Annotated in this window: 54 protein-coding genes and 1 tRNA gene (1 of these 55 only partly in view); 36 read left to right on the forward strand and 19 right to left on the reverse strand. The window is 71.0% G+C overall.

Annotated elements, in window-relative coordinates; all coding sequences use genetic code 11:
• Window positions 1-414 (forward strand): malic enzyme-like NAD(P)-binding protein (locus AB0K17_RS19245; protein ID WP_365983630.1); only part of this gene is annotated, 414 nt, incomplete at its 5' end.
• Between the two features lie 286 nt (window positions 415-700).
• Window positions 701-982, forward strand: coding sequence for an HU family DNA-binding protein (locus tag AB0K17_RS19250; protein WP_190128934.1), 282 nt, complete (start codon window positions 701-703; stop codon window positions 980-982).
• 290 nt (window positions 983-1272) lie between these two features.
• On the opposite strand, the gene murA is transcribed toward AB0K17_RS19250, so the two are convergent.
• Window positions 1273-2625: a UDP-N-acetylglucosamine 1-carboxyvinyltransferase gene (gene murA / locus AB0K17_RS19255; RefSeq protein WP_365969997.1), complete on the reverse strand. Its 1353-nt coding sequence runs from the start codon at window positions 2623-2625 to the stop codon at window positions 1273-1275.
• Between the two features lie 385 nt (window positions 2626-3010).
• Here murA and AB0K17_RS19260 point away from each other — a divergent pair, with 385 nt between their 5' ends.
• The 11 genes from AB0K17_RS19260 to AB0K17_RS19310 all read left to right on the forward strand — a co-directional run bounded on the left by AB0K17_RS19260 (window position 3011) and on the right by AB0K17_RS19310 (window position 16791).
• Window positions 3011-3604 (forward strand): YqgE/AlgH family protein, encoded by a 594-nt coding sequence (locus AB0K17_RS19260; RefSeq protein ID WP_365969998.1) that lies wholly within the window; start codon window positions 3011-3013, stop codon window positions 3602-3604.
• A gap of 30 nt (window positions 3605-3634) precedes the next feature.
• The gene (locus AB0K17_RS19265) at window positions 3635-3928 is read left to right on the forward strand and encodes a DUF3039 domain-containing protein (protein ID WP_344434586.1); all 294 of its coding nucleotides are present in this window, start codon (window positions 3635-3637) and stop codon (window positions 3926-3928) included.
• Between the two features lie 123 nt (window positions 3929-4051).
• Window positions 4052-5689: a beta-N-acetylhexosaminidase gene (locus tag AB0K17_RS19270; RefSeq protein WP_365969999.1), complete on the forward strand. Its 1638-nt coding sequence runs from the start codon at window positions 4052-4054 to the stop codon at window positions 5687-5689.
• A gap of 341 nt (window positions 5690-6030) precedes the next feature.
• Window positions 6031-6945 carry an FAD binding domain-containing protein gene (locus AB0K17_RS19275; RefSeq protein WP_365970000.1) on the forward strand — a complete coding sequence of 305 codons (915 nt, stop codon included), beginning with the start codon at window positions 6031-6033 and terminating at the stop codon, window positions 6943-6945.
• Window positions 6942-8345, forward strand: coding sequence for a (2Fe-2S)-binding protein (locus tag AB0K17_RS19280; protein ID WP_365983631.1), 1404 nt, complete (start codon window positions 6942-6944; stop codon window positions 8343-8345). The genes AB0K17_RS19275 and AB0K17_RS19280 overlap by 4 nt, the downstream gene beginning before the upstream one ends.
• A gap of 5 nt (window positions 8346-8350) precedes the next feature.
• Window positions 8351-10720, forward strand: coding sequence for a molybdopterin cofactor-binding domain-containing protein (locus AB0K17_RS19285; RefSeq protein WP_365983695.1), 2370 nt, complete (start codon window positions 8351-8353; stop codon window positions 10718-10720).
• A 105-nt stretch (window positions 10721-10825) separates the two neighbouring features.
• A complete protein-coding gene (locus AB0K17_RS19290) occupies window positions 10826-11257 on the forward strand; it encodes a hypothetical protein (protein WP_365983632.1) in 432 nt (143 codons plus the stop codon).
• Window positions 11258-12847: 1590 nt separating this feature from the next.
• On the forward strand, window positions 12848-14011 hold the full coding sequence (gene mycP / locus AB0K17_RS19295; RefSeq protein ID WP_365983633.1) for a type VII secretion-associated serine protease mycosin: 1164 nt from the start codon (window positions 12848-12850) through the stop codon (window positions 14009-14011).
• Between the two features lie 66 nt (window positions 14012-14077).
• Window positions 14078-14455 carry a hypothetical protein gene (locus tag AB0K17_RS19300; RefSeq protein WP_365983634.1) on the forward strand — a complete coding sequence of 126 codons (378 nt, stop codon included), beginning with the start codon at window positions 14078-14080 and terminating at the stop codon, window positions 14453-14455.
• Window positions 14456-14464: 9 nt separating this feature from the next.
• Window positions 14465-16231, forward strand: a complete 1767-nt coding sequence (locus AB0K17_RS19305; RefSeq protein WP_365983635.1) for an alpha/beta hydrolase — start codon at window positions 14465-14467, stop codon at window positions 16229-16231.
• An 8-nt stretch (window positions 16232-16239) separates the two neighbouring features.
• Window positions 16240-16791 (forward strand): hypothetical protein, encoded by a 552-nt coding sequence (locus tag AB0K17_RS19310; protein WP_365983636.1) that lies wholly within the window; start codon window positions 16240-16242, stop codon window positions 16789-16791.
• A gap of 116 nt (window positions 16792-16907) precedes the next feature.
• On the opposite strand, the gene AB0K17_RS19315 is transcribed toward AB0K17_RS19310, so the two are convergent.
• The 3 genes from AB0K17_RS19315 to AB0K17_RS19325 form a co-directional block, all read right to left on the reverse strand.
• A complete protein-coding gene (locus tag AB0K17_RS19315) occupies window positions 16908-18197 on the reverse strand; it encodes a hypothetical protein (protein ID WP_365983637.1) in 1290 nt (429 codons plus the stop codon).
• Between the two features lie 72 nt (window positions 18198-18269).
• Window positions 18270-18608: a hypothetical protein gene (locus AB0K17_RS19320; RefSeq protein ID WP_365983638.1), complete on the reverse strand. Its 339-nt coding sequence runs from the start codon at window positions 18606-18608 to the stop codon at window positions 18270-18272.
• Window positions 18609-18813: 205 nt separating this feature from the next.
• Window positions 18814-19089, reverse strand: coding sequence for a hypothetical protein (locus tag AB0K17_RS19325; protein ID WP_365966762.1), 276 nt, complete (start codon window positions 19087-19089; stop codon window positions 18814-18816).
• A gap of 248 nt (window positions 19090-19337) precedes the next feature.
• On the opposite strand from AB0K17_RS19325, the gene AB0K17_RS19330 reads away from it, so the two are divergent.
• Entirely contained in the window at window positions 19338-20048 is a 711-nt protein-coding gene (locus tag AB0K17_RS19330; protein ID WP_365983639.1) for a rhomboid family intramembrane serine protease, read from the forward strand.
• Between the two features lie 3 nt (window positions 20049-20051).
• Here AB0K17_RS19330 and AB0K17_RS19335 read toward each other — a convergent pair.
• Together AB0K17_RS19335 and AB0K17_RS19340 are read right to left on the reverse strand one after the other, a co-directional pair.
• Window positions 20052-20123: transfer RNA gene (locus AB0K17_RS19335), tRNA-Cys, on the reverse strand.
• 83 nt (window positions 20124-20206) lie between these two features.
• Entirely contained in the window at window positions 20207-21076 is an 870-nt protein-coding gene (locus AB0K17_RS19340; protein ID WP_365983640.1) for an alpha/beta hydrolase, read from the reverse strand.
• Window positions 21077-21164: 88 nt separating this feature from the next.
• Here AB0K17_RS19340 and AB0K17_RS19345 point away from each other — a divergent pair, with 88 nt between their 5' ends.
• The 5 genes from AB0K17_RS19345 (at window position 21165) to AB0K17_RS19365 (ending at window position 27363) form a co-directional block, all read left to right on the forward strand.
• On the forward strand, window positions 21165-22070 hold the full coding sequence (locus AB0K17_RS19345; RefSeq protein WP_365966759.1) for a LysR family transcriptional regulator: 906 nt from the start codon (window positions 21165-21167) through the stop codon (window positions 22068-22070).
• A 144-nt stretch (window positions 22071-22214) separates the two neighbouring features.
• Complete coding sequence (locus tag AB0K17_RS19350) at window positions 22215-22799, forward strand: cysteine dioxygenase family protein (RefSeq protein ID WP_365966758.1); 585 nt, start codon at window positions 22215-22217, stop codon at window positions 22797-22799.
• Window positions 22796-23821 (forward strand): putative sulfate exporter family transporter, encoded by a 1026-nt coding sequence (locus AB0K17_RS19355; protein WP_365983641.1) that lies wholly within the window; start codon window positions 22796-22798, stop codon window positions 23819-23821. Before AB0K17_RS19350 ends, AB0K17_RS19355 begins: the two co-directional genes overlap by 4 nt.
• A 216-nt stretch (window positions 23822-24037) precedes the next feature.
• A complete protein-coding gene (locus AB0K17_RS19360; RefSeq protein WP_365983642.1) occupies window positions 24038-25405 on the forward strand; it encodes an MFS transporter in 1368 nt (455 codons plus the stop codon).
• A gap of 167 nt (window positions 25406-25572) precedes the next feature.
• Complete coding sequence (locus AB0K17_RS19365; protein ID WP_365966755.1) at window positions 25573-27363, forward strand: DEAD/DEAH box helicase; 1791 nt, start codon at window positions 25573-25575, stop codon at window positions 27361-27363.
• A gap of 55 nt (window positions 27364-27418) precedes the next feature.
• Here the strand turns inward: AB0K17_RS19365 and AB0K17_RS19370 are convergent, their stop codons facing one another.
• The gene (locus tag AB0K17_RS19370; protein WP_365983643.1) at window positions 27419-28405 is read right to left on the reverse strand and encodes an LAETG motif-containing sortase-dependent surface protein; all 987 of its coding nucleotides are present in this window, start codon (window positions 28403-28405) and stop codon (window positions 27419-27421) included.
• 294 nt (window positions 28406-28699) lie between these two features.
• Between AB0K17_RS19370 and AB0K17_RS19375 the strand changes: the two genes are divergently transcribed.
• The gene (locus AB0K17_RS19375; protein ID WP_344434559.1) at window positions 28700-29341 is read left to right on the forward strand and encodes a helix-turn-helix domain-containing protein; all 642 of its coding nucleotides are present in this window, start codon (window positions 28700-28702) and stop codon (window positions 29339-29341) included.
• A gap of 101 nt (window positions 29342-29442) precedes the next feature.
• Window positions 29443-30237 (forward strand): S16 family serine protease, encoded by a 795-nt coding sequence (locus AB0K17_RS19380; protein WP_365966754.1) that lies wholly within the window; start codon window positions 29443-29445, stop codon window positions 30235-30237.
• Between the two features lie 12 nt (window positions 30238-30249).
• Here the strand turns inward: AB0K17_RS19380 and AB0K17_RS19385 are convergent, their stop codons facing one another.
• Window positions 30250-30714 carry an Lrp/AsnC family transcriptional regulator gene (locus AB0K17_RS19385; protein WP_344434557.1) on the reverse strand — a complete coding sequence of 155 codons (465 nt, stop codon included), beginning with the start codon at window positions 30712-30714 and terminating at the stop codon, window positions 30250-30252.
• A 124-nt stretch (window positions 30715-30838) separates the two neighbouring features.
• Between AB0K17_RS19385 and hppD the strand changes: the two genes are divergently transcribed.
• Together hppD and AB0K17_RS19395 are read left to right on the forward strand one after the other, a co-directional pair.
• Window positions 30839-31981 carry a 4-hydroxyphenylpyruvate dioxygenase gene (gene hppD / locus AB0K17_RS19390; protein WP_365966753.1) on the forward strand — a complete coding sequence of 381 codons (1143 nt, stop codon included), beginning with the start codon at window positions 30839-30841 and terminating at the stop codon, window positions 31979-31981.
• Between the two features lie 164 nt (window positions 31982-32145).
• Window positions 32146-33555: an FAD-linked oxidase C-terminal domain-containing protein gene (locus AB0K17_RS19395; protein WP_365983644.1), complete on the forward strand. Its 1410-nt coding sequence runs from the start codon at window positions 32146-32148 to the stop codon at window positions 33553-33555.
• A 31-nt stretch (window positions 33556-33586) separates the two neighbouring features.
• Here the strand turns inward: AB0K17_RS19395 and AB0K17_RS19400 are convergent, their stop codons facing one another.
• Entirely contained in the window at window positions 33587-34003 is a 417-nt protein-coding gene (locus AB0K17_RS19400) for an SsgA family sporulation/cell division regulator (RefSeq protein WP_365966751.1), read from the reverse strand.
• Window positions 34004-34197: 194 nt separating this feature from the next.
• On the opposite strand from AB0K17_RS19400, the gene AB0K17_RS19405 reads away from it, so the two are divergent.
• Together AB0K17_RS19405 and AB0K17_RS19410 are read left to right on the forward strand one after the other, a co-directional pair.
• On the forward strand, window positions 34198-35415 hold the full coding sequence (locus AB0K17_RS19405; protein ID WP_365983645.1) for an RDD family protein: 1218 nt from the start codon (window positions 34198-34200) through the stop codon (window positions 35413-35415).
• A 100-nt stretch (window positions 35416-35515) separates the two neighbouring features.
• Window positions 35516-36040, forward strand: a complete 525-nt coding sequence (locus tag AB0K17_RS19410) for an RDD family protein (protein WP_365966749.1) — start codon at window positions 35516-35518, stop codon at window positions 36038-36040.
• Here AB0K17_RS19410 and AB0K17_RS19415 read toward each other — a convergent pair.
• Entirely contained in the window at window positions 36026-36289 is a 264-nt protein-coding gene (locus tag AB0K17_RS19415; protein ID WP_365966748.1) for a hypothetical protein, read from the reverse strand. The genes AB0K17_RS19410 and AB0K17_RS19415 overlap by 15 nt on opposite strands.
• A 341-nt stretch (window positions 36290-36630) precedes the next feature.
• Here AB0K17_RS19415 and AB0K17_RS19420 point away from each other — a divergent pair, with 341 nt between their 5' ends.
• Together AB0K17_RS19420 and AB0K17_RS19425 are read left to right on the forward strand one after the other, a co-directional pair.
• The gene (locus AB0K17_RS19420; protein WP_365983646.1) at window positions 36631-39048 is read left to right on the forward strand and encodes an immune inhibitor A domain-containing protein; all 2418 of its coding nucleotides are present in this window, start codon (window positions 36631-36633) and stop codon (window positions 39046-39048) included.
• Between the two features lie 131 nt (window positions 39049-39179).
• Window positions 39180-39515, forward strand: coding sequence for a hypothetical protein (locus tag AB0K17_RS19425; protein WP_365966745.1), 336 nt, complete (start codon window positions 39180-39182; stop codon window positions 39513-39515).
• A 7-nt stretch (window positions 39516-39522) separates the two neighbouring features.
• On the opposite strand, the gene AB0K17_RS19430 is transcribed toward AB0K17_RS19425, so the two are convergent.
• Together AB0K17_RS19430 and AB0K17_RS19435 are read right to left on the reverse strand one after the other, a co-directional pair.
• Window positions 39523-40116, reverse strand: coding sequence for an isochorismatase family protein (locus tag AB0K17_RS19430; RefSeq protein ID WP_344434547.1), 594 nt, complete (start codon window positions 40114-40116; stop codon window positions 39523-39525).
• A gap of 104 nt (window positions 40117-40220) precedes the next feature.
• Complete coding sequence (locus AB0K17_RS19435; protein WP_365983647.1) at window positions 40221-41552, reverse strand: nicotinate phosphoribosyltransferase; 1332 nt, start codon at window positions 41550-41552, stop codon at window positions 40221-40223.
• Window positions 41553-41719: 167 nt separating this feature from the next.
• Here AB0K17_RS19435 and clpS point away from each other — a divergent pair, with 167 nt between their 5' ends.
• The 6 genes from clpS to AB0K17_RS19465 all read left to right on the forward strand — a co-directional run bounded on the left by clpS (window position 41720) and on the right by AB0K17_RS19465 (window position 47527).
• Window positions 41720-42031, forward strand: a complete 312-nt coding sequence (gene clpS, locus AB0K17_RS19440) for an ATP-dependent Clp protease adapter ClpS (protein WP_344434545.1) — start codon at window positions 41720-41722, stop codon at window positions 42029-42031.
• Window positions 42031-42624, forward strand: coding sequence for a DUF2017 domain-containing protein (locus tag AB0K17_RS19445; RefSeq protein ID WP_365966741.1), 594 nt, complete (start codon window positions 42031-42033; stop codon window positions 42622-42624). The genes clpS and AB0K17_RS19445 overlap by 1 nt, the downstream gene beginning before the upstream one ends.
• Window positions 42625-42948: 324 nt before the next feature.
• The gene (locus tag AB0K17_RS19450; protein WP_365983648.1) at window positions 42949-44418 is read left to right on the forward strand and encodes an amino acid permease; all 1470 of its coding nucleotides are present in this window, start codon (window positions 42949-42951) and stop codon (window positions 44416-44418) included.
• Window positions 44419-44693: 275 nt separating this feature from the next.
• Window positions 44694-45728, forward strand: coding sequence for a 50S ribosomal protein L11 methyltransferase (locus AB0K17_RS19455; RefSeq protein WP_365983649.1), 1035 nt, complete (start codon window positions 44694-44696; stop codon window positions 45726-45728).
• A 54-nt stretch (window positions 45729-45782) separates the two neighbouring features.
• Complete coding sequence (locus AB0K17_RS19460; protein ID WP_365983650.1) at window positions 45783-47204, forward strand: iron-containing redox enzyme family protein; 1422 nt, start codon at window positions 45783-45785, stop codon at window positions 47202-47204.
• Entirely contained in the window at window positions 47192-47527 is a 336-nt protein-coding gene (locus tag AB0K17_RS19465; RefSeq protein WP_365983651.1) for a Rieske 2Fe-2S domain-containing protein, read from the forward strand. The genes AB0K17_RS19460 and AB0K17_RS19465 overlap by 13 nt, the downstream gene beginning before the upstream one ends.
• On the opposite strand, the gene AB0K17_RS19470 is transcribed toward AB0K17_RS19465, so the two are convergent.
• The 7 genes from AB0K17_RS19470 to AB0K17_RS19500 all read right to left on the reverse strand — a co-directional run bounded on the left by AB0K17_RS19470 (window position 47524) and on the right by AB0K17_RS19500 (window position 54662).
• Entirely contained in the window at window positions 47524-48138 is a 615-nt protein-coding gene (locus AB0K17_RS19470) for a methylated-DNA--[protein]-cysteine S-methyltransferase (protein WP_365983652.1), read from the reverse strand. The genes AB0K17_RS19465 and AB0K17_RS19470 overlap by 4 nt on opposite strands.
• A gap of 19 nt (window positions 48139-48157) precedes the next feature.
• Window positions 48158-48964 carry an MGMT family protein gene (locus tag AB0K17_RS19475; RefSeq protein ID WP_365983653.1) on the reverse strand — a complete coding sequence of 269 codons (807 nt, stop codon included), beginning with the start codon at window positions 48962-48964 and terminating at the stop codon, window positions 48158-48160.
• Window positions 48961-49509, reverse strand: a complete 549-nt coding sequence (locus tag AB0K17_RS19480; protein ID WP_365966734.1) for a sigma-70 family RNA polymerase sigma factor — start codon at window positions 49507-49509, stop codon at window positions 48961-48963. The genes AB0K17_RS19475 and AB0K17_RS19480 overlap by 4 nt, the downstream gene beginning before the upstream one ends.
• 38 nt (window positions 49510-49547) lie before the next feature.
• On the reverse strand, window positions 49548-51005 hold the full coding sequence (locus tag AB0K17_RS19485; RefSeq protein WP_365983654.1) for an MFS transporter: 1458 nt from the start codon (window positions 51003-51005) through the stop codon (window positions 49548-49550).
• Between the two features lie 29 nt (window positions 51006-51034).
• The gene (locus tag AB0K17_RS19490; RefSeq protein WP_365983655.1) at window positions 51035-51727 is read right to left on the reverse strand and encodes an HAD family phosphatase; all 693 of its coding nucleotides are present in this window, start codon (window positions 51725-51727) and stop codon (window positions 51035-51037) included.
• Window positions 51728-51791: 64 nt separating this feature from the next.
• Window positions 51792-53285 (reverse strand): amidase, encoded by a 1494-nt coding sequence (locus AB0K17_RS19495; protein WP_365983656.1) that lies wholly within the window; start codon window positions 53283-53285, stop codon window positions 51792-51794.
• A 120-nt stretch (window positions 53286-53405) separates the two neighbouring features.
• Complete coding sequence (locus AB0K17_RS19500; protein WP_365983657.1) at window positions 53406-54662, reverse strand: ATP-grasp domain-containing protein; 1257 nt, start codon at window positions 54660-54662, stop codon at window positions 53406-53408.
• Between the two features lie 117 nt (window positions 54663-54779).
• Here AB0K17_RS19500 and AB0K17_RS19505 point away from each other — a divergent pair, with 117 nt between their 5' ends.
• The 3 genes from AB0K17_RS19505 to AB0K17_RS19515 form a co-directional block, all read left to right on the forward strand.
• Entirely contained in the window at window positions 54780-55202 is a 423-nt protein-coding gene (locus tag AB0K17_RS19505) for a M67 family metallopeptidase (protein ID WP_365966729.1), read from the forward strand.
• A 128-nt stretch (window positions 55203-55330) separates the two neighbouring features.
• Window positions 55331-55612: a MoaD/ThiS family protein gene (locus tag AB0K17_RS19510; protein ID WP_365966728.1), complete on the forward strand. Its 282-nt coding sequence runs from the start codon at window positions 55331-55333 to the stop codon at window positions 55610-55612.
• 13 nt (window positions 55613-55625) lie between these two features.
• Window positions 55626-56397 carry the 5' portion of a cysteine synthase gene (locus AB0K17_RS19515; protein WP_365966727.1) on the forward strand. Its footprint extends 179 nt past the window's final position, so only the first 772 of its 951 coding nucleotides appear in the window; the start codon lies at window positions 55626-55628; the stop codon falls past the right edge of the window.

Below are 56397 nucleotides of genomic sequence, written 5' to 3' on the forward strand. Positions count from 1 at the left end.
ATCGGCGTCTCCGCCCCCAACGTCCTCGACGGCGACGACGTCGCCGCCATGGCCGACGGCGCCATCGTCTTCGCGCTGGCCAACCCCGACCCCGAAGTCGACCCCGCCATCGCCCGCAAGAGCGCCGCCGTCGTCGCCACCGGCCGCTCCGACTTCCCCAACCAGATCAACAACGTCCTGGTCTTCCCCGGCGTCTTCCGCGGCCTGCTCGACGCCCAGTCCCGCACCGTGAACACCGACATGATGCTCGCCGCCGCCCGCGCACTCGCCGACGTCGTCGCCGGCGAGGAACTCAACGCCAACTACATCATCCCCAGTGTCTTCAACGACAAGGTGGCCGGGGCGGTCGCGGGCGCGGTCCGGGAAGCCGCCAAGGCGGCCGGGGCGGCTGTGACGGCCACCACGACGATCTGAGCACGGCGCGTCGAGTGGCGCGACGCCACTTGGCCCCCCATAAGGTGTCGGGCAGACATCCGGCTGCAGAAATGCGGCTGCATCCGAGGCTGTGGCGCTGGCCGTGGCGCTTTCCGTGTGACTCTCCAGGGTGCCGGATTGGCTTTCCCGCCACTGGTGGGGGCAGGATGCGTAACCGGGCGCGAGGGTCTGGCAAACGGACCCGGGTCCGGGGACTGTCCGAGGGCCCTGGCAGCATCGGCTTCGATCTCACGCCTCATTGGCAAGAAGAACACGGGAGTACAACATGAACCGCAGTGAGCTGGTGGCCGCAGTGGCCGACCGCGCCGAGGTGACCCGCAAGGACGCCGACGCCGTTCTGGCTGCTTTCGCCGAGACCGTCGGCGAGATCGTCGCGAAGGGCGACGAGAAGGTCACCATCCCCGGCTTCCTGACCTTCGAGCGCACGCACCGTGCCGCTCGGACCGCGCGCAACCCGCAGACGGGCGAGCCGATCCAGATCGCTGCCGGTTACAGCGTGAAGGTCTCCGCGGGCTCCAAGCTCAAGGAAGCCGCGAAGGGCAAGTAAACCTTCAGCAGGAAGGGCGGCCACCCCACCGGGGTGGCCGCCCTTTCGGCGTAAACGGCCCGTGAACGGCCCGTGAACCCCCTAACGCGCCGTCAGGGTGCCTCGGGAGCCCACGGAACCCGCCGACGCCGTGGCGCCCCGTCAGGCGCCGCGCCCGCAAACGTAGCCGCGCCCGCAAACGTAGCCGTGCCCGCGAACGTAGCCGTGCCCGCGAACGTAGCCGCGCCCGTAAACGTAAAGGGCGGGCTGCGCATGCAGCCCGCCCTTTACGTTCGCTCCGGTCGCCCGGCTCAGCCCTGTGCGGCAGCGTCCGCGCCGCCGGGCAGCTCCACGTTGGCCCCGAGGTCCCGCAGCTTCTGCATGAAGTTCTCGTAGCCGCGGTTGATGAGGTCGATGCCGTGCACCCGCGACGTCCCCTGCGCCGCCAGCGCAGCGATCAGGTACGAGAAGCCGCCGCGCAGGTCGGGGATGACCAGGTCGGCGCCCTGCAGCTTCGTCGGGCCGGAGACGACCGCCGAGTGCAGGAAGTTGCGCTGGCCGAAGCGGCAGGCCGAGCCGCCCAGGCACTCGCGGTACAGCTGGATGTGCGCGCCCATCTGGTTCAGCGCCGACGTGAAGCCCAGGCGGGACTCGTAGACCGTCTCGTGGACGATCGACAGGCCGCTGGCCTGGGTCAGGGCGACGACCAGCGGCTGCTGCCAGTCGGTCTGGAAGCCGGGGTGGACGTCCGTCTCCAGCGCTATGGCCTTGAGCGAGCCGCCCGGGTGCCAGAAGCGGATGCCGTCGTCGTCGATCTCGAAGGCGCCGCCGACCTTGCGGTAGGTGTTGAGGAAGGTCATCATCTCGCGCTGGCTGGCGCCGCGGACGTAGATGTTGCCCTCGGTGGCCAGGGCGGCCGAGGCCCAGGAGGCGGACTCCAGGCGGTCGGGCAGGGCGCGGTGGTTGTAGCCGCCGAGCGTGTCGACACCGGTGATGCGGATGGTGCGGTCGGTGTCCATGGCGATGATCGCGCCCATCTTCTGCAGCACGCAGATGAGGTCCTCGATCTCCGGTTCGACCGCCGCGTTGGACAGCTCGGTGACGCCCTCGGCGAGCACGGCCGTCAGCAGCACCTGCTCGGTCGCGCCGACCGACGGGTACGGCAGGCGGATCTTGCAGCCGCGCAGTCGCTGCGGGGCCTCCAGGTACTGGCCGCCCTCGCGCTTCTCGATGGTCGCGCCGAACTGGCGCAGCACCTCGAAGTGGAAGTCGATCGGCCGGCCGCCGATGTCGCAGCCGCCCAGGCCGGGGATGAAGGCGTGGCCGAGGCGGTGCAGCAGCGGGCCGCAGAAGAGGATCGGGATGCGCGAGGAGCCGGCGTGCGCGTCGATGTCCGCGACGTTGGCGCTCTCCACGTAGGTCGGGTCCATGACCAGCTCGCCGGGCTCGTCGCCCGGGCGGACGGTCACGCCGTGCAGCTGCAGCAGGCCGCGCACCACGCGCACGTCGCGGATGTCGGGGACGTTGCGCAGCCGGGACGGCCCGGTGCCGAGCAGGGCGGCGACCATGGCCTTGGGCACGAGGTTCTTGGCGCCGCGGACGCGGATCTCTCCCTCGAGCGGGGTACCGCCGTGGACAAGCAGGACATCGTCAGGGCCGGTCATGGATCTCGCGTTCCTGGAGTTGGGCAAGGGGCAAGAAGAAAGGGTAATGCGACCACGGGGCCCTTCTGCCGCCCCGCAGGGGGTGCGGGAACGTCATGGGTTTGTCACAACACGCTCCGCTAATGGAACGGTCGCTACCGGTTATCGCACCGCCGCCGCGGCTGCGCCGCTACGGGCGGTATGACCCCTTACGGGCGCTGCGTGCACTCGCAAGACGCTCCTGGGCTCTTCCGGGTTCCCCGGTTCCAACGCCGGCATTGCGGCCCCCGCGGCCCGCCGCGGTGCCCCGGAGCGCTGTACGGCTGCTCTCGTACGCCCCCGCCCGCCCCTGCCGGGCGGGCCACCGCACTCCCCACAGCGGCCCGAAATGCGGGATCATGTCGCCATGACCGAGGTGTCCTCGCTCACAGGGCGACTGCTCGTGGCGACGCCGGCCCTGGCCGACCCGAACTTCGACCGGGCCGTGGTCCTGCTGCTCGACCACGACGCGGAGGGCTCCCTGGGCGTGATCCTCAACCGGCCGACCCCCATCGGCGTCGGCGACATCCTCCAGCCCTGGGCGGCGCTCGCGGGGGAGCCGGGCGTCGTCTTCCAGGGCGGTCCGGTCTCGCTGGACTCGGCCCTCGGCGTGGCCGTGGTGCCGGGCGAGGCCCACGGGGAGGGCGCCGGGGCCGGCGCCGCGCCCGGGCCGCTGGGCTGGCGCCGGGTGCACGGGGCGATCGGCCTGGTCGACCTGGAGGCCCCGCCGGAGCTGCTGGCCAGGGAGGTGGGCTCGCTGCGGATCTTCGCGGGCTACTCGGGCTGGGGCCCGGGCCAGCTGGAGGAGGAGCTGGTCGAGGGCGCCTGGTACGTGGTGGAGTCCGAGCCCGGCGACGTCTCCTCGCCCGACCCGCAGCGGCTGTGGCGGGCCGTGCTGCGCCGCCAGCGCAACGAACTGGCGATGGTCGCCACCTATCCGGACGACCCGAGCCTCAACTGACCCGGCTCCGCCCCAGTACCCTTGGAGACCATGAGCACTCTCGAGCCCGAGCGCGGAGCAGGTACCGGCACCCTCGTAGAGCCGACACCGCAGGTGTCGCACGGCGACGGCGACCACGAGCGCTTCGCCCACTACGTCCAGAAGGACAAGATCATGGAGAGCGCGCTCTCCGGCTCCCCGGTCGTCGCCCTGTGCGGCAAGGTCTGGGTGCCCGGGCGCGACCCCAAGAAGTACCCGGTCTGCCCGATGTGCAAGGAGATCTTCGACGGCATGGGCGCCGGCGGCGACGACAAGGGTGGCAAGGGCGGCAAGGGCGACAAGTAGCCCCCTCCCCGGCCCGCCTCGGCTCTGCCACGGCTCCCGGGACGCACCTGCAGGTGCGTCCCGGGAGCCGTGCGCGCACCAGGGGCGTGCATACGACGGCCTCCGGCTGTCGATGATCGGAGCATGACCGATGCCGACGCCCACCCGCTGATCCCCGCGCCCCGCCGCTTCCGGCACGTCCGGGAGGCGGGCGGTCACGAGCTCGACGAGGACACCCGCATCGAGGCCCGCCCGGGCACCGAGCGCGTGGCGCGCTGGCTGCGCGCCACCGTCGGCGCCGCCACCGGGCTGCCCCTCGCGCCGGGCACCGGCGGCATCGTGCTGCGGATCCTGCCCGAGCTCGGCGCGGAGCACGGCGACGAGGCGTACCGCGTCGTCGTCGACGACCACGTCGTCGAGATCGCCGGCGCGAGCGAAGCCGGAGTCTTCTGGGGTGCGCAGACCTTCCGCCAGCTGCTCGGGCCCGAGGCGTTCCGCCGGGCGCCGGTCACCCGCCGCACCGAGTGGGAGCTTGCGCCCGTCGTCGTCGAGGACGCACCCCGCTTCGCCTGGCGCGGCGTCCTGCTCGACGTCGCGCGGCACTTCATGCCCAAGGACGGCGTGCTGCGCTACGTCGACCTGCTGGCCGCCCACAAGCTCAACGTCCTGCACCTGCACCTGACGGACGACCAGGGCTGGCGCCTGCAGATCGACGCCCACCCCCGGCTGACCGAGGTCGGCGCCTGGCGGGCGCGGACGAAGGTGGGGCACCGCGCCTCACCGCTGTGGGACGAGCGGCCGCACGGCGGTCACTACACCAAGGACGACATGCGCGAGATCGTCGCCTACGCCGCCGAGCGGCACGTCACGGTCGTTCCCGAGATCGACCTGCCGGGCCACTCGCAGGCCGCGATCGCCGCCTACCCCGAGCTGGGCAACACCGACGTCGTCGACACCGCAGCCCTCGGGGTCTGGGACACCTGGGGCGTCAACCCCAACGTGCTTGCGCCCACCGACCGCGTCCTCGCCTCCTACGAGGACGTCCTGACGGAGGTGCTCGACCTGTTCCCCTCGCCGTTCGTGCACATCGGCGGCGACGAGTGCCCCAAGGACCAGTGGCGGGCCTCGCCGGCCGCACAGGCGCGGATGGCGGCGGAGGGCCTGACGGACGAGGCGGAGCTGCAGAGCTGGTTCATCCGCCACTTCGACCGCTGGCTCGCCCGGCGCGGCCGCCGCCTCGTCGGCTGGGACGAGATCCTCGAAGGCGGCCTGGCCGACGGTGCGGTTGTCTCGTCCTGGCGCGGGTACGCCGGCGGGGTCGCCGCCGCCCGGGCCGGGCACGACGTCGTCATGTGCCCCGAGCAGCACGTCTACCTCGACCACCGGCAGGCTCCCGGCCCCGACGAGCCGGTGCCCATCGGCTACGTGCGCACCCTGGAGGACGTCCACCGGTTCGAGCCCGTACCGCCCGGCCTGACCGGCGAGGAGGCGCGCCGGGTGCTGGGGGCGCAGGCCAACCTGTGGACCGAGGTGATGGAGAACCAGCAGCGCGTCGACTACCAGGCGTTCCCCCGCCTGGCCGCCTTCGCGGAGACCGTCTGGTCCGTGCTGCCCGCGCCCGCGGAGCGCGACTTCGCCGGGTTCGAACGCCGCATGGCCGCCCACTTTCCCCGCCTCGACGCCCTCGGCGTCGACTACCGGCCACCCGCCGGCCCCCGCCCCTGGCAGCGCCGGCCCGGCGTGCTCGGACGCCCGATCGAGGGCGCGCCCCCGATCGTGTGAGCCCGGAGGGAAGCTGACGAACCGTACGGCGGCTCCTGGCACGGTGGTCCTTCGCACACCACCGTAAGTCGCACAAGGGTTCCGAAGCATGGCATTAGGCGGGCAAACGGCCCTACCGTGACCAAATCGGCCATCCGGCCCGGGGTGGAGCCGGTCGTCACATACGGACCTTTTGTGTAAGTGGGTGCGTTCCGGTGGTTCGTGGACCCTCACGACGACGGACCCGGAAGATGTGCCACAGTTTCCACGTCCGGGCCGACAGCACGTACCGTACGGCGAGACCTGGCGGAACAGTCGGAACCACCGGGACCACCGGGACCACCGGGGAAGGGGCAGCTGGGTTGACCACGCACGCACCACAGGCGGCGCACACCGTGACGTTGCCGGGCTCGCTCGACGAAGCCGTGGCAGCGCTGGCCGCCATGCCCACGGCCGTGCCCGTCGCCGGGGGCACCGACCTGATGGCCGCCGTCAACGCCGGCCTGCTGCGCCCCGCCGGCCTCGTCGGCCTCGGCCGCATCAACGAGATCCGCGGCTGGCAGTACCAGGACGGCGCCGCCCTGCTCGGTGCCGGACTTACCCATGCCCGCATGGGACGGCCCGACTTCGCCGCCCTCATGCCCGCCCTCGCCGCCGCCGCCCGCACCGCCGGACCACCCCAGATCCGCAACGCCGGCACCCTCGGCGGCAACATCGCCTCCGCCGCCCCGACCGGCGACTGCCTGCCCGTCCTCGCCGCCCTGGAGGCCTCCCTCGTCATCGCCGGCCCCGGCGGCACCCGCCGGGAGGTTCCCGTCGGCCGCCTCCTGGCCGGCCTCGACATGCTCCGCCCCGGCGAGCTGATCGGCTACGTCCGCGTGCCCCTGCTGCACGCCCCACAGACCTTCCTCAAGGCCACCGGCCGCACCGGCCCCGGCCGCGCCACGGCCTCCGTGGCCGTCGTCCTCGACCCGGCGCGGCGCAGCGTGCGCTGCGCGGTCGGCGCCGTGGCGGCCATGCCGCTGCGCCCGTTCGACGCCGAGCGCTGGGTGTCCTCGATCGTCGACTGGGACGGCGAACGCGCCCTCGCGCCCGACGTCCTGGCCGCCTTCGGCGAGTACGTCGCCACCGCCTGCATCCCCGATCCGACACCCGCGCCGGACGCCCTGACCGACCATGGGGCGGCCGCGCCCGGTACCCTGCCGCCGGCCGTGCTGCACCTGCGTCGTACGGTGGCGACCCTGGCCCGCCGAGCACTGGGGAGGGCACTCGCGTGAGTGACGAACAGCAGCACCACACCGCCGCGCCCGGCGCGGGCACCTGGCAGCCCATCCCGCAGGGCGCCGGCCTCGACGCCGAGGGCACCACCTTCGTACAGCTCCCGCCGGAGCTGCTCGCCCACCCGGGCCCCGACGCCACCGGCTCCTGGGACCCGCTCACCGCGCCCGGCACGGGCTACACCCCGCCGCCGGCCGACACCGGTCACTGGCAGACGGCGTACGAGCCCGCCGCCGCTCCCGTTGCTCCCGCTCCGGCCGTTCCTGCCGCTCCTGCCGCGGAGGGTCTCGACGACACGCAGCAGTGGGCCATGCCGTTCGCCACCGGCGACGAGCCCGCGCACGTCCACGACGCGCACGGCGCGGGGGAGTGGACGGTGCCGGCCGCCGGGGACGACTCCGTGGAGGAGTCCGGCGAGTACGCGCTGCGCGACGCGGCAGGCCCCCGCACGCCGGCGCACGACGCCGACACCGTCACCGGTGCGGGCGATCACGGCCTGCAGGAGTGGACGCCCGATCCGGTCGGGAGCACGGCCGTCGACGTGGCGGAACGGGTGGCGGAACCGGCGGAGGAGCCGGTGGAGGAGCCGGTTGCTCCCGCGGCCACCGCGGAAGGGGACGCGGCCGCAGCCGACCACGCCGAGGCCCCTGCCGAGCCGGTGGACGCCACCGACTACGCCGCCACCGACTACGTAGCCGACTACACCGCCACCGATTACACGGCCACGGACTACGCCGCCGCCGACTACGCCGAGCCCGAACCGGCCGCCGAGGCGCACCCCCACAACGAACACCCCTGCGCCTCCTACGTCCTGCGCGTCAACGGCACCGACCGGCCCGTGACCGGCGCCTGGATCGGCGAGTCGCTGCTGTACGTGCTGCGCGAGCGTCTCGGCCTCGCCGGCGCCAAGGACGGCTGCTCGCAGGGCGAGTGCGGGGCATGCTCCGTCCAGGTCGACGGCCGCCTCGTGGCCTCCTGCCTCGTGCCCGCCGCGACCACCGCCGGCTCGGAGGTCCGCACCGTCGAGGGCCTGGCCGAGCACGGCCGGCCCTCCGACGTGCAGCGCGCCCTCATCGACTGCGGCGCGGTCCAGTGCGGCTTCTGCGTACCGGGCATGGCCATGACCGTGCACGACCTGCTGGAGGGCAACCACGCCCCCAGCGACCTGGAGACCCGCCAGGCCCTGTGCGGCAACCTGTGCCGTTGCTCCGGCTACCAGGGCGTGCTCGCGGCCGTCCGCCAGGTCGCCGAGGAGCGTGCCGAGGCGGCCGCGGCCCTGGCCGAGGCCCAGGAACAGCAGGAGGGCGGCCAGGGCGACGGCACGGCCCGTATCCCGCACCAGGCGGCCCCGTACGGCGACGACGGCACCGGCAGCGGCTTCGGAAAGGCGACGGCATGACGGCAATGGGCGGCACGTCAGGCATGGGCGGGGCGGGTGGAGCTGCGGGCACGCCGGGCCTGGACGACCCCGGGTCCGTCGCCACGGCCTTCGCCCTGCCCGTCACCACCCCCCCGCCGCCCCGGCTGCGCGGCATCGGCGTCTCCCTGCCGGCGACCGACGCCCCCGCCAAGACGCAGGGCACCTTCCCCTACGCCGCCGACCTGTGGGCCGAGGGCCTGCTGTGGGCTGCCGTCCTGCGCTCCCCGCACCCCCACGCCCGCATCATCTCGATCGACACCTCCGCCGCCGCCGCGATGCCGGGCGTACGCGCCGTGGTCACCCACGCCGACGTGCCCGGCCGGGGCCCGCACGGCCACCGCACCGCCGACCGGCCCGTGTTCGCCTCCGACGTCGTGCGCCACCACGGTGAGCCCCTCGCCGCCGTGGCCGCCGACCACCCCGACACCGCCCGCCTCGCCGCGGCGGCCATCGCCGTCGAGTACGAGCTGCTGGAACCGGTCACCGACCCCGAGCAGGCCTTCGCCGCCGAACCCCTGCACCCCGACGGCAATCTCGTCCGCCACATCCCGCTGAGCTTCGGCGACCCCGAGGTCGTCGGCGAGGTGATCGTCGAGGGGCTGTACCGCATCGGGCGCCAGGACCCCGCGCCCATCGGCGCCGAGGCCGCCCTCGCCGTACCGCGCCCCGACGGCGGCGTCGAGATCTACACCGCCTCCACCGACCCGCACGCCGACCGCGACCTCGTCGCCGCCCACCTTGGCCTGGAGCCCGAGCGCGTCAAGGTCGTCGTCACCGGCGTCCCCGGCGCCATGGGCGACCGCGAGGACCCCGGCACCCAGCTCGCCCTCGGCCTGCTCGCCCTGCGCACCGGCCACCCGGTCAAGCTGGTCGCCACCCGCGAGGAGTCCTTCCTCAGCCACCCCCACCGGCACCCCACCCTGCTGCGCTACCGCCACCACGCCGACGCCGAGGGCCGGCTGCTGAAGGTCGAGGCGCAGATCCTCATGGACTCCGGCGCCTACGCCGACTCCTCCTCCGAGGCCCTCGCCGCCGCCGTCGCCTTCGCCTGCGGCCCGTACGTCGTCCCCAACGCCTTCGTCGAGGGCTGGGCCGTCCGCACCAACAACCCGCCCTCCGGCCACGTGCGCGGCGAGGGCGCCCTGCAGGTGTGCGCCGCCTACGAGGGCCAGATGGACAAGCTCGCGGCCCAGCTCGGCCTCGACCCCGCCGAAGTGCGCATGCGCAACGTCATGGCCACCGGCGACCTGCTGCCCACCGGCCAGACCGTCACCTGCCCGGCCCCCGTCGCCGAACTCCTGCGCGCCGTACGCGACTACCCGCTCCCGCCGCTCCCCGTGGACGACCCCTCCGGCACCGAGGACCACTGGCTGCTGCCCGGTGGCCCCGACGGCGCCGGCGAACCGGGCGCGGTACGGCGCGGCGTCGGCTACGGCGTGGGCATGGTCCACATGCTCGGCGCCGAGGGCGCCGACGAGGTCTCCACCGCCACCGTCAAGGTCACCGGCTCGGTGGCCACGGTCATCTGCGCCGCCGTCGAGACCGGACAGGGCTTCACCACCCTCGCCCGGCAGATCGTGCAGGACGTCCTCGGCATCGACGAGGTCCACGTCGCCCCCGTCGACACCGACCAGCCCCCCTCCGGCCCCGCCGGCCACAGCCGCCACACCTGGGTCTCCGGCGGCGCCGTCGAACGTGCCGCACGCATGGTGCGCACCCAGCTCCTGCAGCCGCTGGCCCACCAGTTCGGCATGTCGACCGAGCTGCTGACCATCGCCGACGGCAAGATCACCTCGTACGACGGCGTGCTCAGCACCAGCGTCGACGAGGCCCTGGCCGGCAAAGAACTCTGGGCCACCGCCCAGTGCCGCCCCCACCCCACCGAACCGCTCGACGCCACCGGCCAGGGCGACGCCTTCGTGGGCATGGCCTTCTGCGCGGTACGCGCCGTCGTCGACGTCGACGTCGAACTCGGCACCGTACGCGTGGTGGAGATGGCCGTCGCCCAGGACGTCGGCCGCATCCTCAACCCCGCCCAGGCCCGGGCCCGCATCGAAGCGGCCGTGACCCAGGGCATCGGCGCGGCCCTCACCGAGAACCTCCGCACCTCCGCCGGCCACGTCCGCCGCCCCGACCTCACCTCCTACGCCCTGCCGACGTCACTGGACACCCCCGACATCCACGTGGTGAAGCTCGTCGAGGAACGCGACGTGGTCGCCCCCTTCGGCGCCAAGGCCATCAGCGCGGTCCCGGTCGTCACCTCCCCGGCGGCGGTCGCATCGGCGGTCCGGGCGGCCACCGGCCGCCCGATCAACCGCCTGCCGATCCGCCCGCAAACGGCGACGGTCAACTGAAGCAACTGCGGTAACTGAGTACGCGTACTCAGGAAGCGTGTCAGTGCCTCTTAGTAGCCTGTCCGGGCCGTAGGAGTCACGGACACAAGGGGACGGGGAACAGGCGTGGGTGCGGGGTCGGGCTCGGCATCGAGACTGCAGGCGGAACTGGATTCCCTCAAAACCTTCAAGGGCCAGGTGGACGACCTCCTCACCACCCTCCACGAAGGCGAAGCCGCCCCCGCCCGCATCACCGACGCCCGCCTGGGCGCCGGCCACCTGGGCGTGAACTTCACCGAGGCCAACGGCCTGTACGGCGCCTACAACGAGGTCCACACCCAACTGGAAACCCTCGCCCAACTCCTATCCGACCAGATCGAAGCCCTGAGCACGGCGGTCCAGGGCGCCCGGGTCGGCTACGAGAACGTCGACGCAGACCTCCGCGACCGCATGTGGGCCATCCAGCACCGCACCGAACAGCTCTACAGCCACACCCTGGACCCGAACGCCACCCCGACACCCCCCGCCAAGGGCGGCAGCGACGAAGGAGCCATCTGATGACGACTCCGGCCGGCCCTCCCGTGACGCCTCTGGTCAATCAGCCGGTGAGCGGCCTGTTCACGACGTCGGACTTCGAGTCCAAGACGCACGAGGAACTGCGCGCGATGGTGGCGAACGCGGACCCGGGACAGGCCAGTGCCCTGAGCGGCAAGCTGCGGGATGCGGCAAAGGACATCACCAAAATCGGCGAAAAACTCAAGGAGCACATGGCCGGCGTCCACTGGGAAGGAGAGGGCGGCGACGCCTTCCGCACCTGGGGCACCAACATGGCCAACTCGACCTTGCGCCTCGGCGACTTCGCCAGGACGGCGAGCACGTGGATGGGCCACGCGGCATCGACCCTGAGCGATGTCCGGCGCGCAATGCCGGAGGTTTCCCCCACCGACAAGACAACGCTGGCCTCCTACCACCAGAACCACCCCGACCAGATCGGCTCCGTCCCCCAGTCCGTACTGACCGAACAACCCACCGGCCTCCAGCCCCAGGGCCCCACCCAGCAACAGGCCTACGCTGCCCAACAACGCCTGGAAAAGGACCGCCTGGAAGCAGCCCGCCTGATGCGCCAGCTGGCGGAGTCGTACTCGTGGTCGGCCCACAACATCCAGACGGCGCCGCGGCCTACGTTTGCACCGATGGGTGATGCCCTTCTTGGCGCGCCTAAAGAGAAGGTGGAGTACCTTCCCGCTCCTGGAGCTGCGACGCCACCGGAGTTCGCTGGCAGTGGCCGCGGTCAAGTGCGCCAAGGGACGGCCGGCCAAAGATCCTTGGGATTCACTCCAGCAACGGATGTCACCGGTTCCCAACCTCACGTGGCCGCCCACGCATTGTCCTCAGGACCCGATGAAGGGCCGGGCGTAATTCCCTCACATACGAGGGTTGATGGGGGCTCGACTAGCCCACACGCACCGATGCACCCATCCGCGGCGGAGGTGCCTTCGCGTGTCAGTACCCCGGCTGCTGCCTCTGATGTGCCTCCTGCCGTACATGTTCCTCCAGTGCCTACCTTTGAAGCGCCAGGCCTGGGTATCAGGCCGGTGCCTGGCCCTGGTCAGCGTGCGGCCAGTCCAGCTGTATCGGGACGTGGTCGTGGTGGTCAGGTTCAAGAAATCGGGCCGGCACGGCCAGGCGATGGAATCATCGGTGGTCGGCCGATGCCCAAGGGCCCGAACGCGCGACCGCTCCCGACAAGTGAAGGCACGGTGACTGGCCTGCAGCCCGGACAGTCCCGCGGGTCGGTTGGGCAACCAGCTGGATACGCACCGGGGCAGGGTGCTTTGCCAGGTGTGGGTGCAGGACGCATGGGAGGTGGTACAGCTCCTGGACGACGGTTGGCGACTGAACCCGGTGGAGTCGTCGGCGGTCGCGTCCGGTCACGCGCATCGACCGGGGAGCGAACCTTTACACCGGGCGGCGCTGGTTTGGTACGGAACGCAGGCGAGGCAAGCCGTGATCAGTCACGCTCCACTAAGAGGCAGCGCCCCGATTACCTGGTCGAGGACGAGGAGACGTGGGCCCACAGCAACCGTCGTGTCGTCCCGCCTGTCATCGACTGATCGCGCAAACGAAGCAGAAGGTACCCATTCAGGCATGGCGAACATCCGGTGGAGAAGCGTGGCATGCGCAGGGGCTGCGTTGCTGTCAATTCCCTTCCTCGGGGAACCAGCTCACGCGGACACCATTCGCTCTCAGCAGTGGTACCTGGATTCCATGCGCGCCGACGAGATGTGGAAGATCAGCACTGGGGCAGGCGTGACGGTTGCTGTCGTCGATACGGGTGTAGAGCCGAGCCTCCCTGACCTGCAGGGACAGGTTCTTCCGGGTAGGGATTTCTCCGGCATCGAAGGAGATGACAGAGCTGACTACGACGGCCACGGCACAGGGATGGCTCTGCTGATTGCCGGCACAGGCAAGGGCGGCGGCGGCCAAGGGACTTTCGGTCTCGCGCCGGGTGCCAAGATCCTCCCTCTGAAGGTGGCTGGCCTCACGGCTCCCAGAACCCACTTGCTGCCGGGAACCACCATCAGTAATGCTGTTCGATACGCTGCAGATTCTGATGCCAAGATCATCAATATTTCCATGGGGGCCCCGTCCGCTAACTCCCCAGAGGAGAAGGCCATTGAGTACGCTCTTGCCAAGGGGAAGCTCGTTCTTGCTGCGGCAGGGAATGACGGAGATAAAGACTACAACGGCGTCGAATTCCCGGCTGGTTACCCTGGCGTGGTAGGTGTGGCTGCAGTGGGTCAGGACATCAAGGCTGCCAAATGGTCCCAGCCGGGGCCTCATGTGGATCTGGCTGCGCCAGGTGACAACATGGTGCACGCCTGCCTTGGAGGCACCGGACTCTGCCGAAGCCACGGCACCAGCGACGCCACCGCCCTCGCCTCCGCCTCCGCCGCCCTCGTCTGGTCCGCCCACCCCGACTGGACCGCCAACCAGGTCCTCCGCGTGCTCATCAACACCGCCGGCGGCCCCAAGAGCGGTGAGAAGCGCAGCGACAGCATCGGCTACGGCGTCGTCCGCCCTCGCGTCGCCCTGCAGAACCCCGGCGACCCGGGCCCCCCGGACGTGAGTCCGCTCCCGGAGCTCGCAGCCGCCAAGTCTGCCGCGCCCAAGGCCAGCCCGGCCGGCGCGCATGGCAGTGACGGTCTGCTGTCCCAGCGCAACGTCATCGCTGCCGGCGTCTGCATCGTTGTCGCAGCGGTCGCCGCGACGACCGTGCGGCTGGTCCGACGGCGTCGAGCTCTTCCCTGACCAACCTTCACCCTTATCCCTCACTCAGAGGCATTCATGACGCACGCCCCCATCGAGGAATCGCCCATGGAGTCGCGAATAACCCTCGCCTCCGCCGGTCCTGCCAGCGGAGGCAGCGGCACCCACAAGGCCAGTGTTCATCCCTGGACAGCCGCGGGTGGCGTCGCGGATGAGCTCCACGAGGGCATGGACACCGCGATCAGGGACCTGGGTCACGCCCATGACGGAATCAAGTCCGGTACTGCCGGCTTCGCGAGTGCGGCAGCCCTGACGGCCGTCCTGGCCACGTGGGAAACACGGCTGAGCGCTGTACGCGCCGAGTGCCAGTACCTCGGCGGTGCCCTGCGGAAGACGGGTGTCGGCTATGGCGAGAACGAAACAGCGGTGAAGGCGTCGTTCGAGTCGGTCAAGAGCAAGATCGACGAATACTCGAAGGGGCGCTGACCTGCTGTGGTGACCATCGATGAGCTGAAGAACCTGGATACCTCGAAGTTCACGAGGGCAGCTGAGAGCTGGAGCGCGGTCAGCAATCGGTCCAGTGCGGCGCGAGGCCGCGTGGACCACGACATGCTGGCCACGCTGGACGCGACGCAGCACGGGTTCGGGGCCGACGCAGCCAGGAGCCGGCTCGGCCGGCTCAGCAAGAACTACGAATACATCCACGCCGAGTGCGGCATGGTGCGTACCGTCCTCACAGGCGTGGCCGAGGAGTTGGCCGGCCCACAGCGCAAGCTGAAGCAGGCACTGGAAGATGCCGCCGCCCTGAAGTTCACCGTCAAGCTCGACGGCTCCGTGGAGTACCCCAAGAGTCCCTCCACCCCCGCGCCACTCGTCCCGTCCCCGGCCGCGCCCGGCGCCATGCCGTCCCTCCTCAAACCGGAGAGCACCCCGGACCCGAACCAGGCCAAGGCGCAGGAGATCGCCAACCGCATCGGAGAGGCCCTCAAGGAAGCAGCCGAGATCGACGCCCGCTACGCCAGGGTTCTGGCCAAGCTCACGGCTGACCCCGATCTGAACAAGACCGACGGATCCGACGTCGCGCGGGACTTCAGGGATCTCCGCGCCGCCGCAGGGAAGCACTTCTCGGATTCGGCGATCCCGAAGAACAAGTCGCCCAAAGAAAATGCCGCTTGGTGGAAGCGCCTGAGCCAGGCCGAGCGCGATGAGTACATGGCGCTCTACCCTGACCGTATCGGTGCGCTGGATGGGGTGCCCGCGGCCGTTCGGGACAATGCGAACCGTGGTTACCTTCCCATTCTCATGGGGCGGCTCGAAGAGCAGGACGATGACAAGTCCAGAACTCAGCTCGAGGGTTTGAAGGTGATTGACGAGAAACTGAAATCCGGATCCCGTCCGCCCATGTTCCTACTTGGTGTCAGTGATTCTGGGAATGGTCGCGCCATCGTTTCCTACGGAGATCCCGACGCAGCCAAGAATGTATCGGTTTATGTGCCGGGGCTGGGGACGAAGCTTGACAAAGATTTTGCCGACGGTGGCTTGGAGAGAGCCCAGCAGACCGCCCTCGAGGCGCAGAAGTTCGACCGCTCGAGCGCTTCCGTGGTTTGGCTCGGCTATGACGCTCCGCTCATGGGCGTGGATCAGGGGCTTGACAACCTGGACGTAGCCGACAAGGTGAAGGCGAAGAGGGGGGCTGTCGATTACGATCACTTCCTTGAGGCTGTTCACGTCACTAATCAGAACAAGGATCCGCATGTAACAGCGATCGGTCACTCCTACGGCTCTCTCACCGTCGGCATGTCCTCTCAGCGCCCCGGCGGCGTTCCGGCAGATGACGTCATTCTTTTGGGGAGCCCTGGTGCCGGGGTCAAAAAGGCGGCGGACCTCGGGGTCGGTGCCGACCACGTATTTGTTGGCGCAGCAGAGAACGACCCCGTGTCAAAGCTGCCGTCCAAGACGGATGCAGCCGCGAGCCTGGCCGGCGAGTTGATATTTGGGCCCGTGGGTGGAGTGGCTGCCCATGAGGTTGCAGGCTTGCTCGGGGAAGACGACGAGAACTGGTTCGGTACGGACCCCGCCAGTGAGGCCTTCGGCGCACGGCGATTCAAGGTTGCTGACGGCCCCCTTCCTCTTGTGGAAAAAGGTTTCATGCCGGCCCACTCCGGATATTTTGACCCTGAGAGGGATCCTGAATCTGCGCGGAACATCGGCCTCATAGTCTCGGGTCACTCGAACCAAATAACACCGGAGAAGCGTCGATGAGATCGCGTATGCCGGCGCTCGTGCTGGGTATCCTGATGTTGACCGGGTGCAGTCTCGTCAATCCTGGGAATGACGGAAAGAGGAGTGGTGAGATGAACATGCAGCAGGGCGCTGAACGGGCGGATGAGATACTCGACGCCACGTTTGCCGCCATCGTTCCCTCGGTTGAGTGGACGCACCGGGAGTCGACCCATGGCGGATGCGGTCGTTCGTCTCTTGGGTCGGTGACGCGGCGTCGCGCAGTTATGACGGTTATATCCGAGGGGAGGCGTGGAAGCTTCCTCGGGGTGGTCGAACGGCACTGGAAGAAGCAGGGGTTCAGCATCACCGGAACGGCTGCCGGTGGCGAGTACCCGGCCATCTTCGCCTCTACGCCCGACAAGTTCCGGATGAGTCTGGAGTTCGGAGCCAAGGGGCAGGCATTCTTCGACGTGGTCACGCCGTGTCTCGACCAGTCGGAAGTGCATCCCCCGAGGACTCCTGCGAATGGGTCGAACTACGCAGGGAGTGAAGTTCCGTACCCGGACAAGCATTCCGACTTCTGGTCTGCCACAGGCTGATGCGCCGTCTCCAGGACAAGTGGCGGGGCACCAGGTACCCCGACGGCGACGTCGTACCGCTCTCCGCCCCGGAGGTGCGGGACGCGCTCGTGATCGGGATCCGGCTGCTGCGGCGGTCAGCCGGTTCGGCCGGCCGCCGCCTGCCGGTCGCGCCGTAGTGCCAGTCGAACCAGTCCCCGTACCGGTCGCGCCAGTGCCACCGCCAGCCCCGCCAGCGGCAGCACCAGCAGCAGGCTCTGGATCAGGGCCGAGGCCAGGCCCAAAGCCTGGTTGCCGGGCGCGGTGTCGGCTGTCGTCAGCAGCCAGGAGATGTGCTGCCAGTCCGCCGCGAGCAACTCGGGCAGGTTGATGAGCACCATGCCCAGTTGCAGGACGATCGCCGGGATCAGGACCAGGACCCACGCCGCCACCACGATCTGCGGGCCGCGTTTGAGGGCGGCGAGGCAGCCGTCCTCGTCGGGGCGGCGCAGCAGCACACGCTTCAGGATGGGCGCGATGTATTTGAAGAGGTCGGGGATGCCGATCAGGTCCGCGACGATGTAGTAGCCGTCGAAGCGGAGCGTGGGCAGCAGTTGCTGGATCATTTCCAGGTGGACGGAGAGGACCGCCACCAGGAGCGGCTGGAAGCCCGTACAGGCGTAGGCGCCGAGCAGTCCCAGTACGAAGAGGGCGTTGAAGTGGACGCCGCCGAGGTCGGCGCGGATGCGGCCGGCGCGGCCGAGGCGGTACGAGTTGGTGATGTCGGTGTAGAAGGCCGGCCAGACGAGGTAGATGCCGCAGCCCATGGCCCCTGGGCGTACGCCGCCGTAGCGGCACGCCGCGCCGTGGCCCATCTCGTGGAAGACGCACGACGCGATGGCCAGGAGGAGGACGAGCAGGACGCCGGCCGGGTCCGTGAGTGTGGTCTGCAGGGCGGCGCCGGTGTCCTGGGTCGTCCACAGCCAGGTTTCGCCGGCCACGAAGGCGGCGACGGCCAGGGCGACGAGAAGGGGGCGGAAGAGCCAGGCGAAGAGGCCGGAGAGGAACCAGGTGATGTTTTCCGGCAGGACCGCGACCCGGAAGCGGAAGGCGAGAAAGGGATCGCTCTTGGCCGTGGGCGGAGGCGGCGAGCCGTCGCTGTAGGTGGTGATGCCGAGCGGCGCGAGCTTCTTGTCCAGGAGAAAGGCGATGTGCTCCTCGGCGAATTCCCGCCCCGTCTCGTTGCTGAGGTCCGCGGCCACCTGGGCGGTGCTCGTGCTGCCTGCGGCGAGTGCCTTGGCAACCTGGTACAGCAGCGGGGGCAGGCGTACGAGCTGCCCGTCGGGGCGGCAGACGAGCTGGGGTGGTTCGCGGTAGCCGGACCCCTCGAACTCGCCGACCAGTTCGGTGCCGGCGACCAGCGTGGGGACGGAGGGCAGGGTCGTCATGGTCGGCTCTTCCCGGGATCCACGATGAGGGGGGAAGGGCCGGCGGGAGCTCCCGGCCCTTCCCGGCGGCGGTCAGTGGCTGGAGATCGCCGCGGGCGTGCAGGTCACGTTGCTGGCCGGGTTCTCGGAGCCCAGGCCGAGGCTGCCGAACAGGCCCGGGGTCCCCTGGCGGTCGATGGACTGGCAGGACGAGAGGATCGTGGTGCCGTGGTCGTGCGGTACGGGGGCGAACACCCCGCCGCCCGAGGCCGCCGAGGAGCTGGCGCCGGACGCGGCGCCCGCGCCCGTACCGTCACCCGGTCCGGCCGCGAGGCGTCCGAACGGGCTGGCGACGATGCCCATGACCGTGCGCTCGGGGAGTACCTCTCCCGCAATGTCGGCGAGTTCCTCGAAGCTGACGGCGTTGTTCATTCCGTTCCCCTTTCTCTGGTTTCCGCACTCCGGTCACCCGGTACGCCGGCACGGCGTACCGGGCAGTTCGTCCTCGCGCGATGTCCGCTTCCGTTGCGCATGCCCGTCGGGGAATCGGCACGAGAACGAGTTCTGGGGTTCCCTGGCAGGGAGTGAAATGGACAGGGAGTGAAATGGATACGGGGGTAGGCGGCCGGTGCAGTGATCAGTGGGTCGAAATGGCCGCGGGAATGCAGGTGGTGGTGTAGCCGGGGTTGCTGGGGGCCAGCCCCAGGGCGACGAGGAGCGCCGGACCGGCGGGGTTCTGCCGGTACTGGCAGGCGTAGGCGACCGTCGCACCGTGCTCGGTTCTGACCAGCGTCGGGTACACCGGCTGATCGCTGCCGCCGGCCACCGGTGCCACGCTCGACAGCGCGATGCGCGGGGGAAGTTCCTCACCCTGCAGCTGCTCGAGCTCGCCGAAGGTCACGGCGGGTCCCATCGCGTGCTCCCTCCCTCTGGGACGCCGGCGCACGGCTGCGGCCGGGGCTCCGACATCCCTGCGTGAGGTTAGCGGCGAATAGGAATACCCGACACGTCATCAATCCGCTGATCACCCGGTCGTGAGGAGGGGTGCCCCGGAAGGGTGGAGATATGGAGATGCTCTGACGCGTGTGGCGAAAACCGTGTCAGGAGAGGAACACGTGCCCGGTTTCGTACCAGCCCACAGGGCCGCCGTAACCTACGCGGATGAGCAGGAGAGCGGCAGTGGTCCCCGTGGACGCGGAGCGGATGGTGGCGGAGGCGCGGAGGGCGTTCTTCGTCGTGGTGGGGTTGCTGGCGGTCGTGTGGGCCGTGCAGGTGGTCAACTGGGGGAGCGGGTACGAGCTGGGGCGGGAGTTCGCCGTCGTGCCCGGTGAGGTCGGGCGGTTGCCGGACGTGCTCGTGGCGCCGTTGCTGCACTGGAGCTGGGCGCACATCGAGAGCAACTCGGGGCCGCTGTTCGTGTTCGCCTTCCTTGCCGCCTACCGCGGAGTGGCCCGGTTCCTGGGGCTGACGGTGCTGGTCGCCGTGGCGAGCGGGCTGACCGTGTGGTGTCTGGAGCGGGCGAACTCCGGGACCGTGGGGGCCAGTGGGCTGGTCTTCGGGTACTTCGGGTACGTGGTGGTGCGCGGCTTCTTCGACCGGCGGCTCGTCGACAGTCTCGTGGGCGTCGTCATGGGCGCCTCGTACGCCTATCTGCTCACTCTCGCCGTGCCGGGCACCCCGGGCGTCAGCTGGCTCGGGCACCTCGGTGGGCTCGTGGGGGGCCTGCTCGGCGGGTGGGTCTTCCGGGACCGGCGCAAGGACCGCAAGGAAGAGGGCCGTAACGAAAAGGTCCGTAAGGAAGAAGATCCGGAGCCCGCCGGCCGTCCCCGGGCCGACCTGCACCGGGAACTGCGCGATCTGGGGCTGCTGTAACAGAGGCCGTGACTGGAATCGAACCAGCGTAACTCGCTTTGCAGGCGAGCCCCTGAGCCACTCGGGCACACGGCCAGCGTTCGTGAGACCACCGTAGGGGTGGCCTCGGGCGGCCTCAAGGGTTGCGGCCGGGCTGTCACTTTGCGGACATGCGGCCGTCACAGTCCCAGCGGGGTGCGCAGGAAGTCGTCCACCAGGGGCCGGAAGAGGTCCGGCTCGTCGACCCACGGGTAGTGGCCGACGCCGTGCAGGGGGCGCAGGGTGCCGTGGTGGAAGGAGGCGGCGACCGCTTCGCCCGCGCGCATGCCCGTGACGGCGTCGAGGTCGCCGGTCACGACGAGGACGGGGGCGGGCAGCTCGCGCAGGGCGTGCAGGATCTGCAGGCGTACGGTCTCGTCCACGCCCTGCCAGAAGCCTGCGCGGGGGACGGGGTTGAGCTGGTCGGGTTCGCCGGCGGCGTGGGCGCGTTGCGGGGCGTCCCAGCGGCCGTACGCCATCGGGGCGGCGCGCAGCAGGAGGGAGCGGACCTCGGCGAGGTCGCCGGCGTCGGGCAGGGAGTGGACGGCGACGTAGGCGTCGACCCACCAGGGTTCGCCGGTGCGGGATTCGAAGATCTCCTCGGCGTCGGTCGGCAGTTCCCCCTGCAGACGGGAGCCGGGGGTGACGAGCACCAGGTGGCTGAGGCGGTCGCCGTGGGCGGCCGCGTACGCCTGGGCGGTGGCGCAGGCGGCGTCGTGGGCGAGCAGGGCGAAGCGTTCCAGGCCGAGGTGGGCGCGCAGGGCCTCCAGGTCGCGGGCGAGGGCGGGGAAGGCGTACGCGGCCGGGTCCCCGGCCGGCGGGGAGGCGCCCGTGCCGCGGCTGTCGGGGACGACGAGGGTGTGGTGGGCGGCGAGACCGCCGAGGTCGCCGAGGTAGGCGGCGTCGCGGCCGGGGCCGCCGGCCAGGCAGAGCAGGGGCGGTCCGCCGGAGTCCTCGCCGAGGATCCGGTAGCTCAGCTCCGCCGAGTCGTATGAGGTGTAGTGCGGCATGGGTCCACCATGACGGATATGTCCAGCGATCCAGAAGCAACTCCCGAGTACCCCCGCGCCTGTCCCAAATTCCGCTTATGATTCCGGCGTGTTCGACTCGCGGCACATCAAGACCTTCCATACGGTGGTCACCGCCGGGTCCTACTCCGCCGCGGCCCGCGCCCTGGGCTACACCCAGCCCGCCGTCACCCAGCAGATGAAGGCCCTGGAACGTGCCGTGGGCACCCCGCTGTTCACCCGCGTCGGGCGGCGGATGCGGCTGACCGAGGCGGGCGAGGCGCTCGCCCGGCATGCCGGGATCATCCTGGAGAGCATTGCGGCCGCACAGCGGCAAATGAGCTCCCTGACCCGGCTGCGTGCCGGACGCGTACGGGTGTGCGCCTTCCCCAGCGCCGGTGCGACCCTCGTCCCCGAGGCGCTGGCCCGCCTGAGCGCCGAGCACCCCGGCGTCCGCGTCGAGCTGCAGGAGGGCGAACCGCCCGACTCGCTCGGCCGGCTGGTGCGCGGCGAATGCGACATCACCCTGGCCTTCACCTATCCCGGCCTGCACGAACAGGTGCCCGCGGAGCTCGCCGAGATACCGCTGTTCGAGGACCAGCTCACCGTCCTGCTGCCCGTCGGGCATGCCCTCGCCCGCCGCCGTGCCGTCAAGCTCGCCGACCTCGCCGGCGAGCGCTGGATCGCCGGCTGCCTGCGCTGCCGGGCCAACCTCCTGCACGAGTGCGCCGAACAAGGATTTGCACCTGACATCGCCTTCACCACCAACGACAACCTCGTCGTGCAGTCGCTCGTCGCCGAGGGGCTGGGCGTGGCGATGATGCCGGGGCTCGTGCTGTCGTTCCTGCGGCACGACCGCATCACCGGCCGGGCCCTGGACCCGGCCTCCCGCCGCAAGGTCGCCGCCTACGTGCTGCGCGAGCACCTGCGGATCCCCGCCACGGCGCTGGTGCTCGACGAGGTACGGGCCGCGGCCGCCCGCCGCGTCGGCTGCTGAAGTCGTAGGGCCATGCTGATGTCGCAGGGCCCCGCACGTGCGCCCGCCGTCCATAAGTGCGCCCGCCATCCATAAGCCGGTGTTGGCATCACGGCAAGAAACCGTCGTTGGACCCGGGGGAACCACCGGGGCGATCCTCCTGGCATGACCACCCACGCCGCCCCCCGCACCCTCCCGGTGACCACCCGCATGGCGCGGCTCGTCGGCGAGATCGGGGACACCGTGGCCCGGGGCCTGGCCCCCGACACCACGGCGTACCTCGTCGGCGAGCGCCTCGCCCCCCACCTCGGTGCCCCCGACCTGCTCACCGCCGAGCAGTGCCGGGGCGACGCCCACCGCTACCGCCAGCACGTGCTGCACGCCGAGCGCGACGGCAGCTTCTCCGTCGTCGCCCTGGTCTGGCTGCCCGGCCAGCACACCGCCGTCCACGACCACGTCTCCTGGTGCGTCACCGGCGTCCACCTCGGCCGGGAGAGCGAGCGCCGCTACCGGCTCGTCCCCGACGGCCCCACCGCCCGCCTCGTCGCCACCGGGGACGTCGTCAACCGGCAGGGCGACGTGTGCGGCTTCGCCCCGCCCGGCGACATCCACCGGGTCGGCAACGCCTCGACCTCCGTCGCGATCTCCCTGCACGTCTACGGCGCCGACGTCCTGCGCCTGGGCTCCAGCGTGCGCCGCGTGTACGACCTGCCGGCGGACGAGCGCCGGGCCGGGGGCACGTCGCCGTGACGGTCACCCAACAGCAGGTACGCACGTACCCGGTCGCCGGCTCCCGCTCGCTGCGCCCCGGGCTCGCGCTCGCCGCCGCAGGGCCCGCCCTGGCGTGGACCGTGCACCGGCTGCTGCCCGGCGTACCCGTGCTCACCGCGGCCGTCGTCCTCGGCGTCGCCGCCGCCCACCTGCCCGGCGTACGCGACGTCGTGCGCGGCAGCGCCCGGCCGGGCCTGGCGTTCGCCGGCAGGAGGCTGATGCGCGCCGGCATCGTGCTGCTCGGCCTCGGACTGGGCTTCGGCGACGTCCTCGCCCTCGGCTGGACCACCGTCGTCATGGTGCTCGCCGTCGTCGCCGCGACCTTCGCGGGGACGCTGTGGCTGGGCCGCCGTCTGGGCCTGCCCGGCGACCAGCCGCTGCTTGTCGCGAGCGGGTACGCGATATGCGGCGCCTCGGCCATCGGCGCGGTCGGCGAGGCGGCCGGCAGCGACGAGGAGGACGTCGCCACCTCCGTCGCCCTGGTCACGTTGTGCGGCACGCTGGCCATCGCCGTCCTGCCCCTGCTGCAACACCCCCTCGGCCTGGACGCGGCACGGTTCGGGCGCTGGACGGGCGCGAGCGTGCACGACGTCGGCCAGGTCGTGGCCACCGCGCAGACCGCCGGGGCGGCGGCGCTGGGGCAGGCCGTCCTCGTCAAGCTGCTGCGGGTGGCGCTGCTCGCACCGCTCGTGGCGGCGGTGGCGGTGGCCCTGCGCAGGCGCGGGAGGACGACGGCCGAGCGGCCGGCCGTACTGCCGCTGTTCGTGCTCGGCTTCCTTCTCATGGCCGGCCTGCGCACCACCGGCCTGGTGCCCGGCACGGTCCTGGCCGTGGCCCGGCACGTGCAGGAGCTGCTGCTCGCCGCGGCCCTCTTCGGCCTGGGCAGCGCCGTGCACCTGCCCTCGCTGGCCCGCACGGGCGGGCGGGTCGCCGCCCTCGGGCTGGGCGCCTGGATCGTCGTCGCCGGGCTGTCGTACGGAGGCGTCCTGCTCACGACGTGAGGGAACGCCTGGCCTGCGAGTACGCCTGTGCCCCAGCGGACGAGCGGCTCAGGAGCCCGACAGCTCGGTCATCGCTCGGTCATCGCTCGGTCGTCCCGGCGCCGGAAGGACCGTGGACCGAGCCCCGGCCCGACCACGTGACTAGATCGCAAGGCGGAGTGGATCTCGGGCCCGCGACAGGGGTCAAACCGGCCTTCGCCTCTTACTCTGAAGGCCATGACCACCACCGCCGATGCCATAGCCGGACGGTCCGCAGCGGACACCGAGGACGGTGTTCTCGGGCGCCGGTACCGCGCCCTCACCCTCGGCATAGTCTCCGTCGTCTCCCTCATCGCCTTCGAGGCCAGCGCGGTGAACACCGCCATGCCGGTCGCCGCCCGCGCCCTGGACGGCATCGGGCTGTACGCCTTCTCCTTCTCCGCCTTCTTCACCGCCAGCCTGTTCGCCATGGTGCTGTCGGGGGAGTGGTGCGACCGCGCCGGACCGCTCGCACCGCTGTTCGGCGGCATCGCGGCGTTCGGACTCGGGCTGGTGGGCGCGGGCTCCGCCCAGCAGATGTGGATGTTCGTCGCCGCGCGCGGCGTGCAGGGCGCCGGCGGCGGACTGGTGATCGTCGCCCTGTACGTCGTCGTGGGCAGGGCCTACCCCGAACGGCTCCGGCCCGCGGTCATGGCCTCCTTCTCCGCCGCCTGGGTCGTCCCCGTCATCGTCGGCCCGCTGGTCGCCGGCAGCGTGACCGAGCACCTCGGATGGCGCTGGGTGTTCCTGGCCATCCCCGTACTGATCGTGCCGCCGCTGATCGTGATGCTTCCGGCCCTGCGCCGGCTGCCCGCCGGCGACCGCAGCGAGCGGCTCGACCGGCGGCGCATCCTGCTGGCCCTCGCGGTCGCCGCGGGAGCCGGACTGCTGCAGTACGCCGGACAGGACCTGCGCCCGCTCTCCGCCGTACCGGCGGTGCTGGGGCTGGCCCTGCTCGCACCGGCCGCGCTGCGGCTGCTGCCGCGCGGGACGTTCCGGGCCGGACGGGGACTGCCGGCGGTGGTGCTGCTGCGCGGCATCGCGCAGGGGTCCTTCCTGGCGGCGGAAAGCTTCGTCCCGCTGATGCTGGTCAGCGAACGCGGGCTCTCGCCCACGCTGGCCGGCCTGTCGCTGACCGGCGGCGGACTGAGCTGGGCACTGGCCTCCTTCACCCAGAGCCGGTCGTGGGTCGAGCCGCACCGCGAGCGCCTGGTCGTCCTCGGCATGAGCCTGCTGGCCGCGGCCATCGCCCTCACCCCCACCGTGCTGATCGGCGCCGTGCCGGCCTGGACGGTGGCCGTGGCCTGGGCGATCGGCGGCTACGGGATGGGGCTGACGATCTCCAGCGGCGCCGTGCTGCTGCTGCGGCTGTCACGGAAGGGCGAGGAAGGCGCGAACTCGGCGTCGCTGCAGGTCTCGGACGCCCTCGGCAGCATCGTGCTCGTCGGCGTGGCCGGGGTGCTCTTCGCCCTCGGCGGGCGGGCCTTCGTGCCGGTGTTCGCGCTGGCGGCGGGATGTGCGCTGGTCGGTGCCTGCGTGGCGACGCGGCTGCGGCCGCGCGGGTAGGGCGTGGAGGACGGGCGGGACGGGCAGGACGGGGCACGGGCCCGCCACGCACCGTGTTGTGACCTCGGTCCCACCGCCGGGTGAGGAGGGCCGGTCGTACCCGGTCGCCCCCGCCGACGCGGTTAGGCTGACGCGGTTGCCGATCGCCGAGCCAGCCGACGGAGACCGTGACTACCACCACCGCCCATCACCATCTCTCGCCCGCCTTCCCCGGCCGGGCCCCCTGGGGTACCGCCAACAAGCTGCGCGCCTGGCAGCAGGGCGCCATGGACAAGTACATCCAGGCGCAGCCGCGCGACTTCCTCGCCGTCGCCACGCCCGGCGCCGGCAAGACCACCTTCGCGCTCACCCTGGCCTCCTGGCTGCTGCACCACCACGTCGTCCAGCAGGTGACGGTCGTCGCCCCGACCGAGCACCTGAAGAAGCAGTGGGCCGAGGCCGCCGCCCGCATAGGCATCAAGCTCGACCCGGAGTACAGCGCGGGACCGCTGGGCCGCGAGTACCACGGCGTCGCCGTCACGTACGCCGGTGTGGGCGTACGGCCCATGCTGCACCGCAACCGCTGCGAGCAGCGCAAGACGCTCGTCATCCTCGACGAGATCCACCACGCCGGCGACTCCCGCTCCTGGGGCGACGCCTGCCTGGAGGCCTTCGAGCCGGCCACTCGCCGCCTGTGCCTGACCGGAACGCCCTTCCGGTCCGACACCAACCCCATCCCCTTCGTCACGTACGAGGAGGGCAACGACGGCATCCGCCGCTCCTCCGCCGACTACACCTACGGCTACGGCAACGCCCTCGCCGACGGCGTCGTGCGGCCGGTGATCTTCCTCTCCTACAGCGGCAACATGCGCTGGCGCACCAAGGCCGGCGACGAGCTGGAGGCCCGCCTCGGCGAGCCCATGACCAAGGACGCGGTCTCCCAGGCCTGGCGCACCGCCCTCGACCCGCGCGGCGACTGGATGCCCAACGTGCTGCGCGCCGCCGACCGCCGCCTGACCGAGGTGCGCAAGTCCATCCCGGACGCGGGCGCCCTCGTGATCGCCTCCGACCAGGACTCGGCGCGCGCCTACGCCAAGCTGCTGCGCGAGATCACCGGCGAGGGGCCCACGGTCGTCCTCTCCGACGACTCCGGCGCCTCCCAGCGCATCGACGACTTCTCCGCAGGCGACTCCCGGTGGATGGTCGCCGTCCGCATGGTGTCCGAGGGCGTCGACGTGCCGCGCCTCGCGGTCGGCGTGTACGCGACGACGATCTCCACGCCCCTGTTCTTCGCCCAGGCCGTGGGCCGCTTCGTGCGCTCCCGAAGGCGCGGCGAGACCGCGTCCGTCTTCCTGCCGACGATCCCCATGCTGCTCTCCTTCGCCAACGAGATGGAGGCCGAGCGCGACCACGTCCTCGACAAGCCCAAGAAGGAGGGCGAGGAGGAGGACCCGTACGCCGAGTCCGAGAAGGAGATGGACGAGGCGAACAAGCAGCAGGACGAGGACACCGGCGAGCAGGACATGCTGCCGTTCGAGGCCCTGGAGTCCGACGCCGTCTTCGACCGCGTGCTCTACAACAGCGCCGAATTCGGCATGCAGGCCCACCCCGGCAGCGAGGAGGAACAGGACTACCTCGGCATCCCCGGCCTCCTCGAACCCGAACAGGTCCAGCTGCTGCTCCAGAAGCGGCAGGCCCGGCAGATCGCCCACAGCCGCCGCAAGCCCGACGCCGAGGCCGACCTGCTGGAGATCCCCGCCGAACGCCGACCGGTCGTCACCCACAAGGAACTGCTGGAACTGCGCAAGCAGCTCAACACGCTGGTCGGCGCCTACTCCCACCAGAGCGGCAAGCCGCACGGCGTCATCCACACCGAACTGCGACGGGTGTGCGGCGGCCCCCCGACGGCGGAAGCGACGGCGGGACAGCTCACCGAGCGCATCACCAAGGTGCGCGAGTGGGCCACGCGGATGAAGTGACGCAAGATTGTTCGAAGGGCCCCGGACGCGCCTCGCGTCCGGGGCCCTTCGTGCGTCACGCCTGCTCGGCGGCCGCGGAGCGGCGACGCCGCGTCGCCACGACGAGGCCGGCACCCGCGGCGATCGCGACCGCACCGGCCACGCCGATCCACGGCGTGGCGGGGTCCGAACCGGTAGCGGCCAGCTGACCGCTCGCGCTGTTGGAGCCGGATCCGCTGGCGCTGTTGCCGCCGGAGGACCAGCCGCTGCCGGACGAGGCGGAGGCGCTGGCGCTGGCGGAAGCCGACGCGGTCGGCGAGGCGGAGGCGGTCGCCGTCGGCGAAGTGGAGGCCGTCGGCGACTTCGAGGTGCCGGAGGTCGGCGTCGTCCTGCCGGTGGCAGTGGGCGAGGCGTTGCCGGTCGGCGCCGTGTCGTCCTTGGCGGCCTCGATGGCGAAGCGCTGCTCGCCGAAGAACTCGGGCTTGCCCGTCTGCTCCACGCGGAAAGTGGCGTCGTGCGCCGGGACCTGCTTGCCGAAACGCAGTCTCAGGTCGAACGTGACCGTGTCACCCTTCGGCACCACGTACTCACGGAGGTTGGTGGAGAGGCTGGAGGAACGTCCCTGCTGATCACCGGTGCCCTGCGTCGGCTTCAGTTTCGGGCTCGGCCAGGTGGCGTCATGAATCTGGTATTCCAGTTCGGGCGCGTACTGCTCGACCTTGCCGGCCTCGGCCTTGGCCGGAACGTAGAGGGCCTGCGGTTTGAATGCCTCATCCTTGTCGCCGTACTTGTTGTCGAACGTCACGTGGATGACGGTCCACTCGTCGGCGCCCGCCTTGAAGGCCTTGGGGATGCCGGACAGCCGAACCGGGTTGAAGGCCTGCGTGGCCTTGTCCTTGCCCGCGTCCGTCGTCCCCGTCGTCGTCTGGTTCGTCTGCGTCGTCTGCTCGGTCGTCTGTCCCGCCGTGGCCGGGGCGTCGGCGGCGGTGGCCGGCGCGGCCAGGAAGAGGGCCGGGGTGATGACACCGGCCGCCACGATCGTGGCTATTCGGGAAATCTGCATGGCGATCACACTAAAGCCCCTGCAACGTCAACGGCCCCCTGGATCGCTGCACTCACGGCGTCCAGCCCGTGAAATGCCCTGCGCCCTGCCCGGATTGTGGGCAGACTCTTCCGCTGAGCGGACCGGCGGCGCTACCGTGCCGGTCACGCACACGCCCCGTGGCAGCGCCGCCGCGGAGCGCAGCCGGAACATGCGTCAAGCCGCCGGCGGCCTCTTCTCGCGCGCTGCCGGACGGGACCGGCCGGCGCAACCCCACCGTGACGAGGGGCCGCCTCTCATCGGAGGAGGGGCGTCGTGACCGCGGAGACTTCGCAGACGCTCGACAGAGGGCTCAGAGTCCTCAAATTGCTGGCCGACACCGATCATGGGTTGACCGTCACCGAGCTGTCCACCCGGCTCGGGGTCAACCGGACCGTCGTCTACCGGCTCCTGGCCACCTTGGAGCAGCACGCGCTCGTGCGCCGCGACATCGGCGGGCGGGCCCGGGTGGGGCTCGGGGTGCTGCGGTTGGGCCGGCAGGTGCATCCGCTGGTGCGGGAGGCGGCCCTGCCCGCGCTGCGGGCCCTGGCCGAGGACGTCGGGGCCACCGCCCATCTCACACTCGTCGACGGCACCGAGGCGCTCGCGGTGGCCGTCGTCGAGCCGAGCTGGACGGACTACCACGTCGCGTACCGCACCGGGTTCCGTCATCCCCTGGACCGCGGTGCGGCCGGCCGGGCGATACTCGCCGCCCGCAGGGGCGAGGTGGACAACCCCGGGTACGCGCTGACCCATGGCGAGCTGGAGGCCGGGGCCAGTGGTGCGGCCGCGCCGCTGCTCGGCGTCTCGGGCATCGAGGGCAGCGTCGGCGTGGTCATGCTCGCCGACTCGGTTCCGGACCGGGTCGGCGCCCGGGTGATGGCGGCCGCGAAGGAGGTGGCGGACGCCCTGCGCTAGGACCTGGAAGGCACGCTCACCGTGCGGTGGACGGGTTTCACCCCCGCCCGTCCACCGGCACCGGTAGGGCGGTCGTCCGTGCGGTGAAATAGGGTCGCAGCATGCCAGCTGCTCGTACCTCGTCCCGCCGGGCCCTCGCCGTGTGCGGCGTTCTCGTCGTCGCCCTGTTCGCCGTGGTCGCGCTCGCTCCTCTGCCGTTCGTCATCGCCCAGCCGGGCACGACGACCGCGAACGTGCTCGGGGAGCACAAGAGCAAGCCCGTGATCACCATCAGCGGTGCGCCGACGCGCCCGACGACCGGGCAGCTGCGCATGACGACGATCGAGGCCACCGGGCCGGACACGCAGATCCGGCTGGGTGACGTGGTCGAGGGCTGGTTCCGCACCGACCGGGCCGTGATGCCGCGCGAGGCGGTCTACCCCTCGGGGCAGTCCGACCAGGAGATCGCGCAGCACAACGTGGCGGAGATGAAGAAGTCGCAGGACGCGGCCGCCGACGCCGCCCTGCGCTACCTGCACCGCTCGCCGAAGGACGTCAAGGTCGAGCTGAGTCTGGCGGACGTCGGCGGGCCGAGCGCGGGGCTGCTGTTCTCCCTCGGCGTGGTCGACAAGCTGGCCGGTGACGGCCGCGGCGGCGACCTGACGGGCGGCCGTGTCATTGCGGGCACCGGCACCATCACCCCGGAGGGCGAGGTCGGCGCGGTGGGCGGCGTCTCGCTGAAGACGCAGGCGGCCGCCCGGGACGGTGCCAAGGTCTTCCTGGTGCCGAAGGGGGAGTGCTCGGACGCGAGCGCGGAGCTGCCCAAGGGCATGCGGCTGGTGCCGGTCACGACGCTCGACCAGGCGGTGGCGTCCCTGAAGGCGCTCAAGGACGGCGGGCGCGTCCCCACCTGCTGACCGGCCCGCGCCTCAGTCCTGCGAGGCCTGCCGCACCAGCGGGATGATCCGCAGCGGCACCGGGTTCTCCATGACGATGGCCGTCGAGGCGCGCACGATGCCCTCGAAGGCCACCACCTTGTCGATCACCCGCTGCAGGTCGGCGTTGGAGCGGGCCACCAGCCGGCAGAGCATGTCGCCGTGCCCGGTCGTGGTGTGCAGCTCCAGTACTTCCGGCACCGTCGCGAGGTGGGTGCGCACGTCCGCACCCTGTCCCTGCTTGATCTCCAGCGTCGCGAAGGCGGTCACCGGATAGCCCAGCGCCGCCGGGTCCACGTCGGGGCCGAAGCCGCGGATGACGCCCTGCGACTGCAGCCGGTCCAGGCGCGCCTGCACCGTGCCCCTGGCCACGCCCAGGCGCCGGGAGGCCTCCAGGACCCCGATGCGCGGCTCCTGCGCGAACAGCTCGATCAGCCGGCCGTCCAAACGATCGATCACCCTCGCCCACCTCTCGTGGTCATCCTGCACAGATCGCCCGCATTACCGGGGGCGTCACTGCGCACATTGCCCAGGGAAAACGCAAAGTATTGCGCACCTTGCGGTTCGGAGAGACCCTGCGGCCATGACTCAGACCACGGATCACGCCCCGCACACCGCTCGGCAGGCCGACCCCTTCCCGGTCAAGGGGATGGACGCGGTCGTCTTCGCCGTCGGCAACGCCAAGCAGGCCGCGCACTACTACTCCACCGCCTTCGGCATGAAGCTGGTCGCCTACTCCGGACCGGAGAACGGCAGCCGGGAGACCGCGAGTTACGTCCTGGAGTCCGGCAACGCCCGGTTCGTGTTCACCACGGTGATCAAGGCCGCCACCGAGCACGGCCGCTTCCTGGCCGCGCACGTCGCCGAGCACGGCGACGGCGTGGTGGACCTCGCCATCGAGGTGCCCGACGCCCGGGCGGCGTACGCGTACGCCGTCGAGCACGGCGCCACCGGCCTGACCGAGCCGCACGAGGTGAAGGACGAGCACGGCACCGTCGTCCTCGCCGCCATCGCCACCTACGGCAAGACCCGGCACACCCTCGTCGAGCGCTCCGCCTACAGCGGCCCGTACCTGCCCGGCTTCGCCGCTGCCCGGCCGATCGTCGAGCCCGGCCCCCGCCGCTTCCAGGCCATCGACCACTGTGTCGGCAATGTCGAGCTCGGCAAAATGGACGAGTGGGTGGGCTTCTACAACAAGGTGATGGGCTTCACCAACATGAAGGAGTTCGTGGGCGACGACATCGCCACCGAGTACTCCGCGCTCATGTCGAAGGTCGTCGCCGACGGCACCCGCAAGGTGAAGTTCCCGCTCAACGAGCCGGCCATCGCCAAGAAGAAGTCGCAGATCGACGAGTACCTCGAGTTCTACGGCGGCCCCGGCGTCCAGCACATCGCCCTGGCCACCAACGACATCGTGGCCACCGTTCGTGCCATGCGGGAAGCCGGCGTGCAGTTCCTCGACACGCCCGACTCGTACTACGACACGCTCGGCGAGTGGGTCGGCGAGACCCGCGTGCCCATCGACACGCTGCGCGAGCTGAAGATCCTCGCCGACCGCGACGAGGACGGCTACCTGCTGCAGATCTTCACCAAGCCGGTCCAGGACCGTCCCACCGTCTTCTTCGAGATGATCGAGCGGCACGGCTCCATGGGCTTCGGCAAGGGCAACTTCAAGGCCCTCTTCGAGGCCATCGAGCGCGAGCAGGAGAAGCGCGGCAACCTCTAGCCTCCCGGCGGGGTTCGAAGGGGTGCAATCGTTTCGGCTGCGGGCCGGCCGTGGGCCGGTCGCGCCCACGCGGCGCAGCTGCACAACGCAGCCGGGCAACGCAGCCGCCTCGCGCCCCTTCGGGGCGCTTCCCCTGCGGAGGCGTGCGATGACAGGCTGAGCCCATGGGTGATCTCATCGATCAGTTGCGCGCCGGACTCCCCGCCGAAGCCGTCGTCACCGACCCCGATGTCACGGCCTCCTATGCGCACGACATGGCGAGCCTCTGCGCCGCCGGCGCGCCCGCCGTGGTCGTCCTGCCGCGCACCGTGGAACAGGTGCAGCACGTGCTGCGCACCGCCACCGCGCTGCGCGTGCCGGTCGTCCCGCAGGGCGCTCGTACGGGGCTGTCCGGGGCGGCCAACGCCGTCGACGGGTGCATCGTGCTGTCCCTCGTCAAGATGGACCGCATCCTCGAAATCGACGCGGTCGAGCGCATTGCCGTCGTGGAACCGGGCGTCGTCAACGCCGACCTCTCCCGCGCGGTGGCCGAGCAGGGCCTGTACTACCCGCCGGACCCCTCCAGTTGGGAACAGTGCACCATCGGCGGCAACATCGGCACCGCCTCCGGCGGCCTGTGCTGCGTCAAGTACGGCGTCACCGCCGAGTACGTCCTCGGGCTGGACGTCGTCCTCGCCGACGGCAGGCTGCTGCGGACCGGCCGACGCACCGCCAAGGGTGTCGCCGGCTACGACCTCACCCGCCTGTTCGTCGGCTCCGAGGGCAGCCTCGGCGTGGTCGTACGGGCCGTGCTCGCCCTGAAGCCCGCACCGCCGCAGCAGCTGGCGCTGGCCGCGGAGTTCCCCTCCGTCGCCGCCGCCTGCGAGGCCGTGCGGCAGATCATGGCGGGCGGGCACGCGCCCTCCCTGCTGGAGCTGATGGACCGCACCTGTGTGCGGGCCGTCAACGCCCTGGGGAACATGGGTCTGCCGGAGAGCACCGAGGCCCTGCTGCTGGCCGCCTTCGACACCCCCGACCCCGCCGCCGACCTGGCCGCGGTCGCCGAGGTGTGCACGCGGGCGGGCGCCACCGAGGTCGTACCGGCCGAGGACGCCGCCGAGTCCGAACTGCTGCTGCAGGCCCGCCGCATGGCCCTGCCCGCCCTGGAACGGCTGCGGCCCGCCACCATGATCGACGACGTGTGCGTGCCCCGCTCGGCGCTCGCGGACATGCTGCAGGGCACCGAGGCCATCGCCCGCGAACACGACCTGACCATCGGCGTGTGCGCCCACGCCGGGGACGGCAACACCCACCCCGTCGTCTGCTTCGACCCCGCCGACCCCGAGGAGGCCCGGCGCGCCCGGGCCTCCTTCGACCGCATCATGGCCCTCGGCCTGGAGCTCGGCGGCACCATCACCGGGGAACACGGCGTGGGGCTGCTGAAGAAGCAGTGGCTGGCCGAGGAGGCCGGGCCGCTGGCCATGGAGCTCCAGCGGGGCATCAAGGCCGTCTTCGACCCCCTCGGCCTTCTCAACCCCGGAAAGGTGCTCGACGTTGCCGCCCCTCACCCCATCGGGTTCCCCACCCCCGCGTGAGGCGCACCCGAAGGAGCCCTTCCGCCCGCGGCTAGGCCCCGGAGGCCAGCAGCTCGCGCAGCTTCTCGTCGAGGGACAGCCAGGCGCGCTCCTCACCGGGCGGCACGGCCCGCAGCGTGCGGTCCAGCCATGCCGAGACCGCCCGTGCCGGCGCCCTGAGCAGGGCCGTGCCGTCGGGAGAGGACAGCGCGACGCAGACCACCGCGCGGTCCCCGTCGCGCCCGGGGAAGATGCGCACGTCCCCGGCGCCGGTTGCCCGGAACACCCCCTCGACCAGCAGGTCTCTTGCGAACGTCCAGGTCACCGGTTGCCGGGAGGTGATGTGGAAGGTCAGGTGGACGGCGTACGGGTCGGCCGTCCGGTAGGTCAGCCGGGACGGTACGGGGATGCTGCGCTCCGGCGACAGCACCAGGTCGGTCTCCAGCTCTCGTTCCACCACGGTGTGCATGAGTGCGCCCTCTCTGCTCGGGGATCAGCATTTCCCCAGAGGGCGGAGGGCGCGATTCATGACGCGACTTCCGGCCATCGGTACGGTTCGCACGTGTGAGTGGTCCGCCGCGGGTGCGTCACGCAGGGCGGGGCGGTCTGGTAGACCTGGTGACCACCCAAGTACGGCCGAGCAGATACGGGACACCGGAGACCATGAGCGCACCCACCTCGGGATCCGCTGACAGCAGCCCCCCGCAGGGGTACTACCCGGACCCGTCGATCCCCGGCTACATCCGTTACTGGAGCGGCACCGCCTGGGTGCCCGGCACCAGCCGGCCCGCGCCCGCCGAGGGCGAGCCGATGCCCGCGCCGCCGCCCTCGGCGGTCGTCGCGCCGCGCCCGGCACCGCCCGCGCCCGCCACCCCCCGCGGGGCGGAGGAGACCGGTCCGGTGTTCCTCGACGAGGAGCCCCCCGCGGCGGCGGCCGGCGCGGCCCCGGCCACGCCGGCCCTGCCCCGGGCCCGCGACCCGCGCCTGGCCGAACTGCCCGTCAAGGAGCCGCTGCGGCCCGCGCGGCAGCCCCCGCAGCGCCCCGAGGCGGCGGCCGCCGCCGTGGAGAGCGGCCAGGGCACCCTGGACCTGCGTCCCACGGCGCCCGGTGCCGCCCCCGCCGCCTCGCCCGTCCTCCCGCCCACGCCGGTGACGGCGGCTCCCGTGGCCTGGCCCGACCGGCGCGCCCAGGAGCCGGCCGCCGCGCCCGCCGCCCCGGTGGAGGCCGAGGCCGCCGGGCTGCCGGCCCGGCGCCCGGAGTCCGCGCCCGTGCCCCGGCAGCAGCAGCCCGTGGGCTGGGCGCAGCAGGTGCAGCAGCTGGCCCAGCAGGCGCCGCCCGGGGCGCCGTGGAAGCCGGTCGTGGACGACCCGTTCGTGCGGGCCGCGCAGGAGGCCCAGGCCCGGCCGGCCGGGCTGGGCCGGCGGCTGGCCGCCCGGCTGCTGGACACGGTGGTGTTCGGCGGCGTGGTCGGCGCGGTGGCCGTGCCGCTGTGGGCGAAGTCGGTCGAGCACATCGACGAGAAGGTCGAGCAGGCGCGGCAGACGGGGCGGACGGTGACGGTCTGGCTCCTCGACGGCACCACCGGCACGTACTTGGCCGTGGTGCTGGCCGTGCTGTTCGTCGGCGGTCTGCTCTACGAGGCGCTGCCCACCGCGAAGTGGGGGCGGACGCTGGGCAAAAAGCTCTTCAAGGTGCGCGTGGTGGACATCGAGTCGCACGACGCGGCGGGCTTCGGCGCGGCGGTGCGCAGGTGGCTGGTGTACGGGGCGCTGGGGGTGCTGGTGATCGGCGTGCTGAACGTGCTGTGGTGCGTCTTCGACCGCCCCTGGCGGCAGTGCTGGCACGACAAGGCGGCCCGTACGTTCGTGGCGAGCGGCTGAGCCGGCCGCCCGGCCGCGTGCGCCCACCCGCCGGGGGCGCAGACCCCCGAACGGCGGCCGGTCGGATGCGACGGACACCTCGGCACGGTGTACTCGGGCCATGAGCACGGAGCCGCCGCCGTTCCCGCCACCGCCGCCCGCCCCGGGCCCGGCCGATCCCCTGGCCGGCATGCCGCCGCTGGGCAACCGCTTCAGGCGGCTGGTCGCCCGCATCATCGACGGGCTCCTGATCAGCGTTCCGATCAGCGTGATCTACACGTTCGCCACCTGGAGCCAGGACTACGACGCCTGGGACTGGCGCAACGACCAGGGCCGTTCGACCTCGTTGTCGATCATCGTCGCCGTCGTCTACTTCCTCTACGAGGGGCTGATGCTCTCGGCGCGCGGCCAGACCGTGGGCAAGATGGCGATGAGGATCCGGGTCGCGATGCTCGACAACGGCGCGATCCCGCACGGCAGGCCGGGCTGGACGCGCGCGGCGGTGTACTCGCTGCCGGAGGTCATTCCGTGCTGCGGCTTCGTCTTCTGGCTGGTCAACGTGTTGTGGTGCACCTGGGACGAGCCGTACCACCAGTGCATCCACGACAAGGCCGCGAAGACGGTGGTGGTCTCAACCGTGCAGTGAGGCGGCCGGCGTGCGCTGGTCGGCCAAGGCCCCCTGGGCGGCCGGGCGTCGGCGGCGGTCGCGCCGTGACCTCGTACGCCGCGGGGACGGTACGAGGAGGGCCACGACGACCCCCAGGGCGAGTGCGGCCAGGGCGATGACGCCCAGTGCGGCGCCCGGGGCGCCCGGTGCCAGCAGCAGCATGGCCAGGGCGGCGCAGACGACGGTGGCCGATCCGTACGCGATCTGTGCAGGAGCCGGACGCGGCATGGCGGGATCCGTCCTCAAGGCATCAAAGGCGTCAGCGGACAGGGGAGGAGATCGAGTCGCTGGTACGTACCCCTGGTATGTACCGCCTTCGACTCTACGAGGGTCTCTGCCCTGGCGGAACGGGCAGTAAGCGTGACCTAACCCACGGTACCGGGAGCACAAGGGGTGCACGGGCGTGTTCGGCGCGCCCGGAGTGAGCCGTCGCGCTCGGCCTTGCCCGTTATCCGCAACTTAAAGGCCGGATAACGTACTTGCTTGACCTTGCACAGTCAAGATCTGTCTTTTCTTGCGTCACTCCGGTCAAATACCTCCACAGTTCTTACTGGGGAGGACATTCACAAGTGAAGATCAGCCAACGTCGGGTCGTCCGATCCGCCGCGGTGGCCGCCGTCGTCGCGGCCCTCGGCACGGGCACCCTGTCGGCCGGGATCGCGCAGGCGGCGGGCGTGACCACCCCGTCCGGCGCGTCCGACCGCCCCGTGACCATCGAGCGCCAGGACCCGGCGCAGGTCAAGAAGGGCGCGGAGCACGACCTCAAGGGTCCGTTCAGCAAGAAGCAGGAGGACCAGCGCAAGGCCGCGCTGGAGCAGGTCATATCCGGCGACGCCACGGCGCAGCAGCGCGGCGCGTCCAAGGTCGTGCAGCTCGGCAAGGGCAAGTACGTCGAGCTCGGCCGGGAGAAGACCGACAAGATATTCACCATCCTGGTGGACTTCGGCGACAAGGTCGACGACACCACGATGTACGACCCGGACGGCCCCGACGGCCCCAAGCCGCCCGTGAAGAAGTACGGCGGCACTCCCGGCCCGGCGCACAACACCATCCCCAAGCCGGACCGTTCCAAGGACAACAGCACCGCCTGGCAGCAGGACTACAACCGCCAGTACTTCCAGGACCTGTACTTCTCGCACGACGAGAAGAAGGAGTCCCTGGCCAAGTACTACGAGAAGCAGTCCTCCGGCCGCTACTCGGTCGACGGCGTCGTCACCGACTGGGTCAGGGTCCCCTGGAACGAGGCCCGTTACGGCTCCAACTACTGCGGCTCCACCAACTGCCCCAGCGCCTGGGACCTGATCCGCGACGCGGTCAACCAGTGGGTGAAGGACCAGAAGGCCGCCGGCCGCAGCGACGCCGACATCAAGGCCACCCTCGCCCAGTACGACCAGTGGGACCGCAACGACTACAACCACAACGGCAACTTCAACGAGCCGGACGGTTACATCGACCACTTCCAGATCGTCCACGCCGGCGAGGACGAGTCCGCGGGCGGCGGCGCCCAGGGCAAGGACGCCATCTGGGCCCACCGCTGGTACGCCTACGGCTCCGACGCCGGCAAGACCGGCCCCGGCAGCAACAAGGCGGGCGGCACCCAGATCGGCGACACCGGCTTCTGGGTCGGCGACTACACCATGCAGCCGGAGAACGGCGGCCTCGGCGTCTTCGCCCACGAGTACGGCCACGACCTGGGCCTGCCCGACGAGTACGACACCACCGGCACCGGTGAGTCCTCCGTCGCCTACTGGTCCCTGATGTCGTCCGGCTCCTGGCTGGGCGAGGGCAAGGACACCATCGGCGACATGCCCGGCGACATGAGCGCCTGGGACAAGCTGCAGCTGGGCTGGCTCAACTACGACAAGGCCAAGGCCGCGACGAAGTCCACCCACAAGCTGGGCGTCGCCGAGTACAACACGCGCGACAAGCAGGCCGTCGTGGTCGACCTGCCCGCCAAGAAGGTCACCACCGACGTGGTCAAGCCCGCCGAGGGCAACAACCAGTGGTGGAGCGGCCAGGGCGACGACCTGAAGAACACCCTCACCCGCCAGGTCGACCTCACCGGCAAGTCCAAGGCCGCCCTCGACCTGTCCGGCTGGTGGGACATCGAGGAGAACTACGACTACCTCTACGCCGAGGTCTCCACGGACGGCGGCGCCAACTGGACGCCCGTCGACGGCACCGCCGACGGCAAGCAGATCACCCGTGACGGTGGCGACAAGCCCGCCCTGACCGGCACCTCCGGCGCCTACAAGAAGCTGTCGTACCCGCTCGACGCCTACGCCGGCAAGAAGATCGGCCTGCGCTTCCGCTACGCCACCGACGGCGGCACCTCCGGCAAGGGCTTCACCGCCGACGCCATCACCCTGACCGCCGACGGCACCCAGCTCTTCGCCGACGGCGCCGAGAACGGCGACAACGGCTGGACCGCCCAGGGCTTCTCGCGCATCGGTGCCTCCTTCACCAAGGAGTACCCGCAGTACTACATCGCGGAGAACCGCCAGTACGTCTCCTACGACCGCACCCTGCGCGTCGGCCCGTACAACTTCGGCTTCCGCAACACCAAGCCCAACTGGGTCGAGCACTACCCGTACCAGAACGGCCTGCTGATCTGGCAGTGGGACACCTCGCAGGCGGACAACAACGTCGGCGTGCACCCCGGCGCCGGCCGCATCCTGCCGATCGACGCCCACCCGAAGGCCGAGAAGTGGGCCGACGGCACGATCATGCGCAACCGCTTCCAGGCGTACGACTCGCCCTTCAGCTGGTACCCGACCGACGGCTACACCGTGCACAGCAACGGCGTCGCCGCCCGCGTCAAGGGCAAGCTCGGCACCCCGGTCTTCGACGACCACCGCAACACCTACGTCGACCCGGCCAACCCCTCGGGCGGTGTGAAGATCACCGACACCAACACCCGCATCCGGATCCTCAACGAGGCGCTCACCGGCTCCACGATGACGATCCAGGTGGGCCCGGCCAAGTAACCCTGCAGGGCTCGTAGCACAGCTGTACGGCCGGTGCCCGTCTGGCGGGCACCGGCCGTTCGTGCCGAGAATGCTTTTCATGATGGTCTTACGGACGCCACCGGCGTCCCCGTCCCCCCGGCGGGGGTGAGATGGCAGGCGGAGGCTTCGTGCGGCTCCCCGACGGCAGTGTCGTCGTCGCCCTGTCCCTGGCCGCCCCGCACGGCGGGTCCGCCCCGCCGGACGGGCGCGTACGCGTCCTGGTGCGCGCCCCCAACCGGGCCCGGGCCCTGACCCGGCTGCGCAACCTCGGGCTGCGCGCCGTCTACCTGCGCGGCAACACCGAACCGCCCACCCCCGACGAGGTCACGGCCGTCCTGCACCACCCGGACGGGCTGCTGTGGCGCTCGCTGCCGCACGGGCACACCGAGTCCTGGCACCCGATCGGCAGCCTCCTGCGCCCCACCCGCTCCGCTGGCCCCCGCTAGCGGGCCCTCACGCCGCCTGGACGACCGGCTCGCCGCGCAGCTGCACGCCCGCGGCGCCGAGCTCCTGCAGCGTGCGCTGCGTGGTCTCCGGGGCCACCCCGGCCGTCAGGTCCAGCAGCACCCGGGTGGCGAAGCCGGCCCGCTGCGCGTCCAGGGCGGTCGCCCGGACGCAGTAGTCCGTGGCGATGCCCACCACGTCCACCTCGGTCACCTCGCGCTCGCGCAGCCAGTCGGCGAGCTTCGCGCCGGTCTCGTCCACGCCCTGGAAGGCGCTGTAGCCGGCCTCGTAGGCGCCCTTGTCGAAGACCGCCTGCACGGCCCCCGAGGCGATGGCGGGCGCCAGGTTGGGGTGGAAGCCGCTGCCCTCGGTGCCGGCCACGCAGTGCCGGGGCCAGGAGTGCTCGTAGTCCGGCTCGTCGGAGAAGTGCTCCCCGGGGTCGACGTGCATGTCCCGGGAGGCCACGACATGGGCGTACCCGGCGGGCGCCTCGCCCACCAGGTCGGTTATGGCCGCGGCCACGTCGGCGCCGCCGGCCACCGCGAGGCTGCCGCCCTCGCAGAAGTCGTTCTGCACGTCGACGATGATCAGTGCACGGGTCATGGTGCAGATCCTTATGTGAGGGGCCCCCGGCCGGTCGTACGGATCAGCCTGTGTGACCGAGGGTAGTGAGTCGGGTGGCGGTGCGGGAGGGGCACTGGGGGCGCTCAGGAAGCGTATTCCGTGGGCAGAACCGGTTCCCCGCGGGAGAGCTGCGTGGCGGACATCGGCAGCCCCGCGAGCGCCGTGCGGTGCCGCTCGCGGGCCGTGGCCAGCGGCTCCCGGCCGACGACGGCGCCCCCGCGCACCAGCTCGACCAGCAGCTGCCGGTCCGCGAGGTCCTGTGGGACGTCGCCGGTGCCCACGACCTCGGCCTCGGCCACCCCGTGCGCGTCGAGGCGGCGCGCCGCCCACTTGCGGCCGCCCATGGAGGCCTTGCCGCCCATGGACTTCTTGGCCACCGGCCGCAGCGGCGCGTCCGGGCCCGCCTCGTCCGAACGGGCGACCAGCTTGTAGACCATCGAGCACGTGGGATGACCACTGCCGGTCACCAGCTGGGTGCCGACGCCGTAGGCGTCCACCGGGGCGGCGGCGAGGGAGGCGATGGCGTACTCGTCCAGGTCGCTGGTGACCACGATCTTCGTGTCCTTCGCGCCCAGCTCGTCCAGCTGCCGGCGCACCCGGTGCGCGAGCAGCAGCAGGTCGCCGGAGTCGATGCGCACCGCGCCCAGGTCCGGGCCGGCGATCTCCACGGCCATCCGGACCGCCTCGGCCACGTCGTAGGTGTCCACCAGCAGGGTGGTGTTCGAGCCGAGCGAGGCCACCTGCGCCGTGAAGGCGTCGCGCTCGCTGTCGTGCAGCAGCGTGAAGGCGTGCGCACTGGTGCCGACGGTGGGGATGCTGTAGCGGAAGCCCGCGGCCAGGTCGGAGGTCGAGCTGAAGCCGCCCACGAAGGCGGCGCGCGCGGCGGCCACGGCCGCCAGCTCGTGCGTGCGGCGGGCGCCCATCTCGATCAGCGGCCGCTCGCCGGCGGCGACCGACATCCTGGACGCGGCGGCGGCCACGGCCGAGTCGTGGTTGAGGATCGAGAGGATCACCGTCTCCAGCAGCACCGCCTCGGCGAAGGTGCCCTCGACGCGCAGGACGGGCGAGCCGGGGAAGTACACCTCGCCCTCGGGGTAGCCCCAGATGTCACCGCTGAAGCGGTAGTCGGCGAGGAAGGCCAGGGTGGCGTCGTCGACGACCTTGCCGTCGGCGAGGAAGCCGAGGATGGCGCTGTCGAAGCGGAAGTTCTCCACGGCGTCCAGGACCCGTCCGGTGCCCGCGACCACGCCGTAGCGCCGGCCCTCGGGAAGCCGGCGCGTGAAGACCTCGAAGACCGAGCGGCGGTGCGCGGTGCCGGACCGCAGCGCGCCCTGCAGCATCGTCAGTTCGTACCGGTCGGTGAACAGCGCCGTGGACGGCACGGTCACCGGGAGTCCCAGGTCCGCAGTGTTCATGGCGCCGATGCTACCCCTGATACTCGTCAGAGTGACGATTTCCCGGCGCGGGGCCGTTGCGGGGGGCCGATGCTGAGGCCGTGCGGGGGCGGCGCGGGAGCCGTGCGGGGGCCGTGCGGGGGCCTTGCGGGGGGCCGTTTGTGCGGGCGAAGTCGGCAAGTGGCAGCATGGAACCTGTGAGTGTTGCACCGGTCGAGATCGAACGGCCCGATACGGGGGAGTCGCCCTTCGCGGTGACCGAGCCCGACGTCCCCTGGGTGACTCTGGTCCACAACGACCCCGTCAACCTCATGAGTTACGTGACCTACGTCTTCCAGGCGTACTTCGGCTACCCCAAGGACAAGGCGCACCGGCTGATGCTCGACGTCCACCACAAGGGCCGCGCGACGGTCTCCAGCGGAACGCGCGAGGAGATGGAGCGCGACGTGCAGGCGATGCACGGCTACGGACTGTGGGCGACCCTGTCGCAGGACCGTTGATGGCCGGGCACTTCGAGCCGCTCCCCGGCGGCGGGGCCGCCGTTGCCCTGGACGAGGTCGAGATCTCCATCCTGCGCAGCCTGGCCGTGCAGCTGCTGGAGTTGATCGGCCCCGGTGAGACGGACGGTCCCGAAGCGGCCGACCCGCTGGCCCGCCTGTTCGCGGAGGGCCCCAGTGAGCCTCCTGCCGATCCCGCCCTGGCCCGGCTCTTCCCCGATGCCTATGGCACCCCCGGCGCCGAGCAGGACCGGCAGGAGCGTGCGTACGCCGCCGAGTTCCGCCGCTACACGGAGAACGACCTGCGCGAGCGCAAGCGCGAGGACGCCCTGGGGGTGGTGCGCTCGCTGGACGCGCTCACCGTCGCCGGGGACGGCGTGGCCGTGCTGCGGCTGGCCCCGCAGGAGGGCCGGCAGTGGCTGGGCGCGCTCAACGACCTGCGGCTGACGATCGCGGCCCGGCTGGAGATCACCACCGAGGACGACGGCGACGCGCTGTACCGGCTGCCGGACGCCGACCCCCGCAAGCCCATGGTCATGGCGTACCTGTGGCTGGGCGGACTGCAGGAAACGCTGGTGGAAGCACTGATGGCTTGATCGCTACTTGTCGGTGTCCATACGCGTCCGCTCACCGAACGCTCAATTCCGGATAACGATCGAATCACTGTAACGGCGGCTATTAGCCGCCGTTATTGCTTTTGTCCTGTTTTATTTGTGATGCAGACCACTCCAGCCGCTCGTATGCCGAGACGATCTCACGGTCAACCGTGATACATCTTGCCGACCTGCCTCCGTGACGCCACCCCTGTCACGGCGGGAGCGCTTTGCCGGCCGACCGCCGGCACCGAGCAGGAACTCCATCCGGGGGGATCGGTACCCGATCCGGAGCAACCGGGTCGGTATGGAGAAAGGCGCACCACCATGACCTCTGAGCAGGTCGCGGACCGGACCGCAGTGCGGGACGGCGACGGAAGCGACAAGGAAGCTTCCGAGGGTTACCAGCGGGGACTGGGCAACCGTCAGATCCAGATGATCGCCATTGGTGGCGCCATCGGAACCGGTCTGTTTCTCGGCGCGGGCAAGGCCATTTCCAAGGCCGGACCGAGCCTCATCCTGGCCTATGCGATAGCCGGCCTGGTCATCTTCTTCATCATGCGAGCGCTCGGCGAGCTGCTCATGTACCGCCCGGTGTCGGGCTCCTTCTCGGAGTACGCCCGGGAGTTCCTCGGCCCCTTCTGGGGCTATGTGACCGGATGGACTTACTGGCTCTTCTGGGTCGTCACCGGAATCACCGAGGTGACCGCCGCGGCGACCTATGTGCAGTACTGGAACAAGTCGATTCCCCAATGGGCCTCGGCGCTGGTCTTCACCGTCCTGCTCTACTTCGTCAACCTGATCTCCGTGAAGCTCTTCGGCGAGCTGGAGTTCTGGTTCTCGATGGTCAAGGTCACCGCCATCATCGGCATGATCCTCATCGGCCTCGGCGTGATCATCCTCGGCTTCTCCAAGGCCGGTGACACCGCCTCCTTCACCCTGCTGTGGGACCACGACGGGTTCTTCCCCAAGGGCATCGGCGGCACGCTGATGACCCTGCAGATCGTGATGTTCGCCTTCCTCGCCGTCGAGCTCGTCGGCGTCACGGCGGGCGAGGCCGCCGACCCCAAGAAGACCCTGCCCAAGGCCATCAACACCGTGCCGTGGCGCATCGCCGTCTTCTACCTGGGTGCGCTGATCATCATCCTGTCGGTCGTCCCGTGGACCGAGTTCATGCCGGGCGTCAGCCCCTTCGTGGCGGCCTTCGCCAAGATCGGCCTGCCGGCCGGTGCCGGCATCGTCAACTTCGTCGTCCTCACCGCGGCGCTGTCGTCCTGCAACTCCGGCATGTACTCCACCGGCCGCATGCTGCGCGACCTCTCGCTCAACGGCCAGGGCCCGAAGTTCTTCGGCCAGCTGTCCAAGAAGGGCCTGCCCTTCCGTGGCACCACCTTCTCGGCCGCGCTGATGCTGGTGGGCGTGTGGATCAACTACCAGTGGCCGGGCGACGCCTTCAACTACGTCGTCTCCTTCGCCACGATCTCCGGCATGTGGGCCTGGATCATGATCCTGCTCTGCCAGCTGCGCTACCGCCGCATGGCGAATGCGGGCCTGCTGCCGCAGTCGGAGTTCAAGGCCCCGGGCGCCCCCTGGACCAGCCTGTTCGCCCTGGCGTTCATCGTCATGGTCATCGTCCTGATGGGCATCGACGAGGACGCGCGGATCTCCCTGTACTGCGCGCCGATCTGGGCCGCGATCATGTGGGTCTCGTACCTCGTCCTCAAGCGCCGCAACCCGCAGGCGTTCGCGCGCCGTGACTACACGGCCGCCGTCGAGGAGGCCGAAGCGGCCGCCTGACCGCAGGCGTCCCCGGCCGCCTGATTCGCAGGCATCCCTCACCGGGCCCGCCCGCACCCTTAGGGGTGCGGGCGGGCCCGGTGGTTTTTGGCTGAATCGTTTAGTTGCCCCCTGCAGGCATACTGGGGTTGGCTTAGACCACTGGGAACGGAGTGACTGATGGGTCGGATCCCCGCCGTCGCTCTCCTGTGTCCCGCCTGCACTTTTTCGTGCCTTCTCCCATCGCCGTCTCATGTCCTGATTCCTTGCCCTCCTGAGGATTGCGCAGGTGCCACATGAGTTCGATCACCAGTCCGCGTCAGGAGACGCCGCCGGGCTTACGCCTGGCCATCGCGGCCCTGAAGACCCAGGCACAACAGATCGGCCGGCTCGTCGGGGAGGTCGAGGCCCTGTGCGCACCGCACGCGCTGGCCGACCCCGACTCACCCGTCCTGGCCGAGATCATGCGCAGGAACGTGCCCCGATGGCACTTCGCGATGCTCAACGACGCCGAACGCAACACCGCCCTGACCGAGGCGCTCCGGCGCCGCATCCCACCCGGCTCCGTGGTGCTGGACATCGGCGCCGGCACCGGGCTGCTGGCCATGGCCGCCGTACGGGCGGGCGCCGCTCACGTCTACACGTGCGAGGAGAACCCCCTCCTGGCGGAGATCGCCCGCCAGACGATCGCCGGCCACGGCATGTCCGACGCCGTCACCGTCCTCGGCAAGCGGTCCACCGAGCTGGAGGTCGGCCGCGACCTCGAGCGGCGCGTCGACGTCCTGGTGTCCGAGATCGTCGACTGCGGCCTGATCGGCGAGGGACTGCTCCCTTCCGTCCGCGACGCCCGCGCCCGGCTGCTGGCCCCCGGCGGTCTGATGATGCCGGTGGCCGCCCGCCTGTACGGGCAGCTGATCGAAAGCGAGACCGTCGTCGGACTCAACCGCGTGACCGGCGCGGGCGGCTTCGACGTCTCCTTGATGAACACCGCCGCCACCCGCGGTCACTTCCCCGTCCGGCTCGGCACCTGGCCCCACCGGGCACTGACCGAACCCCGGGAACTGGTGGCCTTCGACCTCGCATCGGGAGAGCTCGGCCCCGGCAGCCGCACGCTGCCGTTCACCGCCACCGCCGACGGTGAGGCCCACGCACTGGTGACCTGGTTCGCCATGGACCTGGGCGGCGGCATCACCCTGCGCAACGCGCCGCAGAACACCGCCTCGCACTGGATGCAGGCCCTGCTCCTCCTCGACAAGCCCCTCGCGCTGAGCGCCGGCCAGTCCACCGACATCGAGCTCTCCTGGACCGACACCACCCTCGCCGTGTCCTGAAAGCCGCCGACGTCATGCCGCCGACGTCATGGATCAGAAAGGTGACATCCCTTCATGAGCCACGCCGCTTTCCCGTACGAGCCCTATGCACTGCACGGTGACGCCTTGCGCGAGGCGATCCTGCGGTATGCGAGCAACCCCCTCTACCTCGACAACGAGGAATGGGAGAACAGCGACAACCCCTATCGCCGGCAACTGCGGCCCCAGATCCTGCGCCACCTGGACTTCGATCGCACACCAGGCCGGGACCAGGTGCTCGAATACCCGAGCCTCGCCGCCCATCGCCTGCTGACCAGCATCTACGAGGCCGACCTGGTCTTCCTTCCCCAGTCCGGGCTCTCCGGCAAGTGGGAGGACTTCACGGGCTACTACAGCCCGACCAACCGCGCCCTGGGCGAGGCCGTCCGTCCGGCCCTCGAACGCTTCGCCTTCGGCTTCCTCGACCAGGAGGTCGAGGTCTCGGGGAAGTGGACGAAGGAGAGCTTCGCCTCCTACGTCGAATCCCTCGACCCCTATGGCCGGGCCGAGGCCTCCCCCTCCGAAAAGGCGATCCTCGGCTCCTCGGACCGCGAACGCGCGGCCCGCATGTGGCTGATCCAGTTCGCCCCCGACTTCCTCTCCGAGGCGTCGCCGATGATCCGCAACGTCCTCGGCCACTACGGCGCGCCGCAGTCGGAATGGTTCAAGATCATTATTGATGAGTACGGCTACGGCGTGCACGAGACCAAGCACAGCCGATTCTTCGAGGACACGCTGACCTCCGCGGGCCTGCAGACCGACATCCACCGGTACTGGCAGTACTACCTCGTCAGCAGCCTGATGATGAACAACTACTTCCACTACCTCGGCAAGAATCATGAGCTGTTCTTCCGGTACGTCGGGGCGCTCTTCTACACGGAGGCCACCCTGGTCGACTTCTGCCGTCGTGCCGCCTCCCTGCTCACCGAGGTCTTCGGCGACCGGGCCGACGTCCGCTACTTCACCGAACACGTCCACATCGACCAGCACCATGGCCGCATGGCCATGGACAAACTGATCCTGCCCCTCATCGACGCCTGCGGCGAGGAGATCATCCCCGAGATCGTCCGCGGCATCGAGGAGTACCGGGTCGTCCAGGAGGTCGCCGACCAGGACTTCGCCGCCCAGATCTCCTGGATGGACCGGCAGCCGGAGTACCGCAAGCTGCACGCCCCGGTCTGGGACGCCATCCGCAGCGGCCGGATCACCCCGCCGGTGGCCGACATCGTCGAGCCGTACGGCGAGCTGTCCAACACCCACAGCCACGAGGGCGACGAGCTGTGCCACATCGTCTCCGGCACCATGAAGTTCGTCAGCGGCTTCGACTCCTACGAGATCCTCGAAGCCGGTCAGGGCATCGTGATCGAGCGCAATCGCCTGCACGGCGCGATCATCGAATCCGAGGAATGCGTCTACCAGATCCACTCCGTGGGGGACTACCGCGCGTGCCTGTCGTGACCTTCTCGGCCATGGGCCGTGAGAACTGCGTGGAGGTGGCCGGTGTCCCGTACGTCTACGCCCGCACCGCCCAAGGGGCCTTCGTCATGCCGGCGACCTGCCCCCACCGCGGCGGCCCCCTCCATCTGGCCGGAATCACCCCGGAGGGGAACCGTCTGGTGTGCCCCTGGCACGAACGCAAGGTGTCCCTCGGCCGCCTCCGCAAGGAGATCCCGGCCGTACGCCGTGGCGACCTCGTCACCGCCGTGATCCCCGGGCCGGCCGACGCACGGACCATCCTGCGGCACCGCCCGCTCTCCGCGGACCTGGCGGGCGAATCCTAGGCCGGCGAGGGGCGCCCCCTGTCCCGTAGGCCCGGCGACGGGACGGGGGAGGCCGGGGCGGACTCCGTGGGCCGCGCTTCGAGATCGAGGAGGAACTGCTTGGCCGGTATGCCTCCGGCGTAGCCCGTCAGTCGTCCGTGCGCGCCTATGACCCGATGACAGGGCAGCACCAGACACAAAGGATTGGACCCGAGCGCCACGCCCACGGCCCGCGCCGCACCGGGCCGGCCGATCGTCGCCGCGACCTGGGCATAGGTCGTCGTCCGGCCGTAGCCCACCTGCCGGTCGACCGCCCGGAGCACCTCGCGGGTGAAGTCACTGGCCAGCCGCGGATCCAGCGGCACGGAGAAGGCGCGGCGCTCACCGGCGAGATAGGCGTCGATCTCCGCCTGCGCCTGCTCCAGCACCGCGCGCCGGCCGGGACGGACGGTGCTCGGGTCGTCGGTGCAGTGCCGGGCCACCCGGGACAGCAGTCGTTGCACCACGTCCATGGGGGCGAAGCCGCAGTAGAGCAGGGCGTCTTCCGAAGCGGCGAGCGACAGCCGGCCCACTGCGGTGTCGTGCCTCGTCACCGCCACGGAGTCCAGCAGAGGCGAACGGTTCTCGGTCACCGGGACCTCCTTGTCCGGTTCAGGCCGGCACGGGCCGGCAGCTCTTGCAGGGGCGGTACCCGGCGTGCCGGGCTTCCGCGGCCGAGCGGAAGGGCACCCGGTGCGGCGGCGTGATCCGGCGGGCGTGCGCACAGGTCGGGTGGCAATAGATGTGGGTCGTGTCGCTGCCGAGGAAGACCATCTCCAGCCGCGTCAACGACTCGATGTACTGCGGGTCCATCCCCTCCGCCCGGCGCAGCGCCTCTCCCGCATCGTGGCCGTAGGCCGCGTCATAGGGGCGCCCGCTGTCGTCGGCCACCCGGTGGCAGGGAATGAGCACATGCACCGGATTCCTCGCCAGCGCCTCGACCACCGGGGCCGTCGCGGTGAGCCCGGCCTCGTGGGCCACCCAGGAGACCGGCCGTATCTGCCCCCGCGGAATGCGGCGCACGGCTCCCAGGACAGCCTGCTCCAGGGCGCTCAGCCCCGCCAGGTCGATGGCCACGCCCGAGGCGCGCCCCGTCCGCAGCGCGGGCCGCACTCCGGCGGGCGGGTCCGCGGCGGAGATCACCGAGCGCCCGGTGCGCGCCAGGTGTTGCTCCTCGAACTCCCGGCGGTCGGCGACCACCGCCGCCAGCATGGCACCCGTCAGCGCCCGCCCGTCGCCCGCGACATAGAGACCGCCTGCGGGTGAGTCGACCAGGGCGTACGTGTCGTAGCGGCTCTGCGCGATCCCCAGAGCCTTGAGGACCCCCAGCTCGAATCCCGTCGGGGCGTCCTCGGCCCCCAACGCCGCCAGCATTCCCTCCAGGGGCGTCACCCCCGAGGGGCCGTTGACACTGCTCATGTCATCACCTCCTTCAGCATGGAATCCTCCGTCTCCAGGGCTTCGCGAAGCTTGGCCAGCCCCCGGGAGACCTGTGCCTTGACCGTGCCGACGGCACACTGCTGCGCCTCGGCCACCTCGGCGTAACTGAGCCCCATCACATGGCGCATGATCACAGCGGCCCGGTAGCGCTCCGGCAGTGTGGCCAGCGCGTCGACGAGCGCCTTGCGGTCGACAGTGGCCGTCGCCCGCTCCTCCGGTCCCGGCTGGTCGTCGGGCCAGCCGAGGCCGGCGTCCTCCACCCGGCCCGCCGAGACCGGCCGTCTGCTCTTGGACCGCAGGTCGTTGCGCCAGACGTTCGTCGCGATGCTCATCAACCACGCCCGTGGTCGCAGCGAGCGGCGACGGGAGGGGGAGAACTGCCGCAGCGCCACATAAGCGCGCAGGAACGTGTCCTGTCCCAGGTCGTCCGCCTCGGCCGGTGAGCCGGTGAGGCGTAATAAATACGTGCGGATCGCCGAGCCATGGACCCGGACCAGTTCCACGAAGCCGTCGTCGAGGTCCAAGGCCAGACGATCAGTCAGTTGCCCTGTCATCTCGTCCATTACCCAATGAACACCGACGGCTCGCCATCGGTTGCCCGCCGCCGGGTGCCCAGCCGGGCCGCACCGGCACTGAGCACGGCCATGACCATGCACGCGGCCAGGACCAGGCCCAGCGCCGAGGCGGACCGCTCCGGCGAGCCGCTCCCGGCGAGGGCCAGGTAGCCGCCGCCCAGGGCGGCCACCCCCAGCGCCCCGCAGAGCTGGGCGTTGGTGCTGATCACCCCGGACAGGTCGGCGGCATAGCGGTCCGGCATGGCGAACGTCATCCAGCCGATCAGGGCGTTGGAGCTGATGCCGAGCCCCAGCCCGCCGATGCCCAGCAGCACGAAGAGAGTCGGCCCGCTGTGGTGACCGCAGAGCACATAGACCCACACCGCGGCATAGCCCACGGCCAGGACCAGGCAGCCCACCACCGGCATCGCGGCCCGGCGCTCCTCGGGTATCCGGGCGAGCAGCGGACCGGCGAACCCGAAGGCGGTCACCCAGGACACCATCGCCAGCCCCGCGTACGTCGGCCCGTGCCCCAAACCGTCCTGCAGGTAGACGGCGAGCACGAAGAGCAGGGCGAAGTACGTCAGCGTGGTCACGCCGTGGGCCACCAGCGGCCACCGCACCGCCGGCTCGCGTATCACCTCCTCGGCGATCAGCGGGCGCCCGCCGTTTGCCGCCAGGCGCCGCTGCCCGATGCGGAAGGCGGCGAACAGCACCCCGCTGGCGGCCAGGGAGACCCACATCCACACCGACCATCCCTGGTCCGTGCTCAGCAGCAGCGGGACGATCAGCAGCAGCACGGCGGCCGCCAGCAGCGACATGCCCCGCAGGTCGAGCTCCTCGGCCCGCCGGTCGCCCCCGTCCTGCGGGACCCAGCGCATTGCCGCGTAGATCAGGAACAGGCCCACGGGCACGTTGATCAGGAAGATGGGCCGCCAGCTGGTGCCGTGGATGTCGGCCGCTATCAGCAGACCACCCAACGCCTGACCGGCCACTGCGCCTCCCGACAGGGCCACGGCGTAGTAGCCCAGTGCCTTGATGCGCTGCTCCCCACGGAAGTGCAGCTGGATGCCGCTGAGCACCTGCGGCACCATCAACGCCGCCCCGGCGCCCTGCACCAGCCGGGCCACGATCAACTGGACGGGCCCGGTGGCCAGGGCACAGGCCAGCGACGCGCCGGTGAAGACCGCCATTCCCGCGTTGAACACGCGGCGATGACCGTGTGCCGCGCCCAGCCGGGCCCCGCCCACCAGCAGCACGGCGTAGGCCACCACATAGCCCGACACCACGAGCCCGGCCTCGCCGCCGGACGCACCCAGCCCGGACTGTATGGACGGCGCCGCTATGTTGGCGATGGCGGTGTCCACATTGGCCATGAACTGCGCGGCCAGCAGCACCGCCAGCACCCCCCAGCGACGCCTGTCCGTGAGCGCCGCCCCCTCCTGCACTGTGCCGGGTCGCGACATGCTGTCTCCCACCCTCCTGAGCGGTGTCGTCAGCCGGAGAGGCCGTGGGCGAACGGGGGCCAGCCGATCTCTTTGAGATCCGGCACCACCAGGTCGGCGGCCCGCAGTTCCGCGGCCGAGTGGGTGGTGGTGATCCCCACGCAGGCCATCCCGGCCGCCTTGGCGGCGGCCACGCCCGCGGGGGCGTCCTCGAAGGCCACGGCGCGGGCCGGCTCCACTTCCAGAGCCGCACACCCGGCCAGATAGCCCTCGGGGTCGGGCTTCCCCCGGCTCACGTCCTCCGCGGTGATCAGGGCGGAGAACAACTCGGCCCCGCCGACCAGCGTGAGGAGCTCCCGGGCGTGCTCCCGCAGGCCGGAGGTGACCACCGCCATCGGCACGCCCTCGGCGGCCAGCAGTTTGACCAGGGCCTCCGCCCCCGGAACCGCGTACGCGGCAGGAATGTCGGGCCCGTTGAGATATCCCACGGCCTCGTCGAAGAGCTCGTCCACGGTGCTGCCCGGGAACCGGTGGACGTGGTCGGCCAGCGCCTCCTTGCCCCGCCGTCCGACGAAGGAGGCGAGCAACGCGTCGTCCACCTCCAGGCCGTGGGTCCGGAAAAGGCGGGTCCATGCGGCACGGCTGCGATGTTCGGTGGCCACCAGCGTGCCGTCGAGGTCGAAGAGCGCGGCGCGCCACGGCGGGCTGCTGGATTCCGTCCGCGCCACGGAGGGATCGGTCATGAGATGAGTGCCAGCCTTTCCTGCGTTCTGTGCTTCTGCTGCGCCTTCTTCTGGTGCTGCTGCATCACGCGTCGGCGCGCATGGCCTTCGCGCACGCCGCGAGGGTGCCTTCGAGACCCTCGTAAAGGTGCTGCCATGGCCGCTGCGCCTGGAGGGCGGCGGCACCCCGCACCACCGCCGCGTCATGGTGACGTCGGGCGGCGATCTGCAGGCCGACGGGGACACCGTTGGAGGCCAGGCCGACGGGGACGGTGGCTGCCGGGCTGCCGATCAGGTTGAAGGGACTGGTCATCGACCAGCCGACGAACCTGTCGACTCCCTGGCCCGCGACCTCCGTGGGACCGACCGTGGTGCGTGTGGCGTCGTTGGGGATCCCGGCGATCGAGTTGACCGGGCTGATGATCAGGTCGAACTCGTCGAAGACGCTTTCGAAGGTGTCGAGCACCTGGGTGCGCAGCAGGTCCGCCAGGCGGAAGTCCACGGCGCTGAGGCTCGCACCGACCGCCACGCTCTCGCGGTAGGCGGGATCGATCCGCTCGTCACCGGCGAAGTCGAGCCCCATCGGCCGGCTGATCTCGGCGGACTCGGCGTGGGCGAGCGAGAGGTAGCGCCGCCAGGTCGCGGTCAGCTCCGCGTGCGGCACGGGTAGCCGGAAGTCCACCTCGACGACCTCCGCGCCCGCCTCCTTGAACGCCGGCAGCGCCGCCCGCACCAGCTGCTCCACCTCCGCCTCGAACGGATAGCCGCCGAGATCGGGGCTGTAGGCGATGCGCATGCCCTGGAGCGAGGGCGTCAGCGCGGAGGCGAGCGTGTCGCCGACGGGGAAGGAGTAGGGGTCCCTCGGATGCGGCCCGGACATCAGGTCCAACCCGAGGACGGCGTCCTCCACGGTCCGCGCCACGGGTGCGTAGCAGACCATGGGGTTCAGCCGCCGGAAGGCGTTGGGCCGGGCGGGCACGGCGACCCTGCCGAAGGTCGTCATCATCGTGAACACACCGCAGAACGCCCCGGGGACGCGCAGGGAACCCCCCGCATCCGACCCCTGGGCCAGCGGCACCATCCCCGAGGCGACCGCGGCCGCGCTGCCGCCGGACGACCCGCCGGCGTTCATGGCGGGGTTGAACGGGGTGGACGCCGGGCCGAACAGGGCGCTGTCGGTCGTCGCCTTGAAGCCGAACTCCGGCGTGTTCGTCTTCCCGACCACGATGGCGCCCGCCCGCACCAGCCGGTCGACGCATTCGATCGTGTCCGGGGCGACCTCGTCGGCGAAGAGCAACGATGCGCGGGTGGTGCGGACCCCGGCCACCGGATCGAGATCCTTCACGCCGATGGGCACACCGTGCAGCGGCCCGACCTTGGCACCCGACAGTAACGCGCGCTCCGCCCGCTCGGCCGCCGCCAGTGCCTCGTCGCGGCACACCGTGACGAAGGCATTGACCACTCCGTTGTACTCCTCGATGCGCTCGAGGCTCTTGCGCACCACCTCGACAGGGGAGACATCCCCGGCCCGGATGAGCTCGGCAAGGCGGCCGGCGGTCAGTGACGCAAAATCTTCCATGGACCTCGTCCTCTTCGGAATCGGTACGGATCGATCGACCCCGGACCATGGCCGGTCAGCAGGTCATCATCTCGTCGTAGGGGAAACACCGGCGGACGCCGCCGGGTTGCACCGCACGGTTCACGCGGCGGGACCGGGCTCCTGCAGCACGAGCCGCTTCTCCATCTCCCGGATCGCGCGGCAGTCCTCCCACACCTGCTCGCGGTCCGCGTGCGACAGGACCACGAAGCCCAGCGACAGCGTGGCCAGCAGGTCCTTGGTCATGCGCAGGTGCTGTCCGTTGGCGACGTGGACGGAGGCGTGGAAGAGAGAGGGCAGGTCCTGGACGCCGTCGAAGACCTCCGCGTTGCTCACGACGCCGGCGGAGCGGCTGACCAGGAAGACGACCAGGGTGTGCCGCAGCAGCGCGTAGTGCTCCGGGACGTCCTGCGGGCGCGCGGTCACCAGGCTGCGCACCGTCCGGTCGATCTGGCTGTCGCCCGTGGCACGGCGGCAGAACCGGGGCTGGCCGCCCCCGTGGGGCCTGGCGTTGAGCTCGATCAGCCGGGGCCCGTCCTGCGTCAGCATCACCTCGACGTGGGCGGCCCCGAACCGCATGCCCACCGCATCGAGCACCCCGCGCGTGTACGCCACCAGCTCGGGCACGACGGCGTCGTTTGGCGCCAGCCACTCCATGGTGTCGTAGACGGCCATGTGAGCCCCGTTGTCGATCTTGCTGTAGCGGGTGACGTCGGTGACCGTGTGGCGCCCGTCGTGGGTGAAGGTGTCCACGACGAACTCCGTGCCCGTGACGTACTGCATCACCAGCATGCGGTCGTTGAGCACGCCCCATTGGTTGCGCCGGCCGAGCTGGGCGTCGAAGGCCTCGCGCCACCCCCGCCCGCCCGGCACCCGGACCACGCCGTCCGTCCCCGCGCTCCGGGGCGGCTTGATCACCAGGTCGGCGCCGGTCAGCCCCTCACGCGCGATCCAGGACTCCACGTCCCCGGCGTCGTCGGTGCAGATCTGCGGGACCACCGGCAGGCCCGCCCGGGCCACGGCCTTCGCCATCTCGCCCTTGTGCCACCGTGCGGGGCCCAGGGCGGGCACATTGGCCCGCTCCGGGACGGTCTGCGCCGCCAGCCGGTCCGCGAGCTCCACCCCCGTCTCCGTACCGGCGACGACGCAGCAGGGGTCCAGCTCCTTGAGCCGGGCCGCCACCGCGGCCAGGTCGCCGTCGTACTCGTCGTACCGGATCACCTCGTCGAAGTCCTCCGGGTGCCAGGAGGAGGCGTAGACCTCCACCGGAGGGCGGGACAGCACCGCGACCACCGGCACGCCCGCCTCCCGGAAGGCGGGCGCGAAGTACATCCCGGACGAATACGGGTCGACGATCACCGCCGTCCCCGGTGCCGCCGGTGCCGAGGAGGAGCCCGAAGGGAACCGTGGATCTTTGTTCATACAGGTGAAACACCGGCGCGCCCCCGAGCGTTGCGCCCTGCCTATCCTTTGCGCATGCTGACCATCACGCAGGCCCTGTACGACCGCATCGTCGAGCACGCCCGCGCCGACCACCCCGACGAGGCGTGCGGAGTGATCGCCGGTCCGGTCGGCAGCGGTCGCCCCGAGCGGTTCATCCCCATGCTCAACGCCGCCCGGTCGCCCACGTTCTACGAGTTCGACTCCACCGACCTGCTCAAGCTCTACCGCGAGATGGACGACCGCGACGAGGAACCCGTCGTGATCTACCACTCGCACACGGCGACCGAGGCCTACCCCTCGCGCACCGACATCTCCTACGCCAACGAGCCCGGCGCCCACTACGTGCTGGTCTCCACGGCCGACGCCGACGGCGCCGGCCCCTTCCAGTTCCGCTCCTTCCGGATCCTCGACGGCGAGGTCACCGAGGAAGCGGTCGAGGTGGTCGACGCGTACTGAGCGGTGAGACGCCGCATTCCGCCACATGGGACGAACATGCGGTGGGCGCACGGGGAATCGATACGATGCGCCCACCGTTCCCCACGACGTACCAGGAATCCCTCCGCACTCCGGCAGGAGCACACACCATGGCCATCGAGGTCCGCATCCCGACCATCCTGCGCACGTACACCGACGGGCAGAAGGCCGTCGAGGGCAGCGGCGCCACGCTCGACGAGCTCTTCCGTGACCTCGACAGCAGGCACAAGGGCATCCGCGAGCGCCTGGTGGACGAATCCGGTGAGCTGCGCCGCTTCGTGAACGTCTACCTCAACGACGAGGACGTCCGCTTCATCTCCGGCATCGCGACCGAGCTCGGTGACGGCGACAGCGTCACCATCCTCCCGGCCGTTGCCGGCGGCATGGCCTGATCGGGCGCCCGGCGTGCGCTACGACAGTCCCCTGGCGGCGGTGGGCAACACCCCGCTCGTCCGCCTGCCCCGCCTGTCCCCGTCCGCCGACGTGCGGATCTGGGCCAAGCTGGAGGACCGCAACCCGACCGGTTCGGTGAAGGACCGCCCCGCCCTGCACATGATCGAGCAGGCGGAGAAGGCCGGACGGCTGACCCCGGGCTGCACCATCCTGGAGCCCACCTCCGGCAATACCGGCATCTCCCTGGCGATGGCGGCCCGGCTCAAGGGCTACCGCATGGTGTGCGTCATGCCGGAGAACACCAGCCAGGAGCGCCGCGATCTGCTGGCCATGTGGGGCGCCGAGATCATCCCCTCTCCTGCCGCCGGCGGCTCCAACACGGCCGTGCGCGTGGCCAAGGAGCTCGCCGAGCAGCACCCGGACTGGGTGATGCTCTACCAGTACGGCAACCCCGACAACGCCGGCGCGCACTACGCCACCACCGGTCCGGAGATCCTCGCCGACCTGCCGGAGATCACGCACTTCGTCGCCGGGCTGGGCACCACCGGCACCCTGATGGGCGTCGGCCGCTACCTGCGCGAGCACAAGCCGGACGTGAGCATCGTCGCGGCGGAGCCGCGCTACGACGATCTGGTCTACGGACTGCGCAACCTCGACGAGGGCTTCGTGCCCGAGCTCTACGACGCGACGGTGCTCACCACCCGCTTCTCGGTGGGTTCCGAGGACGCCGTCCGCCGCACCCGCGAACTCCTCGCCGAGGAGGGCATCTTCGCCGGCATCTCCA

It is taken from the genome of Streptomyces sp. NPDC049585, from assembly GCF_040675615.1.
Classification (GTDB): domain Bacteria; phylum Actinomycetota; class Actinomycetes; order Streptomycetales; family Streptomycetaceae; genus Streptomyces; species Streptomyces luteosporeus.

Coding starts and splice junctions, on each gene's coding strand:
- AB0K17_RS19250 (WP_190128934.1), top strand. CDS start 701: ATGAACCGCAGTGAGCTGGTGGCCGCAGTGGCCGACCGCGCCGAGGTG.
- murA (WP_365969997.1), bottom strand. CDS start 2,625: ATGACCGGCCCTGACGATGTCCTGCTTGTCCACGGCGGTACCCCGCTC.
- AB0K17_RS19260 (WP_365969998.1), top strand. CDS start 3,011: ATGACCGAGGTGTCCTCGCTCACAGGGCGACTGCTCGTGGCGACGCCG.
- AB0K17_RS19265 (WP_344434586.1), top strand. CDS start 3,635: ATGAGCACTCTCGAGCCCGAGCGCGGAGCAGGTACCGGCACCCTCGTA.
- AB0K17_RS19270 (WP_365969999.1), top strand. CDS start 4,052: ATGACCGATGCCGACGCCCACCCGCTGATCCCCGCGCCCCGCCGCTTC.
- AB0K17_RS19285 (WP_365983695.1), top strand. CDS start 8,351: ATGGGCGGCACGTCAGGCATGGGCGGGGCGGGTGGAGCTGCGGGCACG.
- mycP (WP_365983633.1), top strand. CDS start 12,848: ATGGCGAACATCCGGTGGAGAAGCGTGGCATGCGCAGGGGCTGCGTTG.
- AB0K17_RS19300 (WP_365983634.1), top strand. CDS start 14,078: ATGGAGTCGCGAATAACCCTCGCCTCCGCCGGTCCTGCCAGCGGAGGC.
- AB0K17_RS19310 (WP_365983636.1), top strand. CDS start 16,240: ATGCCGGCGCTCGTGCTGGGTATCCTGATGTTGACCGGGTGCAGTCTC.
- AB0K17_RS19315 (WP_365983637.1), bottom strand. CDS start 18,197: ATGACGACCCTGCCCTCCGTCCCCACGCTGGTCGCCGGCACCGAACTG.
- AB0K17_RS19320 (WP_365983638.1), bottom strand. CDS start 18,608: ATGAACAACGCCGTCAGCTTCGAGGAACTCGCCGACATTGCGGGAGAG.
- AB0K17_RS19325 (WP_365966762.1), bottom strand. CDS start 19,089: ATGGGACCCGCCGTGACCTTCGGCGAGCTCGAGCAGCTGCAGGGTGAG.
- AB0K17_RS19330 (WP_365983639.1), top strand. CDS start 19,338: ATGAGCAGGAGAGCGGCAGTGGTCCCCGTGGACGCGGAGCGGATGGTG.
- AB0K17_RS19340 (WP_365983640.1), bottom strand. CDS start 21,076: ATGCCGCACTACACCTCATACGACTCGGCGGAGCTGAGCTACCGGATC.
- AB0K17_RS19350 (WP_365966758.1), top strand. CDS start 22,215: ATGACCACCCACGCCGCCCCCCGCACCCTCCCGGTGACCACCCGCATG.
- AB0K17_RS19360 (WP_365983642.1), top strand. CDS start 24,038: ATGACCACCACCGCCGATGCCATAGCCGGACGGTCCGCAGCGGACACC.
- AB0K17_RS19370 (WP_365983643.1), bottom strand. CDS start 28,405: ATGCAGATTTCCCGAATAGCCACGATCGTGGCGGCCGGTGTCATCACC.
- AB0K17_RS19380 (WP_365966754.1), top strand. CDS start 29,443: ATGCCAGCTGCTCGTACCTCGTCCCGCCGGGCCCTCGCCGTGTGCGGC.
- hppD (WP_365966753.1), top strand. CDS start 30,839: ATGACTCAGACCACGGATCACGCCCCGCACACCGCTCGGCAGGCCGAC.
- AB0K17_RS19395 (WP_365983644.1), top strand. CDS start 32,146: ATGGGTGATCTCATCGATCAGTTGCGCGCCGGACTCCCCGCCGAAGCC.
- AB0K17_RS19400 (WP_365966751.1), bottom strand. CDS start 34,003: ATGCACACCGTGGTGGAACGAGAGCTGGAGACCGACCTGGTGCTGTCG.
- AB0K17_RS19405 (WP_365983645.1), top strand. CDS start 34,198: ATGAGCGCACCCACCTCGGGATCCGCTGACAGCAGCCCCCCGCAGGGG.
- AB0K17_RS19410 (WP_365966749.1), top strand. CDS start 35,516: ATGAGCACGGAGCCGCCGCCGTTCCCGCCACCGCCGCCCGCCCCGGGC.
- AB0K17_RS19415 (WP_365966748.1), bottom strand. CDS start 36,289: ATGCCGCGTCCGGCTCCTGCACAGATCGCGTACGGATCGGCCACCGTC.
- AB0K17_RS19425 (WP_365966745.1), top strand. CDS start 39,180: ATGGCAGGCGGAGGCTTCGTGCGGCTCCCCGACGGCAGTGTCGTCGTC.
- AB0K17_RS19430 (WP_344434547.1), bottom strand. CDS start 40,116: ATGACCCGTGCACTGATCATCGTCGACGTGCAGAACGACTTCTGCGAG.
- AB0K17_RS19435 (WP_365983647.1), bottom strand. CDS start 41,552: ATGAACACTGCGGACCTGGGACTCCCGGTGACCGTGCCGTCCACGGCG.
- clpS (WP_344434545.1), top strand. CDS start 41,720: ATGGAACCTGTGAGTGTTGCACCGGTCGAGATCGAACGGCCCGATACG.
- AB0K17_RS19445 (WP_365966741.1), top strand. CDS start 42,031: ATGGCCGGGCACTTCGAGCCGCTCCCCGGCGGCGGGGCCGCCGTTGCC.
- AB0K17_RS19450 (WP_365983648.1), top strand. CDS start 42,949: ATGACCTCTGAGCAGGTCGCGGACCGGACCGCAGTGCGGGACGGCGAC.
- AB0K17_RS19455 (WP_365983649.1), top strand. CDS start 44,694: ATGAGTTCGATCACCAGTCCGCGTCAGGAGACGCCGCCGGGCTTACGC.
- AB0K17_RS19460 (WP_365983650.1), top strand. CDS start 45,783: ATGAGCCACGCCGCTTTCCCGTACGAGCCCTATGCACTGCACGGTGAC.
- AB0K17_RS19475 (WP_365983653.1), bottom strand. CDS start 48,964: ATGAGCAGTGTCAACGGCCCCTCGGGGGTGACGCCCCTGGAGGGAATG.
- AB0K17_RS19485 (WP_365983654.1), bottom strand. CDS start 51,005: ATGTCGCGACCCGGCACAGTGCAGGAGGGGGCGGCGCTCACGGACAGG.
- AB0K17_RS19490 (WP_365983655.1), bottom strand. CDS start 51,727: ATGACCGATCCCTCCGTGGCGCGGACGGAATCCAGCAGCCCGCCGTGG.
- AB0K17_RS19495 (WP_365983656.1), bottom strand. CDS start 53,285: ATGGAAGATTTTGCGTCACTGACCGCCGGCCGCCTTGCCGAGCTCATC.
- AB0K17_RS19505 (WP_365966729.1), top strand. CDS start 54,780: ATGCTGACCATCACGCAGGCCCTGTACGACCGCATCGTCGAGCACGCC.
- AB0K17_RS19510 (WP_365966728.1), top strand. CDS start 55,331: ATGGCCATCGAGGTCCGCATCCCGACCATCCTGCGCACGTACACCGAC.